54 protein-coding genes, 1 tRNA gene and 1 pseudogene (1 of these 56 cut by a window edge) are annotated in these 56,005 nt (G+C 72.5%); 15 read left to right on the top strand and 41 right to left on the bottom strand.

What is annotated here, in order from left to right:
- The 5 genes from cbiE to B073_RS0121810 form a co-directional block, all read right to left on the bottom strand.
- Positions 1-250 carry the beginning of a precorrin-6y C5,15-methyltransferase (decarboxylating) subunit CbiE gene (gene cbiE / locus B073_RS0121830; protein WP_018540213.1) on the bottom strand. The gene continues 980 nt to the left of window position 1, outside the view, so only the first 250 of its 1,230 coding nucleotides appear in the window; it begins with the start codon at positions 248-250; the stop codon falls past the left edge of the window.
- A gap of 174 nt (positions 251-424) precedes the next feature.
- The gene (locus B073_RS0121825) at positions 425-1,060 is read right to left on the bottom strand and encodes a GNAT family N-acetyltransferase (protein ID WP_018540212.1); all 636 of its coding nucleotides are present in this window, start codon (positions 1,058-1,060) and stop codon (positions 425-427) included.
- A 214-nt stretch (positions 1,061-1,274) separates the two neighbouring features.
- A complete protein-coding gene (locus tag B073_RS0121820) occupies positions 1,275-2,123 on the bottom strand; it encodes a MetQ/NlpA family ABC transporter substrate-binding protein (protein ID WP_026247598.1) in 849 nt (282 codons plus the stop codon).
- 100 nt (positions 2,124-2,223) lie between these two features.
- Positions 2,224-2,958: a methionine ABC transporter permease gene (locus B073_RS0121815; RefSeq protein ID WP_018540210.1), complete on the bottom strand. Its 735-nt coding sequence runs from the start codon at positions 2,956-2,958 to the stop codon at positions 2,224-2,226.
- Positions 2,955-4,007: a methionine ABC transporter ATP-binding protein gene (locus B073_RS0121810; RefSeq protein ID WP_018540209.1), complete on the bottom strand. Its 1,053-nt coding sequence runs from the start codon at positions 4,005-4,007 to the stop codon at positions 2,955-2,957. Before B073_RS0121810 ends, B073_RS0121815 begins: the two co-directional genes overlap by 4 nt.
- Positions 4,008-4,649: 642 nt before the next feature.
- Between B073_RS0121810 and B073_RS0121805 the strand changes: the two genes are divergently transcribed.
- Entirely contained in the window at positions 4,650-5,018 is a 369-nt protein-coding gene (locus tag B073_RS0121805) for a hypothetical protein (RefSeq protein WP_018540208.1), read from the top strand.
- Positions 5,011-5,472 carry a hypothetical protein gene (locus B073_RS0121800; protein ID WP_018540207.1) on the top strand — a complete coding sequence of 154 codons (462 nt, stop codon included), beginning with the start codon at positions 5,011-5,013 and terminating at the stop codon, positions 5,470-5,472. Before B073_RS0121805 ends, B073_RS0121800 begins: the two co-directional genes overlap by 8 nt.
- Before the next feature lie 49 nt (positions 5,473-5,521).
- On the opposite strand, the gene B073_RS0121795 is transcribed toward B073_RS0121800, so the two are convergent.
- The gene (locus tag B073_RS0121795; RefSeq protein ID WP_018540206.1) at positions 5,522-6,010 is read right to left on the bottom strand and encodes a GNAT family N-acetyltransferase; all 489 of its coding nucleotides are present in this window, start codon (positions 6,008-6,010) and stop codon (positions 5,522-5,524) included.
- A gap of 229 nt (positions 6,011-6,239) precedes the next feature.
- Positions 6,240-7,406, bottom strand: coding sequence for a glycerophosphodiester phosphodiesterase (locus tag B073_RS0121790; RefSeq protein ID WP_018540205.1), 1,167 nt, complete (start codon positions 7,404-7,406; stop codon positions 6,240-6,242).
- Positions 7,407-7,722: 316 nt separating this feature from the next.
- Here B073_RS0121790 and B073_RS0121785 point away from each other — a divergent pair, with 316 nt between their 5' ends.
- On the top strand, positions 7,723-8,391 hold the full coding sequence (locus tag B073_RS0121785) for a lysophospholipid acyltransferase family protein (RefSeq protein ID WP_026247597.1): 669 nt from the start codon (positions 7,723-7,725) through the stop codon (positions 8,389-8,391).
- A gap of 91 nt (positions 8,392-8,482) precedes the next feature.
- Here the strand turns inward: B073_RS0121785 and B073_RS0121780 are convergent, their stop codons facing one another.
- The 5 genes from B073_RS0121780 to B073_RS0121760 all read right to left on the bottom strand — a co-directional run bounded on the left by B073_RS0121780 (position 8,483) and on the right by B073_RS0121760 (position 15,771).
- The gene (locus B073_RS0121780; RefSeq protein WP_018540203.1) at positions 8,483-10,456 is read right to left on the bottom strand and encodes a bifunctional metallophosphatase/5'-nucleotidase; all 1,974 of its coding nucleotides are present in this window, start codon (positions 10,454-10,456) and stop codon (positions 8,483-8,485) included.
- A gap of 265 nt (positions 10,457-10,721) precedes the next feature.
- A complete protein-coding gene (locus B073_RS0121775) occupies positions 10,722-12,347 on the bottom strand; it encodes an MFS transporter (protein WP_018540202.1) in 1,626 nt (541 codons plus the stop codon).
- Entirely contained in the window at positions 12,344-12,895 is a 552-nt protein-coding gene (locus B073_RS0121770; RefSeq protein ID WP_018540201.1) for a TetR/AcrR family transcriptional regulator, read from the bottom strand. The genes B073_RS0121775 and B073_RS0121770 overlap by 4 nt, the downstream gene beginning before the upstream one ends.
- 162 nt (positions 12,896-13,057) lie before the next feature.
- Complete coding sequence (argH, locus tag B073_RS0121765) at positions 13,058-14,491, bottom strand: argininosuccinate lyase (protein WP_018540200.1); 1,434 nt, start codon at positions 14,489-14,491, stop codon at positions 13,058-13,060.
- 77 nt (positions 14,492-14,568) lie between these two features.
- On the bottom strand, positions 14,569-15,771 hold the full coding sequence (locus B073_RS0121760) for an argininosuccinate synthase (RefSeq protein WP_018540199.1): 1,203 nt from the start codon (positions 15,769-15,771) through the stop codon (positions 14,569-14,571).
- 346 nt (positions 15,772-16,117) lie between these two features.
- Here B073_RS0121760 and B073_RS0121755 point away from each other — a divergent pair.
- Positions 16,118-16,191, top strand: a tRNA-Pro gene (locus B073_RS0121755).
- A gap of 72 nt (positions 16,192-16,263) precedes the next feature.
- On the opposite strand, the gene pstS is transcribed toward B073_RS0121755, so the two are convergent.
- The 10 genes from pstS to B073_RS0121705 all read right to left on the bottom strand — a co-directional run bounded on the left by pstS (position 16,264) and on the right by B073_RS0121705 (position 26,302).
- Positions 16,264-17,412 carry a phosphate ABC transporter substrate-binding protein PstS gene (gene pstS / locus B073_RS0121750; protein ID WP_018540198.1) on the bottom strand — a complete coding sequence of 383 codons (1,149 nt, stop codon included), beginning with the start codon at positions 17,410-17,412 and terminating at the stop codon, positions 16,264-16,266.
- Between the two features lie 184 nt (positions 17,413-17,596).
- Entirely contained in the window at positions 17,597-18,154 is a 558-nt protein-coding gene (locus B073_RS0121745; RefSeq protein WP_018540197.1) for an arginine repressor, read from the bottom strand.
- Between the two features lie 19 nt (positions 18,155-18,173).
- Positions 18,174-19,430, bottom strand: coding sequence for an acetylornithine transaminase (locus B073_RS0121740; protein WP_018540196.1), 1,257 nt, complete (start codon positions 19,428-19,430; stop codon positions 18,174-18,176).
- Positions 19,427-20,392, bottom strand: a complete 966-nt coding sequence (gene argB, locus B073_RS40615) for an acetylglutamate kinase (protein ID WP_018540195.1) — start codon at positions 20,390-20,392, stop codon at positions 19,427-19,429. The genes B073_RS0121740 and argB overlap by 4 nt, the downstream gene beginning before the upstream one ends.
- A 64-nt stretch (positions 20,393-20,456) precedes the next feature.
- Positions 20,457-21,611 (bottom strand): bifunctional glutamate N-acetyltransferase/amino-acid acetyltransferase ArgJ, encoded by a 1,155-nt coding sequence (gene argJ, locus B073_RS0121730; protein WP_018540194.1) that lies wholly within the window; start codon positions 21,609-21,611, stop codon positions 20,457-20,459.
- A 112-nt stretch (positions 21,612-21,723) separates the two neighbouring features.
- Positions 21,724-22,752, bottom strand: a complete 1,029-nt coding sequence (gene argC, locus B073_RS0121725) for an N-acetyl-gamma-glutamyl-phosphate reductase (RefSeq protein WP_018540193.1) — start codon at positions 22,750-22,752, stop codon at positions 21,724-21,726.
- A 157-nt stretch (positions 22,753-22,909) separates the two neighbouring features.
- The gene (locus B073_RS0121720) at positions 22,910-23,623 is read right to left on the bottom strand and encodes a VC0807 family protein (RefSeq protein ID WP_018540192.1); all 714 of its coding nucleotides are present in this window, start codon (positions 23,621-23,623) and stop codon (positions 22,910-22,912) included.
- The gene (locus B073_RS0121715; RefSeq protein WP_018540191.1) at positions 23,620-24,276 is read right to left on the bottom strand and encodes a TetR/AcrR family transcriptional regulator; all 657 of its coding nucleotides are present in this window, start codon (positions 24,274-24,276) and stop codon (positions 23,620-23,622) included. The genes B073_RS0121720 and B073_RS0121715 overlap by 4 nt, the downstream gene beginning before the upstream one ends.
- Positions 24,277-24,361: 85 nt before the next feature.
- Entirely contained in the window at positions 24,362-25,942 is a 1,581-nt protein-coding gene (locus tag B073_RS0121710) for a N,N-dimethylformamidase beta subunit family domain-containing protein (RefSeq protein ID WP_018540190.1), read from the bottom strand.
- Between the two features lie 168 nt (positions 25,943-26,110).
- A complete protein-coding gene (locus B073_RS0121705) occupies positions 26,111-26,302 on the bottom strand; it encodes a DUF1059 domain-containing protein (protein ID WP_018540189.1) in 192 nt (63 codons plus the stop codon).
- A gap of 133 nt (positions 26,303-26,435) precedes the next feature.
- On the opposite strand from B073_RS0121705, the gene B073_RS0121700 reads away from it, so the two are divergent.
- Both B073_RS0121700 and B073_RS0121695 read left to right on the top strand, forming a co-directional pair.
- A complete protein-coding gene (locus B073_RS0121700; protein WP_037812315.1) occupies positions 26,436-27,539 on the top strand; it encodes a class I SAM-dependent methyltransferase in 1,104 nt (367 codons plus the stop codon).
- A gap of 96 nt (positions 27,540-27,635) precedes the next feature.
- The gene (locus tag B073_RS0121695) at positions 27,636-28,412 is read left to right on the top strand and encodes a helix-turn-helix transcriptional regulator (RefSeq protein ID WP_018540187.1); all 777 of its coding nucleotides are present in this window, start codon (positions 27,636-27,638) and stop codon (positions 28,410-28,412) included.
- A 31-nt stretch (positions 28,413-28,443) separates the two neighbouring features.
- On the opposite strand, the gene B073_RS0121690 is transcribed toward B073_RS0121695, so the two are convergent.
- Positions 28,444-28,896 carry a GNAT family N-acetyltransferase gene (locus B073_RS0121690; RefSeq protein WP_018540186.1) on the bottom strand — a complete coding sequence of 151 codons (453 nt, stop codon included), beginning with the start codon at positions 28,894-28,896 and terminating at the stop codon, positions 28,444-28,446.
- 69 nt (positions 28,897-28,965) lie between these two features.
- Positions 28,966-30,432, bottom strand: coding sequence for a PLP-dependent aminotransferase family protein (locus tag B073_RS0121685; RefSeq protein ID WP_026247595.1), 1,467 nt, complete (start codon positions 30,430-30,432; stop codon positions 28,966-28,968).
- Between B073_RS0121685 and B073_RS0121680 the strand changes: the two genes are divergently transcribed.
- Both B073_RS0121680 and B073_RS0121675 read left to right on the top strand, forming a co-directional pair.
- Positions 30,431-31,381, top strand: coding sequence for a DMT family transporter (locus B073_RS0121680; protein ID WP_018540184.1), 951 nt, complete (start codon positions 30,431-30,433; stop codon positions 31,379-31,381). The two genes, B073_RS0121685 and B073_RS0121680, sit on opposite strands and share 2 nt — an antisense overlap.
- A 184-nt stretch (positions 31,382-31,565) precedes the next feature.
- The gene (locus B073_RS0121675; protein WP_018540183.1) at positions 31,566-31,775 is read left to right on the top strand and encodes a DUF1918 domain-containing protein; all 210 of its coding nucleotides are present in this window, start codon (positions 31,566-31,568) and stop codon (positions 31,773-31,775) included.
- A gap of 63 nt (positions 31,776-31,838) precedes the next feature.
- Here B073_RS0121675 and B073_RS0121670 read toward each other — a convergent pair whose 3' ends face one another.
- On the bottom strand, positions 31,839-33,056 hold the full coding sequence (locus B073_RS0121670; RefSeq protein WP_018540182.1) for a glycoside hydrolase family 10 protein: 1,218 nt from the start codon (positions 33,054-33,056) through the stop codon (positions 31,839-31,841).
- Positions 33,057-33,215: 159 nt separating this feature from the next.
- Here B073_RS0121670 and B073_RS0121665 point away from each other — a divergent pair, with 159 nt between their 5' ends.
- The 4 genes from B073_RS0121665 (at position 33,216) to B073_RS0121655 (ending at position 37,022) form a co-directional block, all read left to right on the top strand.
- Complete coding sequence (locus B073_RS0121665; protein ID WP_037812303.1) at positions 33,216-34,085, top strand: 3-hydroxybutyryl-CoA dehydrogenase; 870 nt, start codon at positions 33,216-33,218, stop codon at positions 34,083-34,085.
- A gap of 631 nt (positions 34,086-34,716) precedes the next feature.
- The gene (locus B073_RS46550) at positions 34,717-35,343 is read left to right on the top strand and encodes a hypothetical protein (RefSeq protein WP_158690174.1); all 627 of its coding nucleotides are present in this window, start codon (positions 34,717-34,719) and stop codon (positions 35,341-35,343) included.
- A 22-nt stretch (positions 35,344-35,365) separates the two neighbouring features.
- Complete coding sequence (locus B073_RS45270; protein WP_158690173.1) at positions 35,366-36,154, top strand: hypothetical protein; 789 nt, start codon at positions 35,366-35,368, stop codon at positions 36,152-36,154.
- 103 nt (positions 36,155-36,257) lie between these two features.
- Positions 36,258-37,022, top strand: coding sequence for a hypothetical protein (locus B073_RS0121655; RefSeq protein ID WP_051094123.1), 765 nt, complete (start codon positions 36,258-36,260; stop codon positions 37,020-37,022).
- Positions 37,023-37,844: 822 nt separating this feature from the next.
- On the opposite strand, the gene B073_RS42865 is transcribed toward B073_RS0121655, so the two are convergent.
- From B073_RS42865 to B073_RS0121640, 3 genes are all read right to left on the bottom strand, one after another.
- The gene (locus tag B073_RS42865; RefSeq protein WP_051094121.1) at positions 37,845-39,158 is read right to left on the bottom strand and encodes a caspase family protein; all 1,314 of its coding nucleotides are present in this window, start codon (positions 39,156-39,158) and stop codon (positions 37,845-37,847) included.
- Entirely contained in the window at positions 39,155-39,532 is a 378-nt protein-coding gene (locus B073_RS48025; RefSeq protein WP_234025131.1) for an effector-associated constant component EACC1, read from the bottom strand. The genes B073_RS42865 and B073_RS48025 overlap by 4 nt, the downstream gene beginning before the upstream one ends.
- Before the next feature lie 238 nt (positions 39,533-39,770).
- Complete coding sequence (locus B073_RS0121640) at positions 39,771-40,529, bottom strand: hypothetical protein (protein WP_018540177.1); 759 nt, start codon at positions 40,527-40,529, stop codon at positions 39,771-39,773.
- Positions 40,530-40,741: 212 nt separating this feature from the next.
- On the opposite strand from B073_RS0121640, the pseudogene B073_RS48815 reads away from it, so the two are divergent.
- Both B073_RS48815 and B073_RS0121635 read left to right on the top strand, forming a co-directional pair.
- Positions 40,742-40,816, top strand: a pseudogene (locus B073_RS48815) (3-hydroxyacyl-CoA dehydrogenase family protein); the annotation flags it as partial.
- A 364-nt stretch (positions 40,817-41,180) separates the two neighbouring features.
- On the top strand, positions 41,181-41,438 hold the full coding sequence (locus B073_RS0121635; protein ID WP_018540176.1) for a hypothetical protein: 258 nt from the start codon (positions 41,181-41,183) through the stop codon (positions 41,436-41,438).
- Positions 41,439-41,450: 12 nt separating this feature from the next.
- On the opposite strand, the gene B073_RS0121630 is transcribed toward B073_RS0121635, so the two are convergent.
- From B073_RS0121630 to infC, 9 genes are all read right to left on the bottom strand, one after another.
- Entirely contained in the window at positions 41,451-41,981 is a 531-nt protein-coding gene (locus tag B073_RS0121630; RefSeq protein WP_018540175.1) for an NUDIX domain-containing protein, read from the bottom strand.
- A 48-nt stretch (positions 41,982-42,029) separates the two neighbouring features.
- A complete protein-coding gene (locus B073_RS0121625) occupies positions 42,030-43,367 on the bottom strand; it encodes a hypothetical protein (RefSeq protein WP_018540174.1) in 1,338 nt (445 codons plus the stop codon).
- 157 nt (positions 43,368-43,524) lie between these two features.
- Positions 43,525-46,050: a phenylalanine--tRNA ligase subunit beta gene (gene pheT / locus B073_RS0121620; RefSeq protein ID WP_018540173.1), complete on the bottom strand. Its 2,526-nt coding sequence runs from the start codon at positions 46,048-46,050 to the stop codon at positions 43,525-43,527.
- Positions 46,050-47,180: a phenylalanine--tRNA ligase subunit alpha gene (gene pheS, locus B073_RS0121615; RefSeq protein ID WP_018540172.1), complete on the bottom strand. Its 1,131-nt coding sequence runs from the start codon at positions 47,178-47,180 to the stop codon at positions 46,050-46,052. The genes pheT and pheS overlap by 1 nt, the downstream gene beginning before the upstream one ends.
- A gap of 155 nt (positions 47,181-47,335) precedes the next feature.
- Positions 47,336-48,451 (bottom strand): sensor histidine kinase, encoded by a 1,116-nt coding sequence (locus B073_RS0121610; protein ID WP_018540171.1) that lies wholly within the window; start codon positions 48,449-48,451, stop codon positions 47,336-47,338.
- Positions 48,452-48,525: 74 nt separating this feature from the next.
- The gene (locus B073_RS0121605) at positions 48,526-49,389 is read right to left on the bottom strand and encodes a TrmH family RNA methyltransferase (RefSeq protein WP_018540170.1); all 864 of its coding nucleotides are present in this window, start codon (positions 49,387-49,389) and stop codon (positions 48,526-48,528) included.
- A 144-nt stretch (positions 49,390-49,533) separates the two neighbouring features.
- Positions 49,534-49,920 carry a 50S ribosomal protein L20 gene (gene rplT / locus B073_RS0121600; RefSeq protein WP_018540169.1) on the bottom strand — a complete coding sequence of 129 codons (387 nt, stop codon included), beginning with the start codon at positions 49,918-49,920 and terminating at the stop codon, positions 49,534-49,536.
- A gap of 106 nt (positions 49,921-50,026) precedes the next feature.
- The gene (gene rpmI / locus B073_RS0121595) at positions 50,027-50,221 is read right to left on the bottom strand and encodes a 50S ribosomal protein L35 (protein ID WP_016576627.1); all 195 of its coding nucleotides are present in this window, start codon (positions 50,219-50,221) and stop codon (positions 50,027-50,029) included.
- 123 nt (positions 50,222-50,344) lie between these two features.
- Positions 50,345-51,028, bottom strand: coding sequence for a translation initiation factor IF-3 (gene infC / locus B073_RS0121590; RefSeq protein ID WP_078508109.1), 684 nt, complete (start codon positions 51,026-51,028; stop codon positions 50,345-50,347).
- A 344-nt stretch (positions 51,029-51,372) separates the two neighbouring features.
- Here infC and B073_RS0121585 point away from each other — a divergent pair, with 344 nt between their 5' ends.
- Positions 51,373-51,762: a DUF1844 domain-containing protein gene (locus B073_RS0121585; protein ID WP_018540167.1), complete on the top strand. Its 390-nt coding sequence runs from the start codon at positions 51,373-51,375 to the stop codon at positions 51,760-51,762.
- Positions 51,763-51,859: 97 nt separating this feature from the next.
- Here the strand turns inward: B073_RS0121585 and B073_RS40595 are convergent, their stop codons facing one another.
- The 4 genes from B073_RS40595 to B073_RS48810 form a co-directional block, all read right to left on the bottom strand.
- Positions 51,860-52,627, bottom strand: coding sequence for an MIP family channel protein (locus B073_RS40595; RefSeq protein WP_018540166.1), 768 nt, complete (start codon positions 52,625-52,627; stop codon positions 51,860-51,862).
- A gap of 135 nt (positions 52,628-52,762) precedes the next feature.
- Positions 52,763-53,494 carry an SseB family protein gene (locus tag B073_RS0121575; RefSeq protein ID WP_018540165.1) on the bottom strand — a complete coding sequence of 244 codons (732 nt, stop codon included), beginning with the start codon at positions 53,492-53,494 and terminating at the stop codon, positions 52,763-52,765.
- A gap of 280 nt (positions 53,495-53,774) precedes the next feature.
- A complete protein-coding gene (gene mycP / locus B073_RS0121570) occupies positions 53,775-54,944 on the bottom strand; it encodes a type VII secretion-associated serine protease mycosin (protein ID WP_018540164.1) in 1,170 nt (389 codons plus the stop codon).
- The coding region (locus B073_RS48810; RefSeq protein WP_018540163.1) for a hypothetical protein at positions 54,941-56,005 on the bottom strand (1,065 nt) is incomplete at its 5' end. The genes B073_RS48810 and mycP, both read right to left, overlap by 4 nt.

Below are 56,005 nucleotides of genomic sequence, written 5' to 3'. Positions count from 1 at the left end.
GGGTGCGGACGACGCCGAAGAAGCCGGGGTCGCCGTCGGCGAGGACGACGGCGGTGCCGCGGTGCTGGGCGATCCGGCGGGCGGCCAGGGCGAGGCTGCCGAGCCGGATGCGTTCGGCGGCCGGCGGGACCTCGGGCAGTGCGAGGTGGTGGGCGGCGCCGGCGACGAGGGTCGCGGCGCCGAGGGCGGAGCGGGCGGCGGCGGTCAGCGGAGAGCCGTCCCATCCGATCACCGTGACCCGGTCGGCCATACTCGTCAGTCTCCTGGGGGGGGAAGGTGCGGTTCCGGGGGCGGTCGGGGGGTGCGGTGGCCCGCCGTCCGGGGGTGCTGCGGGGTGCCGGTCCGCGCTGGTCGGGGCGGTCCCGGGCGGCGTCCGGCAGGCCGAGGGTACCCCGGCGGCCGCGGACGGGAGGTGCGCTGGTGGTCAGTTCCACTCGGGGTAGGCGAAACCGGTCGCGCCGGCCGTCTGGCCGGGGAGTCCGTCGAGGTCCTCGGGGAGCAGGCTCCAGACGATCTGGTCCGTGCGGAGGTCGGTCCAGGTGCCGTCGTCCGCGCGGGTCCGGGCTATGCAGGCGTTGCGCAGCACTCCCTCGCTGATGCAGCCGATCTTCTGGGCGACCTGCTGGGAGGCGGTGTTGCCGGCGGCGGTGCGCAGTTCCAGGCGCTCGAACTTCTGGTCCTCGAAGAGCCAGCGGGCGGTGGCCAGGGCCGCCTCGGAGGCGTAGCCCTCGCCGCGGGCCCAGCAGGCGACGATGTAGGAGATCTCGGTGGAGCGGACCCGCCAGTCGGTGTTGCCGAGCTGGACGATGCCGACCAGGCGCTGGGTGAGGAACTCGGTGACCGCGAGGTCGAGGCCGCGTCCCGCGATGCGTTCGGTGGGCGCGTGACGGGTGATCCAGTGGCGGGCGGCGTCCTCGGTGTAGGGCTGGGGCACCGCGGTCCAGGCGGCGACCAGTTCGTCGTTCATCATCGCGGCCAGGGCGGGGATGTCGTCCTCGTCGAGCGGGCGCAGCACCAACCGGTCCGTGCTGAGGGAGATGTCCGGAAAGGTGGATGTCATGCCGATGCTCCAACGCCGTTGACTGGGGTGCTCCGGGGCGTCGCGGGCCGTCTGCGCCGCGAGGCCGGGAACGGTCCTGACCGTCTTGAATGCACCAGCATGCAGCATCGGCGCAGGGGCGTGCCACGCGCCCGGGCCCCGGCCGCGCGGGTGGGCGCGACCGGGGCCCGGGTCCGGGCCCGCCCGCCCGCGAAAGGGGCCGGGCGGCGGGGCGTCAGCTCTTGACCGGGCCGAAGGCCGCGATGACCGAGCCGTCCTTGTAGGTGTTCTCGATGAACTTCTTGACCTCGTCGGAGTTGAGGAGCTTGGCGAGCTTCTTGATCCGCGGGTCGTTCTCCTTGCCCTGCTTGACGGCGAGGAAGTTGGCGTAGGGGTTGCCCTGCGCCTTCTCCAGGGCCAGCGCGTCGGTGGAGGGCTTGAGCTTGGCGCCGACGGCGAAGTTGCCGTTGATGACGGCGGCGTCGACGTCGGTGAGGTGGGGCGCGGTCTGGGCGGCCTCCAGCTCGGTGATCTTGATGCCCTTCTTGTCCGTGACGTCGGTCAGCGTGGCGTCGGAACCCACGCCCGGCTTGAGGGTGATGACGCCGTTGTCGGCGAGCAGCTTGAGCGCGCGGCCCTCGTTGGACGGGTCGTTGGGGACCGAGACGGTGGAGCCGGGCTTGAGCTCGGAGAGCTTGTGGATCTTCTTGGAGTAGACGCCCAGCGGCTCGATCTCGACGTTGACGACCGGGACGACGTGGGTGCCGTTCTCCTTGTTGTAGGTGTCCAGGAACGGCTTGTGCTGGAAGAAGTTGGCGTCGACCTCGCCGTCGTCGGTGACCTTGTTGGGCAGCTTGTAGTCGTTGAACGTCTTCACGACCAGCTTGAGGCCCACCTGCGGCGCCAGCTTCTCCTTGACGTAGTCGAGGATCGTGGCGTGCGGGGTGGGGCTCGCGGCGATGACGAGCGGGGCGTTCTTGTCGCTGCTCGCGGAGGTGTCGGAGGGGGCGCTGCACGCGCTCGCGCCGAGGGCGACGGCAAAGGCGGCGGCTACGGCCACGGTGATCTTGAGGGTGTTACGCACGAAGAGTGCCTCTTTCCTGTGCACACGGGGTTCCGTGTGGGCTGCGCCCGGCAAAGGGTCCGGGCTTCCGGGGTGCGGGGGACGCCGGTGGCTGGTGGGGTCAGGCGGCCTCGGTGACCGGGGCCGGCTCCTCGGTGCGGGCCCGGCGCAGGCCGACCCGCAGGGAGGAGGCGCGGGCGCCGCGGCGGGCGAGCCGGCGGACGATCAGATCGCCCAGGAGCTGGGCGACGGTGACGATGACGATCAGCTCGACCACGGTGATGATCATGAGCGAGGTCTCGTACCGGAGATAGCCGTAGTTGTAGGCGAGGGCGCCCAGCCCGCCGCCGCCGACCGCGCCGGCGATCGCCGAGTAGCCGATCAGCGTGATGACGGTGGTGGTGACGGCGGCGACCAGCGCGGGCAGCGCCTGCGGGAGCAGCACCTTGAAGATGACGGTCCAGGTGCCGCCGCCCATCGCCTGCGCCGCCTCGACCAGGCCGTGGTCGACCTCGCGCAGCGCGGCCTCCACGAGGCGGGCGAAGAACGGGATGGCCGCGATGGTGAGCGGGACCACCGCGCCGGTCGGGCCGATGGCGACGCCGACGAGGAGGCGGGTCAGCGGCATCAGCACCACGATCAGGATCAGGAACGGGAAGGACCGCCCGATGTTCGCGATCGCGCCGAGGACCTTGTTCACCGCGACGTTCTGGAGCATGGCGCCGCGGTCGGTCAGGTGCAGCAGGACGCCGACCGGGATGCCGACGAGGACCGCGTAGAACGTGGACCACCACACCATGAAGAGGGTGTCGAGGGTGGCGTCGGAGAGCAGCGGCTGCATGTCGTGCCAGCTCACTGGGCACCTTCCTTCCGGAGCGGGGCGGCGGTCGCCGGGACGGTGTCCTCGCCGACGACATCCACCTGGAGGCCCTGCTCGCGCAGGAAGCCGATGGGGACGACGTTGTCCTCGAAGCGGCCGGGCAGTTCGATCCGCATCCGGCCGACCTGCTTGCCGCCGACGGTGTCCATGGCGGCGCCGAGGATGGAGATGTCGACGTTGTAGGTGCGGGCCAGCTCGGAGATCACCGGGCGGGTGGCGGCCGCGCCGTGGAAGGTGACGTCGACGACGGTGCGGTCCTCGGCGGAGGGCTCGCCGCCGACCGGGAACAGCTCGCGGGCCAGCTCGGAGCCGGGGGTGGCGAGGAGTTCGGCGACGGTGCCCTGTTCGACGACCCGGCCGCCCTTCATCAGCGCGGCGGAGTCGCAGATGGTCTTGACGACGTCCATCTCGTGCGTGATGAGGACGACGGTCAGGCCGAGCTGCCGGTTGAGGTCGCGCAGCAGCTGGAGGATGGAGCGGGTGGTCTCGGGGTCGAGGGCGCTGGTGGCCTCGTCGGAGAGGAGCACCTTGGGGTCGCCGGCCAGGGCGCGGGCGATGCCGACGCGCTGCTTCTGGCCGCCGGAGAGCTGGGCGGGGTACGCCGTGGCCTTGTCGGCGAGGCCGACCAGGTCCAGCAGCTCCAGCGCCTTGCGGGCGCGGTCGCCGCGGCCCACCTTGAGGATCTCCAGCGGCAGTTCGACGTTGTCCTGGACGGTGCGCGAGGACAGCAGGTTGAAGTGCTGGAAGACCATGCCGATGTGGCTGCGGGCGGCGCGCAGGGCGGCGCCCGCGCGCAGTCCCCGTCCGCCGAGGGCGGTGAGGTCCTGGCCGGCCACGGTGACCGTGCCGGAGGTGGGGCGCTCCAGGAGGTTGAGGCAGCGGATGAGGGTGGACTTGCCGGCGCCGCTCTGGCCGATGACGCCGTACACCTCGCCCTCTCGGACGTGCAGATCGACGCCGTCCAGGGCGGTGACCTCGCGGCCTCCCGACCGGTAGACCTTGGTCAGGCCCGTTGTGGTGATCACAGGGAATTCCGTCACTGTCGAGTGCTCGGTGGCTGGCCCACCGGGCACGGGGCATGCTGGCGAGTGCGGCAGGGGGGAAACGGGGAGCCGCGGTGGGCGCGGGGCCCGGCTCCGGGTTCCGGTGACGCGGGGCGGCCGGGGGCGCCGGGGGGCGGCGTTCGGCTCATGAGGGGGTCCCCCGGCTCCATCAGAGCTTGGGGGAAGGGTCTCGCTTCGGGGCGCGAGGCACAGGCGGGGGCCCTCAGCGGTCACACATTCGACACATGCGACGAGCACCGGGCGCGGTGAACGCCTCGGTCGCGGGGGTGCGGCGGCTCGTCGTGGTCATGGCGGTCAGTAAACCAGACAGCGGTATGGCCCGATCAAGCCTGTCCGCATACCGGACAGCGCCGCCCGCCCCATGGACCGCGGGCCGCCGGGCCGGATGATCCCGGCCGGGCGGGCGTGGCCTGCGCCGATGCCGTCGGCGGGGCACCGGCGCGGCGACGGGTGGGGCGCACCGGCGCGGGGCGGCTGTGGCCAACACCACGGCCGCCGGGCGACGGCGGGGCCGGGCGCGGTGGCCGGCCCGGCGCCGATTAGCATCGGGCCCATGCCCCACAACCCCACGGCGCGCGGCCGCCGCCCCGCCCGGAGGCCGCGGTGATCGATGCGCTGACGCTCGCGGTCGGCGTGGCCGCTCTCGCGCTGGCCGCCTGGTGCGGCTTCGCCGCGTACCGCAACGAGCCCACCAAGGACTGGCACTTCATCGGCATGGCCGTGGTGTCCCTGCTGGCCGTGGTCCAACTGGTCGTCGCGTTCGTGCAGTTGGCGCGCGGGCAGTCCCCGGACAAGGGGACCGCGCTGTTCCTGGCGTATCTGCTCGGGGCGGCCGCGTGCGTCCCGGCGACCGGGTTCATGTCGCTCTCCGAGCGGACCCGGTGGGGTTCGGCCACCGTCGCCGCGGGCTCCGTGGTGCTGGCCGTTCTGGAAGTACGGCTCTTCGACATCTGGGGAGGCGGCAGTGCCTGAGACTGCCCCGAAGTCCTCGGCGGCCGGTGCCGCCGAGGCGACCGTCGACCGGGATCCGACCACGAGGCTGGGCGCGGGCCCGGGGCGGCTGCTGGTCACCGTCTACGGCGTGTTCACCGTGGCCGCCGCGTCCCGCTCGCTCTACCAGCTGATCGCCCAGTTCGACCGCGCCCCGCTGGCGTACCTGCTGTCGGCGGTCTCCGCGCTGGTCTACGGCTTCATCACGGTCTCGCTGGTGCGCGGCGGCGAGGGGGCCCGGCGGGCGGCGGTGGTCTGCTGTGCGCTGGAGCTGCTCGGGGTGATCGGCATCGGTGCCTGGACGGTGGTGGACCCGGCGGCGTTCGCGGACTCCACGGTCTGGTCGTACTTCGGCATGGAGTACCTCTTCATCCCGATCGCGCTGCCGGTCACCGGGCTGCTGTGGCTGCGCCGGAACCGCACGGCGGCGGCGTAGGGCACGGGGAAAGATCCGGGCCCGCCCTGTGCGCGGGCCCGGTCCGCTGTCATGAGGCGGGGGTCAGCTCCTTCTCCAGTGTGACCAGGTTGAGCCGGCGGGTCAGCTGCTCGGTGCCGACGGGGGCGTAGCCGTGGCTGCGGTAGAGCCGGAGGGTGCCCTCGCTGCGGTCGCCGGTGAAGAGGCGGTAGCGGGTGGCGGAACGCTCCTGGGCCAGCCGCTGCTCGACGGCGGCCAGCAGCCGCCCGCCGAGCCCGTGCCGCTGGAGCCGGGGGTGCACGATCAGCTTGCCGATCTTCGCCGTGCCGTCGGCGTCGACGGTGCCGCGCACCGAGCCGACGACCTCCCGGCCGAGTCTGGCCACCATGACGCAGCCCTCGGCGAGTTCGGCGCGCAGCGAGTCCAGGGTCTGGGTCAGCGGCTCGATGCCGTAGTCGTCGTAGAGCGCGGCCTCGGTCTGGTAGCAGAGGTACTGGAGTTTGAGGATCTGCTCGGCCTCGTCGTCGGTCGCCGTCGAGATGGTCACGCTCGTGCCCATGCCTGTCCGCCTCCCCATTCGGTTCCATGTGCGCTGCGTTCAAAGTGCGCTGCGGTTCGCTGTCCGCTTCCGGACTCCCCGGTATACGGCAGCGGCAATCTCCGCCGGAGGCATTCTGCGGGGGCATAGGGGACAAGCGGAACGGACCGGCGCCAAGCTCCCCTGTGACATTCCCAACTCGGATGAGTACGGGGGCGGGTGGCCGGGCGCCGGTCCGTAAGGCGCGGCGTCAGTGCCGGCGGAACTCCTGTGCGGCCAGCACCGCGGTGTCCGGGTTGTCGGAGAACAGGCCGTCGATGCCGGTGGCGAAGAGCGCCTTGAAGTACGCGAGCGAGTTGCCGTAGTCGCCCGGGTTCTTGCCGACCTGGAAGTCCAGCGGCAGGAAGCTGTTCTCGTTCCGCACGGTGTACGGGTGGACGACCAGACCGGCGGCGTGCGCGTCGCGGACCAGGGTGGTGGGCTTGCCGAGCTTGCCCTTGGCGTCCTGCGCGATGATCTGCGGCAGCCAGGGGCCGATGCCCTGGGCGAGGCCGGCGATCCACTTCAGTCCCTCGGGCTTGAGCAGGTCGGCGGTGGTGCGCGGGTCGCCGGCCTCGACGAAGTCCGCGGGCCGGACGGACGGCTCGTCGAGCAGGACGACCTTCGGGCACTGCACGCCCAGTTCGCCGAGCCGCTTGAGGCTGCTGGGCTCGAAGGACTGCAGGAAGTTCGGGGCGTGCGCGGTGTGCCGGCCGTAGCGGCGCAGCAGCTTGGCGAGCCGCTCCTCCAGGCCCAGGCCCAGCTTGCGGAAGTAGGTGGGGTGCTTGGTCTCGATGTGCAGCCAGACCGGGCGGCCGCGCTCGCGCCCCTTCTTCTCGGCCCACTGCAGGGCCTCTTCGAAGGTGAGGACGGGCCAGACGCCGTTGTAGAGGGTGTTGTGCTGGCGCACGTCCGGTATGCGCTCCTTGGCGCGCAGCGTCTTGATCTCGGCGAGCGTGAAGTCCTCGGTGAACCAGCCGGTGATCTTCTTGCCGTCGATGGTCTTGGTCGTCCGGCGGCCGGCGAACTCCGGGTGCTGCGCGACGTCGGTGGTGCCGCTGATGTCGGGCTCGTGGCGCAGGATCAGGTGCCCGTCCTTGGTGGGGACGAGGTCACCGGCCTCGATGACGTCCGCGCCCATCGCGAGGGCCAGTTCGTAGGAGCCCAGGGTGTGTTCGGGACGGTAGCCGCTGGCGCCCCGGTGGCCGACGACCAGCGGGACCGGCAGCTTCTCCGGCCGCCCGGCGGGTGCCGGCCGCTTCGTCCGGCCCGCCGGGGCGGCCGCCTGTGCCTCTCCCGCGCCGGCCAGTACCGCCGCTCCGCCCAGGGCCGCGGCTCCCAGTACCGTCCGCCGTCCCGGCTCGTGCCGCTTCTCCATGCCCGCGCTCCTCGTTCTGCGTCGTGTGCCCCGGTCGGCCCGGTGATGTTCCGGGCGTTCCGGGACGTTCCGGTGTATCAAGGTGTCCCGCGAGGCGTGTGCCCACCTCTCCCGGGACGGCACTGATCGTAAGCACGGACGGGTGATGTCGGCGAGACGTGCAGGGATACCGTGCGGAACATGGAAGTAACGCATGTCAACTCTGCGTATCGGCCCGGTGAACCCGATGTGCGCGCCGGAGTGACCCGCGAGTATGGTCCTGGGCTGCAGAGCGCTGCGCCGCCCTGAACCTGACCACCACGACCCGGAGGGCCTGTTGTCCCGCATTGTGCTGAAGGCGATCCTCGGACTTCTGATGCGCGTCCTGTTCCGCCCGAAGGTCGAGGGCATCGAGCGGATTCCGGAGACCGGCCCGGTCATCATGGCCGGCAACCACGTCACCTTCATCGACTCGATCTTCCTGAGCCTGGTGGTCAAGCGCCCGGTGTTCTTCATCGGCAAGGACGAGTACGTCACCGGCAAGGGGATCAAGGGCCGGCTGATGGCCTGGTTCTTCACCACCGCCGGAATGGTCCCGGTGGACCGCGACGGCGGGCACGGCGGGGTGGCGGCGCTGATGACCGGCCGGCGAATCCTGGACGAGGGCCACGCCTTCGGCATCTACCCGGAGGGCACCCGCTCCCCCGACGGCCGCCTGTACCGCGGCCGGACCGGTGTCGCCCGCCTCGCGCTGATGACCGGCGCCCCGGTCGTCCCGTTCGCCATGATCGGCACGGACAAGGTGCAGCCCGGCGGCAAGGGCCGCCCGCGTCTCGCCCCGGTGACCGTGCGGTTCGGTGCGCCGCTGGACTTCTCGCGGTACGAGGGCATGGACCGGGACCGCTACGTCCTGCGGGCGGTCACCGACGAGGTGATGAGCGACGTCATGGAGCTGTCCGGCCAGGAGTACGTGGACGTCTACGCCACCAAGGCCCGCGCCGCCTGACCCTCCCCGCACATGGCGAGAGGCCTCGTTCGCAAGTCGGACGGGGCCCCTCGTCGTTGCGGCCCGGCGGACGCCAGGCGCTACCGGGCGGTCAGCAGGGCACCTGGAAGCCGCCGGGTGCGCGCTGGCCCTCGGCGTCGCCGGTCAGCGCGGTGCGCAGGGCGACCTCCGGGCGCGGCACCAGGGTCGCGTCGAGCTGGAGGAGCTGCTGGTGCTCGGCGACGGAGCCGACGCGGGCGCCGGGCAGGTGGCCGTTGCGGACCGTGACGCGGTCGAGTCCGGTCGGGGAGAGCCGCCGTCTGGTGCGGATGTAGGCGATGAAGCTCTCGAAGTCGCGGGTGTGCCGGACGGGTTCGGTGAAGCCGGTGAAGGCGCTGAACCCGTCCTGGTTGATGAGGGTGTACGAGGGCGCGGCGAGGCGGTAGCGGCGGGAGACGTCGAGCGCCTCGCCGTCGATGAGGATCTCGTCGGGGTCGATGCGGTGCCCGGCCGGGCCGGAGGCGTCGAAGGTGTAGCGGACGTTGCCGGAGACGGCCAGCGGGGAGAAGGAGATGCCGCCGCCGGCGGTGGGGGCCCATTGCTGTTCCAGGGCGTCGTGGATCTGCCGGCCGGTGACTGTGACGGTCATGATCGGGTCGCCGTAGCCGACCGCGCTCCACGCCTGCCCGAAGGTGACCACCCCGTCTGACGCCTCGTCACGTACCAGGTCGCCGGCGATGATCGCGGCGCCGACCCGCGGGGCCAGCGCGATGACGGCGAGTTCGGCGGGGTCGTCGTTGCGGTGCCCGACGGGGTCGTCCATCGGGCCGGGCGGCCGGCCGCCCGCCCACAGCGCCCAGTCGGCGACGAGGTTGCCCATGGTGGACTCACCCAGCGCGTTGCGGCGGCGGGTGAAGGAGGCGGTCTGGGTGCCGATGCGGGTGCGGGCGCGGCGGGCGCCGTAGCCGGCCCAGTAGTCGGCGATCGACTTCAGCTCCGGATCGGGCGTCACGTCACGGGTGTTGGGGTGGTTGACGGAGGTGGTCAGGGCGCGGACGACCTTGCCGGTGGACGGGTCCAGCCGCAGGTTGATCTCGTTGATGATCTGGCCGTAGCAGCCGGCCTCGACGAACGGGCGGGGCTCGCCCTTGGGGTCGGGCAGCATCATGGTGAAGGCGCAGTGCCAGTGGCCGGTGACGATGGCGTCGATGTCGGGCGAGACCCGCAGCGCCAGTTCGTAGGCCGGGCCGGAGGGGTTGCTGCCGCTCTGGAAGTCGCCGCCGGCGACCGCGCCGTCGTGCATGCTGAGGACGATCGCGTTGACGCCCCGCTTCTTGAGGGCGGCCGCGCAGCGGTTGGCGGTCTCCAGTTCGTCCAGGGTGCGCAGTCCGGGCTGGTAGGAGCCGGGGAAGGACTCGGTGCCGATGGCGGTCAGATGGATGAAGCCGATCGGCAGCCGGCGGCCGTGGCCGGCGTCCACGTGCACGATGTTGTAGGGCGGCAGCAGCCGTCGGCCGGTGTCGTGCCAGACCATGTTGGCGCTGTAGTAGGGGAAGTTCGCGCCGCGGAAGCGGTGGCCGGTGGAGTCGGTGAAGGAGTCGTCCCGGCCGGCCTCCGGGAACGGCCGGCCGCGTTCCATGTGCTCGCGGAGGAAGACCGCCGACTTGTCGAACTCGTGGTTGCCGGCCGAGGCGAAGTCCAGGCCCAGCGCGTTGAGGGCCTCGATGGTCGGCTCGTCGGCGAAGGCGGCGGCGTCGAACTCCCAGCCGGAGAAGAGGTCGCCGGGGGCGAAGAAGAGGGAGTTGCGCCGCCCGGCGCGCAGCCGCTCCAGGTGGGCGGCCATGTAGGCGACGCCGCCGACGGTGTAGCGCTTGCCGCCGGCGCCGGTGATGACGGAGTTGGCGCCGGGGGCGCCCTGCAGATAGCCGTGCAGATCGGTGATGTTGAGCAGCTGGACGTCGACGTACTCGTCGGCCGTTGCGGCGTCGCGGGCGTGGCCGGTGGCGTAGGCGTTGCTGCCGATCGCGCTGGCGGTGGCCATCGCCCCCGCGGCGGTTACGAAGGACCGTCGTCCGATGTCGCGCACTCGTCACTCTCCTGAGCGGGTCCGACCGTTGGGGGGACGACGGGAGAGTCAAACGAGCCGCGCGGGACAACCGGCCACCACGACGCGTACCGGGCGTGAACGGCAGCGGACAGTCGCCCCCAGGGGCGTGTCCTGTGGATCATGGCCGGTGCGCGCGGTCGCGATCCACGGGACACGCCTGGGCGGGGGCACGGGGCGGGGTGGTGTCCCTCGTTCGTGTGCCGGGTGGGCCCTTACGGGTGCCCGGGCGGGAGCGGCGGCGCCGTCACCGGGGCTCGGCCGGACCGCCGCCGGAGCCGGAGCCGGCCACCGGTGCGACCACGGTGTCCGCCGCGGGCCGCGGCGGTGCGCTGTCGGCCAGCTCCTGGCCGCGCAGCAGGAACCACGCGGCCACCGCGGCGCCCAGCAGCACCACCGCGCCCACGCCGGCCGCGGTGTCCACGCCGCTGACGAAGGAGTCCTGAGCGGCCTTCAGCAGCGCGGCGCTCTGCTCGGCGGGGAGGCGGGCGGCGGCGTCCACGGCGCCCCCGAGCGAGGCGCGGGCGGCGTCGGCGGCGGCCCCGGGCACTCCCGCGGGGGTGGCGAAGCCCTGGTAGATGCTGGTGACGATGGAGCCCAGCAGGGCGATGCCGAGCGCGGCGCCGAGTTCGTAGGCGGTCTCGGAGACCGCGGAGGCGGCGCCGGCCTCCTCCTTGGGCACGCTGGAGAGGATGACGTCGGCGGTGACCGTGAAGGCGAAGCCGGCGCCGACGCCCACGACGAAGAGGATGCTGCACAGCGCGAGGGTGCCGGTGTCGCCGTGCAGGATCGTGCAGCCGGCGAGCGAGAGGCCGACCACCGCGAGGCCGCCGGCCACCACCAGCCGTACCGACAGCCGCCGGGCCACCCAGCCGGCGGCCAGGCCGGCGCCCACCGCGCCGACCGCGGCCGGGAGTTCGACCAGCCCGGCGTTGAACGGCGAGCGCATCTGCACCATCTGGAGGAACTGCGAGAGGAAGAAGACCAGTCCGGACAGCCCGAGGATGGTCAGCAGGTCGGCCAGGACCGCGCCGGAGAAGCCCCGGTGCTGGAAGAGCTTCATGTTCAGCAGCGGCGAGTCGAGGGTGAGCTGGCGGCGGACGAACAGCAGCAGGGCGAGCACGCCGATGACGGCGGCCGGGCCGATGTCCCAGCGGAAGCCGTGCACCGCCGCCTCCTTGACGGCGTAGACGACACCGACGATGCCCACCAGCGACAGCAGGACGCTGGGGACGTCCCACGGGCCCGGGTCCGGGTTGCGGGACTCCGGGATCACCTTGGCGCCGACGACGACCAGCAGCGCCATCACCGGAAGGTTGATCAGGAAGACCGAGCCCCACCAGAAGTGGCCGAGCAGGAAGCCGCCCAGGACCGGCCCGACCGCCGTACCGGCCGAGGCCATGGCGCCCCAGATGCCGACCGCCAGGCTGCGTTCCTTGGGGTCGTGGAAGAGGTTGCGGATCAGTGCGAGCGTGGACGGCATCAGCGTCGCACCGGCCACGCCCTGCAGCGCCCGGGCGGCGATCATCATCTCCGGGGTGCTCGCGTAGGCCGCGAGCACCGACAGCGCGCCGAACGCCACCGAGCCGATCAGCAGCAGCTTCTTCCGGCCGATCCGGTCGCCGAGGCTGCCCATGGAGACCAGCAGGCCGGCGATGACGAAGGAGTAGACGTCGCCGATCCAGAGCAACTGGGTGCCGGACGGCCGCAGATCCTCGCTCAGGAACGGGGTGGCGAGCCCGAGGACGGTGGCGTCGACGCCGACCAGCAGGACCGCCAGGACGAGGACCGAGAGCGCCAGCCAGCGGCCCGGTCGGGGCTGTTCGTCCACATGGGCCGAACCGGCCCGCCCTGCGGCTATGGGATCGCTCATTTCTCCATGCTCCGTCGGATGCCGCCGAGCAGCAGCTCGGCGATCGAGTGGTCGAGGTCGCCGCGTGCGAGGCGGCCCTCGTGCACCGCCCAGGCGCCGGCGCCGAGGAGGCCGTAGAACGCCTCGGTCAGCCAGGCCGAGCTGAGGTCGACCCGGAAGTCGCCGTCCTCCTGCCCGCGGCGGAACAGTGCGGCGAGCCGGGCGTCGAGCCGGGCCCAGCCGGCGTTGACCGGGCCGGGCTCGAAGAGCTGGTTCTCGGTGAAGAGGAAGGCCAGCACGCCGGCGACCGGCTCGGCCTCGCGGACCAGCCGGCGCAGCGCCCCGGCGGCGTCCCCCTCGTCGAGCCGGGCGGCGTCCATGGCCCGGGCGAACCGCTCGATGCCGTGCTCCTCCAGGGCGCGGATCAGCGCGTCGCGGCCGGCGAAGTGCCGGTGCAGGGTCGCCCGGCTGATGCCCGCGGCGCGGGCGATCTCGTCCATCGACGTCGTCGCGCGGCGGGAAAGCAGTGCGGCGGCTTCGGTGAGTACATGTTCTCGGTCCACGGCCATGAGACACATGGTACCCGAATGAGACACAAACGTCTCACCATTTTTTCGGCGGGCACGGTCCGACGGGAACAGTCCACCGGGAACGGGAAAAGGGCGGCCCCCATCCGATCGGCTGGAGACCGCCCTCGCCGGGCCGGCGCGCCCCGCGCCGGCCGGCCGCCGTCACTGCTGCTTCGCCGCGGCCCACTCCTGCTGCCGCACCAGGTCCGCCCGCACCTCGGCGAGCTGCACCGCCACCGCCGAGGGCGCGGTGCCGCCGCGGCCGTCGCGCGCGGCGAGCGCGCCGGGGACGTCGAGGACCCCGCGGACCTCGGGCGTCAGATGCGGGGAGATCTTGGCGAACTGCTCGTCGGTGAGCTCGTCCAGCTCGATGCCGTGCGCCTCGCACTCCTTGACGCACTCACCGGCCACCTCGTGCGCCACCCGGAACGGCACACCCTGCTTGACCAGCCACTCGGCGATGTCGGTGGCGAGCGAGAAGCCGGCCGGCGCCAGCTCCTCCATGCGCGCGCGGTTGACGGTCAGGGTGGCCATCATCCCGGTGAACGCCGGGAGCAGCACCTCCAGTTGGTCGCAGGAGTCGAAGACCGGCTCCTTGTCCTCCTGGAGGTCGCGGTTGTACGCCAGCGGCAGGGCCTTCAGCGTCGCCAGCAGGCCCGTCAGGTTGCCGATCAGCCGCCCGGACTTGCCCCGCGCCAGCTCCGCGATGTCCGGGTTCTTCTTCTGCGGCATGATCGACGAGCCGGTGGAGAAGGCGTCGTGCAGGGTCACGAAGGAGAACTCCTTGGTGTTCCAGATGATCACCTCCTCGGCGATCCGGGAGAGGTCGACCCCGATCATCGCGGTGATGAAGGCGAACTCCGCGGCGAAGTCCCGTGCGGCCGTGCCGTCGATGGAGTTGCCCGCCGAGCCCCGCTCGAAGCCGAGGTCCGCGGCGACCGCCTCCGGGTCCAAGCCGAGGCTGCTGCCGGCCAGTGCACCGGACCCGTACGGCGAGACCGCGGTCCGCTCGTCCCACTGCCGCAGCCGCTCCGCGTTCCGGGACAGCGCCTGGACGTGGGCGAGCACATGGTGGGCGAAGAGCACCGGCTGGGCGTGCTGGAGGTGGGTGCGGCCCGGCATGGCGACGTCCGGGTGCGCCTCGGCGAGGCCGATCAGCGCCTCCTGGAGGTCGGCGAGCAGCCCGCCGATGATCCGGGCGTGGTCCCGCAGGTACATCCGGAAGAGCGTGGCGACCTGGTCGTTGCGGGACCGGCCGGCCCGCAGCTTGCCGCCGAGGTCCGGGCCGAGCCGCTCCAGCAGCCCGCGCTCCAGGGCGGTGTGCACGTCCTCGTCGGCGACGGTGCCCACGAACTCGCCGGCGGCGACGTCGCGTTCGAGCCGGTCCAGCCCGTCGAGCATCCGCGCCAGCTCGTCCTCGGTGAGCAGGCCCGCCTTGTTGAGCACGCGGGCGTGGGCGCGCGAGCCGGCGATGTCGTACGGGGCCAGACGCCAGTCGAAGTGCACCGAGGCCGACAGCTTCGCCAGCGCCTCGGCCGGTCCGTCCGCGAACCGTCCGCCCCAGAGCCGGACGTCACCGGTGTTGCCGTTGCTCACTTGTGCTGCTCCTTGGTGGGTGGAGTGGTGGCCGGCTGCCCGCCGGCGGGGTTGCGGTGTACTGCACCAGGGTCGCGTCAGGCTCCGCCGGCCAGGCGGCGCCGCGCGGCGATCCGGCTCGACATGCCGAAGAGTTCGATGAAGCCCTTGGACTGCGACTGGTCGAACGTGTCGCCGGTGTCGTAGGTGGCGAGGCCGAAGTCGTACAGCGACTGCTCGGAGCGCCGGCCGGTGACCACCGCGCGGCCGCCGTGCAGCGTCATCCGGATGTCGCCGGAGACGGCCGCGTTGGCCTCCTCCAGGAAGCCGTCCAGGGCCCGCTTGAGCGGCGAGAACCACAGGCCGTCGTAGACCAGCTCGCCCCAGCGCTGCTCCACCTGCCGCTTGTAGCGGGCCAGTTCGCGCTCGACGGTGACGTTCTCCAGCTCCTGGTGCGCGGTGATCAGGGCGATCGCGCCCGGTGCCTCGTACACCTCGCGGGACTTGATGCCGACCAGCCGGTCCTCGACCATGTCGATCCGACCGACGCCCTGCGCGCCGGCCCGCTCGTTGAGCTGCTGGACGGCCTCCAGGACGGTGACCGGCCGGCCGTCGAGGGCGACCGGCGCGCCCGCCTCGAAGGTGATGACGACCTCGTCGGGCTCGCGCGGGGTGGCGGGGTCCTGGGTGTACTCGTAGACGTCCTCGATCGGCGCGTTCCAGATGTCCTCCAGGAAGCCGGTCTCCACGGCCCGCCCGAAGACGTTCTGGTCGATGGAGTACGGCGACTTCCTGGTGGTCGCGATCGGGAGGTCCTTCGCCTCGCAGAAGGCGATCGCCCTGTCCCGGGTCATCGCGTAGTCGCGGACGGGGGCGATGCACGTCAGGTCGGGGGCGAGGGAGGCGATGCCGGCCTCGAACCGGACCTGGTCGTTCCCCTTGCCGGTGCATCCGTGGGCGACCGTGGTCGCGCCGTGCTTGGCTGCCGCGGCGACCAGGTGCTTGACGATGACCGGCCGGGACAGTGCGGAGACCAGCGGATACCGGTCCATGTAGAGGGCGTTGGCCTTGATCGCCGGGAGGCAGTACTGCTCGGCGAACTCGTCCCTGGCGTCGGCAACCTCGGCCTCCACGGCACCGCAGGCGAGCGCGCGCTTGCGGATGACGTCCAGGTCCTCGCCCCCCTGGCCGACGTCCACGGCGACGGCGATGACCTCCGCGCCCGTCTCCTCGGCTATCCAGCCGATGCAGACGGAGGTGTCAAGGCCGCCCGAGTAGGCGAGTACGACACGCTCGGTCATGGGTCTCTCCTTACGATGCATACGCTGCTAGGCATAAGTATGCACTCGGCCGTATGCTTCGTCAACGAACACGGAAAGCCCCGGACCGGGCCACACCGCCGGGACGGAGACCCGCCCTGGGCCGCGCACCCGCCGCACCTCGCTCGTGCACGACGCGTGCGCCCCCTCCGCCTTCTGCAATTTCTGGGGCTTCATCGCCATATGTCCGTCGAAAGACGGTCGTCGCGGGCCCGCCGGGAGGCCCGGCAGCACCCGGGGAGGGGCCCGCTTTGGATTCATCGGCCGGGACAGGGTATTTTTCTGTCTGCACGCCCCGACCGGGACTCCTCCGGTCGGAACGCGGCACCGGGACGTGGCGCAGCTTGGTAGCGCACTTGACTGGGGGTCAAGGGGTCGCAGGTTCAAATCCTGTCGTCCCGACGGTGTCGAAAGGCCCGTCGGTCCGGGAGAAATCCCGGGCCGACGGGCCTTTTCGCTATGCGGCGGGCGCCGTCACGGCAGGGCGCCGATCTCGCCGCGGACCTTGTCCACGACCGCGGCCGGGAGCGTCGCGTACCCCTGGAAGCTCAGGTTCTGCTGGCCCTTCCGGCTCGCCGTGTACGCCAGGAACGCCTTGGTGGCGGGCCAGGTCTCCGGCTTGTTGCCCTTGTCGCAGACGATCTCGTAGGTGACCACGTCGATCGGGTAGGCGCCGGGGACCTTGGTGCCGTAGTCGAGCCGGAGCGTGACGTCGTGGCCGGTGTTGACGGTCGTGGCGCCGGCGATGGCGTGGGACGCCGAGGTCACGTTGGGGTCGGCGGGGGCCGGCGCGCCGGTGTCGACCGAGATCGTGCGCAGCATCCGGTCGACCGCGTACGGCAGCTCGACATAGCCGAGGGCGCCGGTGGTGCGCTGCACCTGGGCGGCGAGGTCCGCAGAGCCCTTGGCCGCGTCGCCGCCGTGCGCCGGCCACTCCTTGGCGTGCGGATACGGCCAGGCGCCCTGGCCGGCGGCGGCGAGGTACGCCGTGAAGTTGTCCGTCGTGCCGGAGGAGTCGGAGCGGTGGAACGTCCGGATGGGGGTCGAGGGCAGGTTGGCGTCTTTGTTGAGCCGGGCGATCGCCGGGTCGTTCCAGCGGGTGATCCGGCCGTCGAAGATCTTGGCGAGGGTGGGGCCGTCGAGGACCAGCCGGTCGACGCCGGGGAGGTGGAAGGCGAGCGCGATCGGGCCGCCGACGAGGGGCAGGTGGATGGCGCGGCCGCCGCCCGAGCAGACCTTCTCCGACCGCGTCACCTGGTCGGCGTCGAGCGGGGAGTCCGAGCCCGCGAAGGCGGTGCGGCCGCTCAGGAAGTCGTCCTGGCCGGCACCCGAGCCGTTGCCGTCGTAGGTGATCTTGGTGCCGGGGCAGGCTGTGGTGTACGTGGTGATCCAGTACTTCATCGCGTACTGCTGGGCCGTCGAGCCGGAGGCGTGCAGGGTGGCCGCCTTGCCGCAGGCGATCCCGGCCGCGCCGGTGGCCGACGGGCTCGACGCGGGGGCGGACGGGCTGTGCGAGGAGCCCGCGCCGCCGCCCGAACCACAGGCCGTGAGGACGAGGGCGCCGCACACCGCCGCCGCCCCGAGAGCGCTGGTGCGCGGTCCGGCCTTCCGTTGAGGCTTCACTGTCCCGTGCTCCTTCCTGCGGACCGGCCCCGGCCGACGCAGTCGAGGTGCGGAGGCCGCGCTTCCGCGGCGTCCGTCCGTACGGCGGCGGCTCGCGCGGCGGCGAGCACGGGGTCCGAGACCGGACCCTCGGTCACTATATGCAGTTGTTCACGCACGGGGGGTGGCGGCCGTGGCGGGTGGGTTACGGGGCCCCGCGGCTCTCCTTCTCGGCCAGCCGCAGCAGGTGGTCGGCGAGCGCCTGACCGCCGGACGGGGCGCGGCTGATGAGGAGGAGGGTGTCGTCGCCGGCGATGGTGCCGAGGATGTCGTGCAGCTCCGCCTGGTCGATGGCCGAGGCCAGGAACTGGGCGGCGCCCGGTGGGGTGCGCAGGACGACGAGGTTGGCGGACGCCTCGGCGGAGATGAGGAGTTCGCCGGCGAGGCGCCGCATCCGCTCCTCCTTGGCGGACTCCCCGAGCGGGGCGCGCGGCTTGCGGTCGCCGCCCTCGCTCGGTACCGCGTAGATCAGCTCGCCGCCGGTGTTGCGGATCTTCACCGCGCCCAGCTCGTCCAGGTCGCGGGAGAGCGTCGCCTGGGTGACGGAGAGCCCGTCGTCGGCGAGCAGCTTGGCGAGCTGACTCTGGGAGCGGACCGGCTGCCGGTTGAGGATGTCCACGATCCGGCGGTGGCGGGCGGTGCGGGTCTGCGGTACGGCCGGGCCGCTGTTGTGCGGCGAGTCGTTGTCCTGCGGCTCGGTCATCGTTGTGTCAGTCTCCGGATCATCGTTCCCCGTCGGCCGGTTCCTCGGCCCTCGTAAGGATCCCGGGGAGCTTCTGGAGGAAGGTCTCCACCTGCTCGTCGGAGACGATCAGGGGCGGGGCGAGCCGGATGACGTCCGGCGCGACCGCGTTGACCAGAAGGCCCGCGTCCTGGGCCGCCTGCTGTACCTGTGGCGCGAGGGGCCCGGTCAAGACGATACCGAGGAGCAGGCCGGCGCCGCGGACGTGGCCGACCAACGGGTGCCCCAGCGCCGCGATTCCGTCCTGCAGCCGCGCGCCGGCCCGCCGGACGTGGTCGAGGAGGCCGTCCGCCTCGATGGTGTCCAGGACGGCGAGGGCGCCGGCGCAGACGACCGGGTTGCCGCTGAACGTCGAGCCGTGCGAGCCGGGGGTGAGCAGGTCGGCGGCCGGGCCGAAGGCGAGGGTGGCGCCGATGGGGAGGCCGCCGCCGAGGCCCTTGGCGAGGGTGACGATGTCGGCGTCGACGCCCTGGGCCGCGGACGCCAGCCAGTGCCCGGTGCGGCCGATGCCGGTCTGGATCTCGTCGACGACCAGCAGGGTGCCGGTGGCGGCGGTGATCTCCCGGGCCGCCTTGAGGTAGCCGGGCGGCGGGACGACCACGCCGTTCTCGCCTTGGACGGGCTCCAGTACGACCATGGCGGTGTCGGTGGTGACCGCGGCCCGGAGCGCCGCCACATCGCCGTACGGGACGTGCTCGACGTCGCCGGGCAGCGGGCGGAACGGATCCTGCTTGGCGGGCTGGCCGGTGAGGGCCAGGGCGCCCATGGTGCGGCCGTGGAAGCCGCCGAGGGCGGAGACGACATGGGTGCGGCCGGTCAGCCGGCCGATCTTGAAGGCGGCCTCGTTGGCCTCGGCGCCGGAGTTGGAGAAGTAGACCCGGCCGGGCCGCCCGGCGAGCGCGAGCAGGCGCTCGGCGAGGGCCACGGTCGGCTCGCTGGTGAAGAAGTTCGACACATGGCCGAGGGTGGCGACCTGGTCGGAGACCGCGCGGACCACCGCGGGGTGGGCGTGGCCCAGCGCGTTGACCGCGATCCCGCCGAGGAAGTCGAGGTAGGCGTTGCCGTCGGCGTCCCAGACGGTTGTGCCCTCGCCCCGGACGAGCGGGATGCGGGGGGTGCCGAAGTTGTGCATCAGGGCGCCCTGCCAGCGCCGGGTCAGCGCCTCGTTGGTGACCGGGCCGTGGCCGTTCGCCGTGCCCTGGGTGGCCGGGGTGTCCGTCGCCGTGCCGGTGCTCATGCCGTCCCCTCCGCGATGTGGTGTGCGTCGTTGCCGTGCGGGTCGGTGGTCTGCGCCGGGACCGGTTCCGGGTCCGGGACCACCATCGTGCCGATGCCCTCGTCGGTGAAGATCTCCAGCAGGATCGAGTGCTGGACCCGCCCGTCGATGACCCGGGCGTTGCGCACGCCGTTGCGGACGGCGTGCAGACAGCCCCGCATCTTCGGGACCATGCCGCTGGCCAGGTCGGGCAGCAGCTTCTCCAGCTGGCTCGCGGTGAGCCGGGAGATCACCTCGTCGCTGTGCGGCCAGTCCTCGTAGAGTCCCTCGACGTCGGTGAGCACCATCAGGGTCTCCGCGCCGAGCGCGGCCGCCAGGGCGGCGGCGGCGGTGTCGGCGTTGACGTTGAAGACGCCGGAGTCGTCGCCGTCGTCGCTGCTGCGGGCCACGGACGAGATCACCGGGATCCGGCCGTCGTCCAGCAGCGCCTGCACCGCGCCGGGGTCGATGGCGGTGATCTCGCCGACCCGGCCGATGTCGACCCGTTCGCCGTCGACGTCCGCGTAGTGCTTGGTGGCGGACATCAGCCGGGCGTCCTCGCCGGTCATGCCGACGGCGAGCGGGCCGTGCTCGTTGAGCAGGCCGACCAGCTCGCGCTGGACCTGGCCGGCCAGCACCATCCGGACCACGTTCATCGCCTCGGGCGAGGTGACCCGCAGGCCACTCTTGAACTCCGAGGCCAGGCCCAGGAGTTCGAGCTGGGCACTGATCTGCGGGCCGCCGCCGTGGACCACGACGGGGCGCAGTCCGGCGTGCCGCAGGAAGACCACGTCCTGGGCGAAGGCGCGCTTGAGCTCGTCGTCCACCATCGCGTTGCCGCCGAACTTGATCACCACCGTCTTGCCGTGATGCCGGGTCAGCCAGGGCAGCGCCTCGATGAGGGTGCGGGCCTTGGGGAGCGCGGTGTGCTTGCGGGTGGTCATGCGGCGGCCTCGTTCCGCTCCGTGGGGTGTCCGTCCGGTACGCGCCGGTGCGCGGCGGGTCCGGTCATGAGGAGTACGCGCTGTTCTCGTGGACGTAGTCGGCGGTCAGGTCGTTGGACCAGATCACCGCGGACTCGGTGCCGGCGGCGAGGTCGGCGGTGATCCGCACCTCGCGGTAGCGCATGTCCACCAGCTCCCGGTCGTCGCCGACCGAGCCGTTCCGGCAGACCCAGACGTCGTTGATCGCGACGTTGAGCCGGTCGGGGTCGAAGGCGGCGGAGGTGGTGCCGATGGCGGAGAGCACCCGGCCCCAGTTGGGGTCCTCGCCGTGGAGGGCGCACTTGAGCAGGTTGTTGCGGGCGATGGAGCGGCCCACCTCGACCGCGTCGTCCTCGCTCGCAGCGTTGATCACCTCGATGCGGATGTCCTTGCTGGCGCCCTCGGCGTCGCCGATCAGCTGCCGGGCCAGGTCGTCGCAGACCTCGCGCACCGCCTCGGCGAACGCGGCCTCGTCCGGGACGACGCCGGAGGCACCGGAGGCCAGCAGCAGCACGGTGTCGTTGGTGGACATGCAGCCGTCGGAGTCGACCCGGTCGAAGGTGGTGCGGGTGGCGGCGCGCAGCGCGGCGTCCAGCTGCCCGGCCGGTACGTCGGCGTCGGTGGTCAGCACCGCGAGCATGGTGGCCAGGCCCGGGGCGAGCATGCCGGCGCCCTTGGCCATCCCGCCGACCGTCCAGCCGTCCTTGGTGACCTGCGCGGTCTTGTGGACGCTGTCGGTGGTCTTGATGGCGATCGCGGCCTTCTCGCCGCCGTGGCCGGTGAGTTCGGCCGCGGCCTTCTCGACGCCGGGCAGCAGCCTGTCCATGGGGAGCCGGACGCCGATCAGGCCGGTGGAGGCCACCGCGACCTCGGCGGCGCTGTGCCCGTCGAGCACCTCGGCGACCTTCTCCGCGGTCGCGTGGGTGTCCTGGAAGCCGAGCGGGCCCGTACAGGCGTTGGCGCCACCGGAGTTGAGGATCACCGCGGAGACCCGGCCGCCCTTGAGGACCTGCTCGGACCACAGGACCGGCGCGGCCTTGACGCGGTTCGAGGTGAACACGCCGGCGGCGGCCAGGCGCGGCCCGCTGTTGACCACCAGGGCGAGATCGGCGTTGCCGTTCTCCTTGATCCCGGCGGCGACACCCGCCGCGAGGAAGCCCTTCGCTGCCGTCACGCTCACTGTGTCTCCTCGTTCGCCCCGCCGCCGCAGCGGCTCGTGTCACTGTCGCCCGCGCAGCGCAGCGGCGCGGCCTTCGTCGTCATCTGCGGCCCGGCGGCTGCGCGTGCGACGCTCACGGCGCCACTCCAATCGTGGAAAGTCCCATGTCCTCGGGGAGGCCGAGGGCGATGTTCATGCTCTGGACCGCGCCGCCCGCGGTTCCCTTGGTGAGGTTGTCGAGGGCGCTGATCGCGATGATCCGGCCGGCCGCCGGGTCGAGGGCCACCTGGATCTGGACGGCGTTGGAGCCGTACACGGCGGCGGTGGCGGGCCACTGCCCCTCGGGCAGCAGCCGGACGAACGGCTCGCCGGCCAGCGCCTTCTCGTACGCGGCGCGGACCGCCGCGGCGTCCGCACCGGGCCGGGCCTTCGCCGAGCAGGTGGCGAGGATGCCGCGGGGCATCGGCGCCAGCGTCGGGGTGAAGGACACCGCGACCCGCTCGCCGGCCGCGGCGCTGAGGTTCTGGATCATCTCGGGGGTGTGCCGGTGCCCGCCGCCGACGCCGTACGGGCTCATCGAGCCCATGACCTCGGAGCCGAGCAGGTGCGGCTTGAGGGCCTTGCCCGCGCCGGAGGTGCCGGACGCCGCGACGATCACGGCCTCCGGCTCGGCGAGGCCGGCGGTGTAGGCCGGGAAGAGCGCGAGCGAGACGGCGGTGGGATAGCAGCCCGGGACCGCGATGCGGTGGGACCCCGCCAGTGCCGTGCGGCCGCCGGGCAGCTCCGGGAGGCCGTACGGCCAGGTGCCGGCGTGCGGCGAGCCGTAGAACGCCTCCCAGTCGGCGGCGTCCTTCAGCCGGAAGTCCGCGCCGCAGTCCACCACCAGCACCTCGGGGCCGAGCTGTTCGGCGACCGCCGCCGACCGGCCGTGCGGCAGTGCCAGGAAGACCACGTCGTGGCCGGCCAGCACCTCGGGCGTGGTGGCTGCCAGCTCGCGGTCGGCGAGCGGGGCCAGGTGCGGCTGGAGCGCGCCCAGGCGCTGCCCCGCGGTGGAGTGCCCGGTCACCGCGCCGATCTCGATCTCCGGGTGCGCCAGGAGCAGGCGCAGGAGCTCACCCCCCGCGTATCCGCTCGCACCCGCGACTGCTGCTCGTACCGTCATGGCCGCTGGACCCTCCTCGTCGATGGCATGACTATACGGAAGGTGGCAGTTTTATGCAATAACGGGGAGGGTTCGGCTTCGGGCACCCCGGCGGCGATGCGGCGGCCGGCGTCCGGCACGGCGAGCAGGCCGGCGAGCGGTGCGCGGACTGATTCCTCTAGAGCTTCATGTCGTGGCGGGTGAGGTACCAGTTGTGCCAGGTGAGCAGTCCGCCGAGCAGCGCCAGCCAGAGCGCGGTGCTGGTGAGCGGGAAGGCGTCGACCGGGATCGTGTACGCGAGCACCACCCGCAGCACCGCGTCGAGCAGGAAGACCGCGCCCCACACCGCCGTGACCAGCCGCAGGTGGTGACGGAACCTCGGTTCCGCGTCCCACCGCGCCTCCCACTCGACGAGTCCGGCCTCGCCGACCTTGGCGATGACGATGCCGCGCGAGGCGGTCATGATGAACGGCCGCCGGGTGAGCAGCGTGCCGAGCACCCACAGCCCGATCGCGGCGGTCACCCAGCTGTCCCGGATCATGATCACCCGCGGGCTGCCGGTGACCAGCGTCAGCAGCGTGCCGACCACCACCAGGCTCAGCGTGAACACCGCCATCGCCTCCACGCGGCGCTGCCGCACCATGCCGTGCACGATCCACGGCAGCAGCAGTACGCCGCCGACGGCCATCGCGAGCCACTGGTCCAGGCCGGCCGCGCGCAGCCCGTAGTAGGAGCCGAGCGGCAGGACGAGTTCGAAGAGCAGCTGTGCGGCGAGCCGCCGGCGCAGCCGCGCCGTGCGGGCCCGGGCGGTCGCCGCGGCGGACCCGTCCGGGCCGGTCCGTGGTACCGGGTGCGTGGCCATGGTGCGTTCCCCCGTGCCGGCTGTGGTCATGGCGTTCTCCTGGTGGCGTGGTCGAAGAGGTCCGCCAGCTCCCGGCCGGCGGCCCGTACGTCGAGCTCGGGATCGTGGCTGGCGCGGCGCACCACGTCGTCGATGGCGGCGCGGATCGCCCGCATCATCACCCACGGGTCGAAGTCGCGGAACTCGCCGGTGCGCTGCGCCGTGCGGAGCTGCTCGACCTGGACGGCGAGGTTCGCCTCCGTGGTGTCGAGGAAGGCGACCATGCCGGGGTCGCCGCCGCGGAGGTTGGAGAGGACCTCGGTGATCGCCGAGAGGTGGCTCGGGTACTCGGCGAACAGGTCGAGGTTGCCCTCGATGGAGGCGCGCAGCCGGGCCGCGTAGCTCTCGTGGGCCTCGATGCGGGGGCGGAGGTACCCCTCCGCGAGCCGCAGGACCTCGGCGACCAGCTCACGCATCAGGTCGTCCCGCCCGTCGAAGTGGTACGAGATCATCCCGGTGCTGCTCAGCCCGGCGCGCTCCGCGATCTTCGCGAACGAGGCCCGGTGGTACCCGACCTCGGCGACGACGTCGATCGCCGCGGCGACGATCTGCGCGCGGCGGCCGGTCTCCGTGAAGGAGGGCTTGGCCTTGTGCGCCGCCTTGCGTGCGGGCTTTTGCTTGCCCGTGCTGTTCTTTGCTTGCATGAGCAAGACGATAACGGGGTTTGCTCGACCGAGCAAGAGGGGTGGCGGGCGCCCCGGGCGGTACGGTTCCGGCCGGGCGCCCGGATCAACTCCCGTACACCCGAGCGGCGTTCGGCCGCGGTGCCGGGCGGTGGTGGGCCGCCGGGCCCGCGGCGAAGGCGTGCAGCAGGTTCTCGGTGGTGCGGGTGACGAAGGCGCCGGTACGGCGGTCCAGGCCGTGGTCGCGGCCGTCGTCCGAGGTGCCCGCCATGAGGGCCTCGACCCAGCGCATGGTGCCCGTGGCGAAGACGCCGGCGCCGCCGGGGACGGTGTAGTAGGCGGAGTCGGCGTGGCTGGCGCGGCCGGCACAGACCAGCGGGGAGTGCGCGACGATCTCCAGGGCGGCGGGGGTCGGGGCCTCCGGTGTGACCCGGTCGTACTCCACGCCGACCAGGTGCGGGAAGGCGTCGCCGGTGCGGACGCCGGTGCCCTCGAAGAGCCAGTGGTCGGCGCCGTGCACGACATAGGGCGCGTCCGTGGGGTAGCCCTCGTAGAAGACGCCGGTGAGGGCCGACTCGGGGTCGGCGGCGGGCGGGGCGCGGAAGTCGTGGGTGGGCGGGGCCTGGTGGCCGGCGAACCGGGGGTCGTCGCGGTAGTCGGTCTTGTAGCAGGTCACGGTGCACAGCGGGCCGCCCGGGCCGGCGTCCAGACGGACCCGGCGGAAGCAGGCGTTGGCGCCGAGGAAGGCGATGTTGCTGCCGGTGTCGCGGGCCCGGGTGACGTGGGCGCGCTGCTCCGGGGTCCAGTACTCGTCGTGGCCGAGGGAGAGCACGGCGGCGGCGCCGCGCAGCGCGGACGGGTCGCGGTGCACGTCGACGGAGGTGGTGTAGGCGAGCGGCAGGCCGAGGCGTTCGGCCAGTACCACCAGGGCGCGCTCGTACACCAGGAACTTCTCGGCGCCGGTGGCGTCGTAGGGGCGGTCGAAGCTGACCGCCAGCGAGCGGGCGGCGTAGGAACCGTCCGGGCCGTGGTAGAGGCTGCGGCCGCCCCAGGCGTTGTACGCCTGCCAGGTCGTCACCGCGTGCATCAGGACGGTACGGCCCGCGGCGCCGGCCGAGCGGACGATCAGCGGGACGTACCGCTGGTGGCCGTGGTCGGCGTCGAGGCAGAGCAGATAGGCGCCGGGCGGCCAGCCGTCGGTGCGGACGGTGGTGGTGCGCGGCCAGCCGGCCTCGACGGTGCGGGTGTCCGCGCGCAGCCGCGGGGGCGGGCCGGGCCGCCCGGTGAGCCGGTCCGAGCGCCACACCAGCCGGGCCTGGGCGCCGCCGTACCAGCCGACCCGGTAGGCGGAGACCCGGAAACCGGGCGCGGTGGTGGAGACGTGCAGGCCGAACTCCTCGCCGGGCAGCACGCTCACCCGGTCCGGGTAGCCCTCGACGGCGTCCGGCGGGCCGGTGGCGCGCAGCCGCCAGCCGGGGCTGCCGGGGCGCGTGCGCTCGGCGGTGAGCGGGTCCGCGGGGCGGTGGCCGTGCGGGGTGCCGCCCGGGGAGTCGCAGCCGGTCAGGCCGGTGGCGAGGGCCGCGATCCCGGTGGCGGTACCGAGGAAGTGCCGGCGGTCCAGGCCGCGGCGCGGCCGGTCGTCGTCGGCGCGGTGCTCCCCCGCGCGGTGCGCTGCGCCGTCCGCCATCGGCCCGCTCCCGTCCGTGGTTCCCGGTGGGTGTCCGTCCCAGGACGATCCTGCGCCGGGCGGCGCGGGCGGACGACCGCAGCGGGCCCGAACGCGGGTACCGGCGGGCACGGCGGTGCCCGGCCGCCCACGGGTCGGCCGGGCACCGCCCACCGCTCCCCCGGTGGCTCAGGCCGGCTGCGGCACCTCGTTCCTGAGGGCCTTCCGGAGCTGTTCGCGCAGTTCGGGGCTGTCCGTGTGGCCGTGCACGGAGATCGCGTGCTCGGTGGCGGCGCGGAGCACCTCCTCCTCCTCGCCGATCAGGACGAGGCTGCAGTGCGTCTCACTGGGGTGTTCCCGGCAGTCGATCATCTTGCGCATCACCCACCACCTCCTCGCTTCCAGTGTCGGCCGCCGGGGCCCGGCCCGCCGCTCGTAATACGGGGAACCGCGTATGGCGCGGCGGCGGCCGGAGCTGGTGCAGTGGAGTCAGTGGGGCGAGGAGGTGACGGCCATGGCGGTCTCCGCGCCGGCCGCGCCGGGCGCCGCGGGCAACGGCGGAACCCTCCGGCAGGACCGGGTGGACGCGTTCATGGAGCGGGTGATCACCGACGCCGGCGCCGCGGTCGCGGGCCTGTGCACCTCCCTCGGCGACCGGCTCGGGCTGTACCGGGCGATGGCCGGCGCCGGCCCGCTGACCTCCGCGGAACTCGCCGCCCGCACCGGGCTGGTGGAGCGGTACGTCCGGGAGTGGCTGTCGGCCCAGGTGGCCGGCGGGTACGTCGTCCACGCGGCGGACGGCGACACCTACCTGCTGCCGGACGAGCACGCCGCGGTCCTCGCCGACCCCGGGCTCCCCAGCTACGCGGCCGGTTTCTTCACCGTGCTCCAGGCGCTGTACGCCACCGAGGACAGCCTCCTGGAGGCGTTCCGCACGGGTGCGGGCATCGGCTGGGAGGAGCACGGGCCGGCGCTGTTCGAGGGCACCGCGAAGTTCTTCCGTCCCGGCTACACGGCGGCGCTGGTGCCGGAGTGGCTGGCCGCGCTGGACGGCGTGGTGGAGAAGCTGGAGCGCGGCGGCACGGTGGCGGACGTCGGGTGCGGCTTCGGCTACTCCACGGCGCTGATGGCGCGGGCGTTCCCCCACTCCCGCTTCACCGGCTTCGACTTCCACCCGCCGTCCGTGGCGGCGGCCCGCGGGATCGCGGCGGAGCAGGGCGTGGCCGACCGGGTGTCGTTCGAGGTGGCGGGCGCCGACGACTTCCCCGGCGAGGACTTCGACCTGATCACCTTCTTCGACTGCCTGCACGACATCGGCGACCCCGGCGCCGCGCTCCGGCACGCCGAGCAGGCCCTGGCCGACGACGGCACCTGCATGCTCGTGGAGCCGAACGCCTCCGCGGTGGACGAGGAGAACATCAACCCGGTCGGCCGGGCGCTGACCGCCGCCTCGGTGGCCGTCTGCCTGCCGTCCGCGCTGGCCCAGCACGGCCCGCAGGCGCTGGGGAACCACGCGGGCGAGCAGGTGCTGCGGGAACTCGCGGACGCGGCCGGGCTGCACCACTGGCGGCTGGCGGCCCAGAGCCCGGTCAACCGCGTCTATGCCGTCGGGCGCTGACCCGCCCGACGCCCCCGGCCGGTCTTCCCCCGGCCGGCCGGGCGGCCCCGCGGCACCGGCCTTGACCCGCGCCGGGGCGCTGGGCACGCTGGAGGTATGAGCGCGGCCGCGGAGGCCGGACTGCGGCGCATCCTCTCCGTGGTGGACCTCCTGATCGACGCCGTGGACGAGGACGCCCTGGTTCCGGCGCTGCTGCCGCTGCTGCTCGGCGCACTGCCCGGCGACAGCGTCATCTGGTCACCCCGCCCGGACCCGGCCCATCCGCTGCGCACCCTCCCCGACGACCTGCTGAGCCAGGACGTGCTGGAGGCGTTCGACCGCGGGTGGACTTGCGACTCCTTCGTCCGGCACACCCGGATCGGCAGCGGCACCCCGCTGCGCCGCTCGTCCCTGCAGACCGCCGGCGAGTTCCACGCGCTGCCCGTCTACGCCGACGTGTACCGGCCGTTCGGAGCCGAGCGGCAGCTGGCGATGTCCTTCCCCGCGGGCTACGCCGCCGACGTGCCGCGGCGGGTCACCGTGGTGGTCAACCGCGACCGCCGGGCGAGCGACTTCGCCGACGCCGACGTGGCCGCCGCCGGGCTGCTGCGCTCCCGGCTCAGCCGGGTCCTGGGCCGCCTCGCCCCGCCGGCCCCGCCCCCGGCCGGGGAGCTGGTCACCCGCCGCGAGTCGGCGGTGCTGCGCCTGCTCGCCGACGGCCTGACGAACCAGCAGATCGCGCACCGGCTGGCGATCAGCCCCCGGACGGTCGACAAACACCTGGAACACGCCTACGCCAAGCTGCGGGTGGGCGGCCGGGTCGCGGCGGCCAACGCCTGGCTGGCCCGGGAGTCCGGGCCACCGGGCGGCAGCTCGCCGGCCGCTCCGCCGTAGGCCGCCGGCTCATGCCTGCGCGGCGGGCCGGTCAGGGGCCGACCGGGCCGGGGTCGAGCAGCCCCAGCGTCATCCACTGCTCGGGCGCCGTCAGCGGCCGGAAGCCGATCTTCTCGTAGACGCCGTGCGCGTCCTTGGTCGCGAGGGTGAGCCGGGCCAGGCCGTGCGGCGCGAGGTGCTCGGCGACGGCCTCGACGAGGGCGGTGCCCAGGCCCTTGCCGCGGTCGTCGCGGGCGATGTAGACGTCGCAGAGCCAGGCGAAGGTGACGTGGTCGGTGACGACCCGGGCATAGCCGGCCTGGCGGCCCGAACGGGACTCGTACAGGCCGAAGTTGAGCGAGGCGGCGACGGCGCGGTCGTGGTGTGCGCGGGTGCGGCCCAGCGCCCAGTAGGAGTCATGGGCGAGCCAGTCGTGGACCAGGTCGGAGTCCAGGCGGGCGGGGTCGGTGGAGATCTCGTAGCCGTCGAGGGCGCGGGCGGTCATGCGGGGAGACTGGCAGAAGGGGCGGGCCCGCGTCGAACGCGTTGCCGGGCCCGGCCGCTTCCGTCCGGGTCAGGCCACCGGTACGCCCAGTGCGTCGCAGGCGGTCCGGAGCCGGCGGACGCCCTCGGCCAGTTCGGCGGCGCCGGCGGCCGAGGCGAAGCTCAGCCGGAGGTGGGCGGCCGGCGGCTCGGCGGCGAAGTAGGGGCGGCCACCGGCCACCGCGACGCCCGCGCGCAGGGCGGCGGCGGTCAGCGCCGCCTCGTCGGTGCCGTCCGGCAGCCGCAGCCAGAGGTGGTAGCCGCCGAGCGCCGGGTGCTGCCCGGGCGCCGCCGGGTCGAGCGCCGGCAGCTCGCGCCGCAGGGCGGCCCGCACCGTTTGCCGACGGGACGTCAACTCCGAGGAGATGGCCCGAAGATGACGCTGCCAGGCGGGCGAGCCGACGAGTTCCAGCGCGGCCTCCTGGAGCGGACCGGAGACGAAGAAGCTGTCGACGACCTGGATCGCGCGCAGCCGGTCCAGCACCGGGCCGCGGGCGGCCAGGGCGCCCACCCGCAGGCTCGGCGAGGTCGCCTTGGTCAGCGAGCGGAGGTGCACCACGGTGCCGTCCGGGTCGTCGGCGAGCAGGGTCGGCGGCAGTGGCGGCGCGTCGGCGTGGCCCAGCAGCCGGGCGAAGTCGTCCTCGACGACGAAGGCGCCGGCCGCGCGGGCCACCCGCAGCACCTCCCGGCGGCGGTCGGGGGCCAGCACCGCGCCGGAGGGGTTCTGGAACAACGGCTGGCAGACGAACAGCCGGGCGCCGCTGGCCCGGAAGGCGTCGGCGAGCAGGTCGGTGCGCACCCCGTCGGCGTCCATCGGGACCGGCACCGGGCGGAGCCCCGCGGCCCGGGCGACGGCCAGCATGCCGGGGTAGGTCGGCGACTCGACGAGGACCGGGGCGCCGGGCGCGGCGAGGGCGCGCAGCGCGGCGGTCAGGGCGCTCTGGCCGCCCGCGGTGATCAGGACGTCGCTGGCGGAGAGCGGGCCGTCGGGGCCGCCGATCTCGCGGGCGAACCAGGCGCGCAGCTCCGGTACCCCGTCGACCGGCGGGCGGCTCCAGACGCCGGGCCGCCGGCCGGCCCGGGCGAGCGCGGCGGCCAGGGCGCGTTCGGGCTGGAGGGCGGGCGGGAGATAGCCGCCGTGGAGTTCGATGACGCCGGGTCCGGGGGCGGCGAGGGTGGCCAGGACGCCGGAGGCGTCGACGCTGCGCGGCACCTGGTCGCCGGCCGGTTCGGCGCTGAGCGCGATCTCCTGCCAGGAGGTGTCGACCGGGCGGGGTGCCGTGCGGCGCGGCTCGGCGCGGAACGCCCCCGCGCCGGGGCGGGTGACGACCAGCCCCTCGGCGGCCAGCTCGGCGAGCGCCCGGGAGACCGTCACCGGACTGACCCGGTGCCGCTCGATCAGGGCACGACTCGACGGCAGCTTCTCTCCTGGAGAGTAGCGCTTCAGCTCTTCTCGCAGGATCGCGGCCAACCCGGCCCCACTGCTACGCTCTTGCATGAGAGCCAACGATAGCGCTATCGCCACCTCGCCGATAGCGGTCACCGCCCCCGAGCCCACCCCGGCCGCCGGCCCCGCCGCACCGCGCCCGGCCGGCGTCTCCGGCTCCCTCCTCGCCGCCCTCGGCGTCGCCGCCTTCTCGCTGACCTTCCCGGCGACCGCCTGGGCACTTGAGGGCATGGGCGCCTGGCCGGTGGTGATGCTGCGCAGCGTGCTGGCCGCGGCGCTGGCCGGCGGCTGCCTGGCGGCCTGCCGGGTCCGGGTGCCCGAGCGCCGCCACTGGGCCGGCCTCGCGGTCGTCGCCGGCGGTGTGGTGCTGGGCTTCCCGCTGCTGACCACCCTCGCGCTGAAGACCTCCACCACCTCGCACGCCGCGGTGGTGATCGGCCTGCTGCCACTGGCCACCGCCGCCTGCTCGGTGCTCCGCACCGGCGCCCGGCCGTCCCGTGCGTTCTGGATCGCCGCGCTGGTCGGCGCCGCGGCGGTGCTCGCCTTCGCGGTGCAGCAGAGCGGCGGCGCACCGGGCACCGGCGACCTGTACCTCTTCGCGGCGCTGCTGGTGTGCGCGGCGGGCTACGCCGAGGGCGGCCGGCTGGCCCGCCATATGCCGGGCTGGCAGGTGATCGGCTGGGCGCTGCTGCTGGCGCTGCCGGTGACGCTGCCGGGCGCGGTGTGGACGCTGTCCGCCGAGCCGCCGCGGCTGACCGGCCACGCGCTGGCCGGGCTGCTGTGGCTGGCGGCCGGCTCGACGTTCCTGGGCATGGTGGTCTGGTACCGCGGGATGGCCGCCATCGGCGTCTCCCGGGCCAGCCAGCTGCAGCTCGCCCAGCCGCTGCTGACCCTCGTCTGGTCGGTGGTGCTGCTCGGCGAGCGGCTGCCGCCGGCCGCACCGCTGACCGCGGTGGCGGTCCTGGCGTGCATCGTGGTCACCCAGCGGGCCCGGACCTGACCGGCCCGGGGCGCCCGCCCGTCTCACCGGGTGCGCCCCGGGCGTGCGGACATACACTGGCGGCGACGGCAGGAGAGCCGTCCGGGCCGTTCCCGGGCCCGCAATCCACTGGCCGTCCCACCGCCCGGCCGCCGTGCGCGTCGGCCGCCCCGGTCGGCGGCCACCCGACGCGGGAGGAGCCCAGATGCACGCGAAGACGGGCGACCGGCTGCTGGTGCACGGCAGGACCGTCGGCCATGGCGATCACCTGGTCGAGATCGTGGAGGTGCTGGGGACCAACGGCGAACCGCCCTACCGCATCCGCGCCGAGGACGGCCACGAAACGATCATGTGGCCCGGCCCGGACTGCGTCGTCCAGCACCCCAGGCCCACCGAACCCCACACCATCAGCTGACGGACCTCGCGGCGGTGGCGGACCGCCCGTCACCGCCGCGCCCCGGCCCGGACCCGGCCGCGGTCAGCGCCGCGCGCCTCCGTAGTGGTCCGCGGCGACCCGGGACAGCGCGCCCAGCGGGTCCCGCACCACGTCCTTGGCCGAGAAGTAGACGTGCCCGCCGACCTCCCGGTAGCGGCGGGCGAAGGCGACATGGCGGGAGAGTTCGGCCGGGTCCCGCCAGGCGGTGGGCCGCGAGGTCCGGCCCACCTTGTAGAGCGCCTCGCCGATGTAGAGGTCCACATCGGTGCCCGCCACGGTGTGCGCCCACCAGGGCACCAGCTCCGCGTAGTCGGCGGCGGCGAAGCCCAGCGGCCAGTACACCTGCGGCACGATGTAGTCGATCCAGCCCTCCCGCACCCAGCGCCGGGTGTCGGCGTAGAGGTCGTCGTACGTCTGCACGCCCGCCTGGGTCCGGGAGCCGCGCGGATCGGTCGCGGCGTTGCGCCAGACCGCGAACGGGCTGACGCCGAAGCGCACCCGCTGGTCGATCGCGGCCAGCCGCCGCCCCATCTCCCGGATCAGCAGGTCCACGTTGTCCCGCCGCCAGTCGGCGCGGTCGGCGAAGTCCGCGCCGTACGCCTCGTAGGCGGCGTCGTCGTGGAACGCCTGGCCGGCGACCGGGTACGGGTAGAAGTAGTCGTCGAAGTGCACCCCGTCGACCGCGTAGCGGCGCACCGCGTCCAGCATCGCGTCCTGCACGAAGCGCCGGACCACCGGCAGCCCGGGGTTGTAGTAGAGCTTGCCGCCGTAGGGCAGCACCCAGTCCGGGTGCCGGCGGGCGGGGTGGCCGTGCGCCAGCCGGCCGGGGTCGGTGTGGTTGGCCACCCGGTACGGGTTGAACCACGCGTGCAGCGCCAGGCCGCGCCGGTGCGCCTCGTGCACCGCGAAGCCCAGCGGGTCCCAGCCCGGGTCGCGGCCCTGGACGCCGGTCAGGCACTGGGCCCAGGGTTCGTACGGCGACGGCCAGAGGGCGTCCGCCGTCGGACGCACCTGGAAGAACACCGCGTTGAGCCGTCTGTCGACGGCGATGTCCAGGAGCCTGGCCAGTTCCCGCTGTTGGGTCGCGCGGTCCAGGCCGGGCTTGGACGGCCAGTCGAGGTTGGCCACCGTCCCCAGCCACATCCCGCGCAGCTCCCGCCCGGAGGAAGCGCCGGCCGCGGCCGGGGCGCCGGCGCCCAGCAGGCAGGCGGCCCCGCCCAGCGTCGCCGCACCGAACCCGCGGCGTGTGATCCCGTGCATGAAAAGCCCCCATCTTGTCCGTTTCGTCCCGAGTGGCAGGCTCAGAATGCCCGCCCCGGCGCCCTCGTCCCAGCACCTCGCGGAGTAACGTCGGGGTCGAGGCGGGCGTCGGACCCTTACGGCGTACCGCCAGTCCTGAAGATCAGCGAAAGGCACGAGGTGACGGACTCATTCGCCGACATTGCACGCGTCGGAGTGGTCGGCTGCGGCCAGATGGGCGCAGGCATCGCCGAGGTGTGCGCCCGCGCCGGGCTGGACGTCAAGGTCGCGGAGACCACCGGCGAGGCACTGGAGCTGGGGCGCACCCGCCTGACCAACTCCCTCGGCAAGGCCGCCGAACGCGGCAAGATCACCGTGGCCGAACGCGACACGACGCTCGCCCGGCTCAGCTTCACCACCGACCTGGGCGAGTTCGCCGACCGCGACCTCGTCATCGAGGCCGTGGTGGAGAACGAGCAGGTCAAGACCGAGATCTTCCAGGTGCTCGACCAGGTGGTGGTCCGCCCGGACGCGATCCTGGCGTCCAACACCTCGTCCATCCCCCTGGTGAAGCTGGCGGTCGCCACCTCCCGGCCCGACCAGGTCATCGGCATCCACTTCTTCAACCCGGCACCGGTGCAGAAGCTGGTCGAGCTGATCCCGGCCCTCACCACCGGCGAGGAGACCCTCAAGCGCGCCGAGTCGCTGGTCCAGGACGTCCTCGGCAAGCACGCCATCCGCGCCCAGGACCGCTCCGGCTTCGTGGTGAACGCCCTGCTCATCCCGTACCTGCTCTCCGCGATCCGGATGTTCGAGTCGGGCATGGCCAGCCGCGAGGACATCGACAACGGCATGGAGATGGGCTGCGCCCACCCGATGGGCCCGCTCAAGCTCTCCGACCTGATCGGCCTGGACACCGTCGCCTCGGTCGCCGCGTCCATGTACGAGGAGTACAAGGAGCCGCTGTACGCCGCTCCCCCACTGCTGCAGAGGATGGTCGACGCGGGACGGCTCGGCCGCAAGAGCGGATCCGGCTTCTACTCGTACTAGGAAGTTCGACGCCGCCACCAACTGGCGCTGTTCCAGGGGGATTTCACCTGGAACAGCGCCAAGGGCGGCGCAACAGCCGGGGTCCTCTCGCGTCCCCTCCAGCCCCTCATCCAGGCAGTCGCGCCCGGCCGGCGCGGCCTCCACGGGGAAACGCCCCAGTGAGCACCATCGGCAGCCAGAAAACCCTCTCTGACCTGGGACTTTGCGCCTTTCAGAGCTGTCGGACCCTTTCTCGCTCACTCGGCGAAAAGTCCCAGCACGCCCCCTCTCCTGGGGCCTGGATGTCTCTGTGAGCGCCGCGTCGCGACTGCTTCTCAGCGAGCACAGTGAACCGCCGCTCGATGCAGTGGGGCCCTGTCCGCTCTGTACCGCACCGCCCCACCAGGGCGGACACGAGGGACTCTGACCCAGTCTCCGCCACGAGCCCGAGGTGAGGGTATGAGTGTCCGGCGTCTCGCCGGGCGCGAAGCCCGGGAGTTCACCAAGGCGCTGGCGCAGCGAGCGGAGCGGAAGACTCCTTTACAGACGGTGGCCGACTCGCCTCCCGGACGGGCTGATTCCCTCATTGCTTCCCACCTCCCGAAAAAGCACCATGATCATGCCAACGGCTGATCGAATATGGGGGGAATCCTTGACGGCCAGCACCAGAAGAGGCAAACGGGCAGCGATCGCGCTGCCCTCCGCCGTGATACTCACATCAGCTCTGCTCATTGCCGCCCTGCCTGCGGGGGCATCGGCCCAGCCGAGCGGGAACAAGGCAGTGAAGGGCGCAGCCGTCGGGAGGGCTGCTCAAAAGACGGACCCACGCGTCCTGGCAATCCTCAAGAAGCAGCAAGCACTCGACAAGATAGCCGGCGACATCACCGCAGGAATCTCAGAATCCGACCGAGCCAGGCTCTCCGGATTCACCGACATCGAGGTCGACGCCGAACACAACCGCCTTCGCCTCCACTGGAAGGGCACTCCACCACAACGCGTCCAGCGCATTCTCGCCAACCTGCCGAAGGGCGTGACGGCCGAAGTCGTACCAGCTCGCTACTCCAAGGCCGAACTCCACAAGGCACGAAACAAGTTGCTCCGGGGCGGAAAACCCACAGCATTACGCCTCGACTCCACGGGAGAACGCATCCGCATCACCAGTATCGAGCCAGCCGTTGACGGCGGCAGCCTGGAGATCGGCTACGACGGGGACCGGGGCGCAGGTAAGCGTGACGCCACAGATTCTCTTTCGCGAGGCGCGCCAAGGGAAGTCCGATGAGGTAAAGGCGGTAACGAGCCGCTTGACCGGGATCAACACCGTCGCCACGTACAAGCCGGCGAGCGAGGACCTCTCCGCTGCTCCTGCCAACCGCCAACACGATGCCTCGCCTTGGTTCGGTGGATCTGCTCTACGCAATCCCGGGGGCGGCATTTGCTCCGGGTCGTTCAGCGTCAAGAACAAGGACGGGGGCTTCCTCCTGATGTCGGCCCGCCACTGCTCCAAAGGCGGAGACGGCCTCTGGCGTACCTGGGAAGGCGGGGACGTCGTGGGAGGCAACGACGCTGCCGAGGTCTCCATCCCCGATGACGCACAGGGCATCCACCTGCCGTCCAAGCAGGCCGGACCCTATCTGTACGACGGCCCGGCGACCCGGCGGGACGGGTACGCCAAGCCCGTCGTCGGGTGGGGACACAACAACGTCGGAGACTACGTGTGCGCCGATGGCGCCAACTCAGGTGTGCACTGCAATGTCCAGGTCGCGAAGACGGACATCGGAATCACGGGTGGCGATGGTTCCTATCGGCCCGTCACCGATCTCGCCTACGCCACCAGTCTGACCCCTGATGGAGTCGCGGCGGTAAACGGCGACAGCGGCGGCCCCGTCTTCGCCGGCGTGAACAACTTCACTGCCGATGAAGCACGCGGCATGATCACCGCCCTCGACCGGACCGTCACCTGCCCGTCATCGCTGAACAAGGACACCGTCCTCGACGGGCACATCAGGACGCCTTGGTGCCTCCAGGGCGTGTACTACGTGCCGATCTATCAAACTCTGCACGACACCGGCTGGACCCTCGTGACCCTGTAGACACGTGAGTGGTGGGCTGTGGCTGGTAATTGCCTCAGCCCACCACCCCGAGATGCGCCAGGATCAGGCCCAAATCTCCGCCCCCTCCATGGAATGAGTGACCGTGCCCCGAAAGGAACCGCGACGCCGCCGCATCGGATGGGCCCTAACCGTCTCGGCTTGCCTCGTCGCCGCGGTGGCCGGCTGGGTCGCATGGGACCACTCGCATATCCACGAGGCGGCTGTCCGTGGCGATGTGCTCATGAGCGGCGACGGTCGTACGCTCACCACGCCCGTCGACTGGACGGGCTGCGAAGACAAGCCCAACCTGGAGGCGCACGAGGCCGCCCACACCATCACCCTGGTGCTTACGCGGAAACGGCACTCCTTCGTGTCCGAGAACACCGTGTGCGACGACCCTCATGACGGTCTGGTCAGCACCACACTCTCGGAGCCGGTGGGCGACCGGGACATCACCGACAGCGCTACCCACTCCACCATCGCGCCCTTCAACGGCTCCCGCCTCATCCGTCCCCACTACCTTCCGCACGGCTACACACAGACGGACACCGTCATCGCCCCCGGAAACCGCTCCAGCCCGCCCTACGTAAGGGCCCGGAAACCCGCCTGGACAACCACCTACCAACGGAACCTCGACAAGGGAGGTCAGGCCGGATACGTAAGCATCTCGGAAATCGCAGGCGAAACCTCGATCACTGCCGGCACCCCTGTCGTCATCAACGGACACTCTGCGCACTTCCAGGAGCACGCCCGCGGCAGTCGATCCGTCACCTGGTCCGAAAGCGGCTATACCGTCACCGTCGAAGCGGGTGACCCACTCATGTCCCAGGACGAGTTCCTGTACATCGCCAGGCAACTCAACCGGTAGAAACCCGGCGGGCGAAGCGGACAGCCCCCGTCTGGCATCCGTTATCTGGTGACCACGGTGGCGGGCACCCCTCTCTCGCTGGAGAACCGGGTCCTGATGTCGCTGCGTCACGACGTCACCGCACTTGAAAGGGCTGACTCCACTCGTCATGTCCTGACGCCCTCGGATGTGTTGCCAACTGACCCATGCATCCATGCCAGCCAAGGCGCTTCCCTTCTTCCCGACGCTTCGGTCCTACGGCCACTCAGCTTCGACGTGACCGCGCCGAGGAGGGTGCGGCCGACCGGAGAGGCAACCGGCACAACCCGCCCTTTTCTGCACTCTGGCCGTGCAACCGGGTGCCCGGTCCCAATCCTCGGGTCTTGCAAGTGCGAAGGGCAGGCCGTAATTCTGCCTCCCAAAGGGGGAAAACACGCGACGTGCCCATCTCCCCCAACCTCGCGGCACGCGCATGCGCGCACTTCCGGAGCTTCCCCTCCACACCGTGCACCTTGCCTTGGCGGAATCTGGAACCTCCGACCGATACCTTGGAGGAGCTGGTTGACTCAATTTGAAGGAGACCAGAGCACGGGAGCGGTGGCTACGGTTTCTTCTTCCCAGGGTTGGGGGGTATTTCGTTCCGACTTTGGGGCCATTCGACCCTCTTCGCGCCCGATATCCCCTCTCAACGATCTGGTCCCGGCCCGGATCTGTGAACTGGGGTGGCAAGATCAGCTGAGACGGGAACATACCGAGGATCTCGCGCGGTTTGACCTTGGGAAACTGGATGCAGTTCTCCGGCGGGAATTCAGCCTCCATGGCGTCACAGGCTCAGCTGAGCTCTCAAGGTGTCGACGACGGACTCGATCCCTGGCCGGTGCTCGGCCTGCCGGCGGTCGGGCACGCGCCGTCCGTGACGTTGACAGTCAGGTTCTCGCGGGGCGCGGTGGACGGAGCGGAACTATCGGGGGCTCCAGCGACGTGCATACAGAAGGCGAGGCCCTTCTCCATGTCGGTGACGGAATAGTCGCCGGCGCTGCTTTTGGCGTTGGCGCCGGCATACGAAACCCGGTCCACAGAGATATTTTGAAACGAGACGTTTTTGCCTGTTCTGTCAATCAGGCCGCTCATGTACGTGCCGAGGTTATCGCCGGAAGTCCACGGGTCTTCCTCCAGTGTTGTGGCCACGTGCTGCAGCGTGCTCTTGAGGTCGTTCCGGTCCCAGTGCGTCTGTGTGTATATCCACCAGTACCCGAAGACCAGTCCGGGCGCCACGACGATGAGCGGCGACCACACCCAAACCGGGATGCGGCGGATTGGTTTCTTCGGCCGTGGGGGCTCCGGCTGGGCTGCGGCGCTGTCCTTGAGCCACGGGGGCCGAGCCGAAGCAGAGGCACCGGGGTCGATCGCGGGGGCAGGGCGAGGGGCAGCAGGTTCGGAGGCACGTACCAGGACGAGATCACCCGCGTTGTTGATCACCCGTCGCTGAGGCCGGGGCATGCCGCGCGCTGCGAGATCGCGTCGCATCGCCTCGAAGAGGTCGTCCAGGTTCAGTGGCTCCGGCCCTCGCAGGGCTGCGAGCAGGGCGCCGGTGAACGCGGTATGCGTGGTGCCTTGGGGTGCGTAGGCGACGGCGTTGGCCGCGGTGGAGGCGAGCGTGTAGGTACCGGCAACGTCAAGTTGTCCAGCGACTGTGCCGTGTCCGCCCGTCATCGCCTCGGTGGCCCGTCCGGAGAAGCAGCAGTCCAGCACCAATACCCGGATCGAGGCCGGGCTGTCGAGCAGTTCCTCGCGCAAGGTCTCGAACGACAGCGCGGTCCAGCGGATGTTGGCGGTATCTGTGTGGGGCAGCGCGAGGTGGAGCCTGCCCCGGTCGTCGACCAGGCCGTGCCCGCCGTAGTACACGAACAGCAGGTCGGTCGCTTCCTGGGCGACGTGGGCAAGTAAGGAACCTGCCTCGGAGACCGTGGCGGGATCGGCCACGGTGATGCAGTGCTCCGGCGGCAGGGAGCCCGTGGCGGGATCGGTGAGCACCTGCCGCAGATGGGCGAGGTTGGCCTCGATGGCGGGCAGGCTGGGCAGATCGGACCCGTTGGTGTGGGCGCTGGTACCGATGAGGAGGGCACGTGAGCGGTCCGGGTCCGGCAACCGCGTCACTGCTGATTCCCCTCCGCCTCAGGGTTGTTGAGCAGACGCTCGATATCTCGGGTAAGTACCTGCGCGTCGACGCGCTTGGCGTCTACTTCCACAGTGCGGCCGTCCTGCGTACTCACCGTGATCCGCAGATCCGCGCGCCGCTGAGCAATCCAGGTGGTCAGGCAGTTGGCCAGTACCACCCCCATTCCACCGGAGCCGACGGCCACCGCCAGTGCGTCCAGTGCCCTGCCCATCTCCCCTGGTGCGGGCGGGGACTGGCATGCCCGCACCCGTCCCCGTAATGCGTCCTCATGACGTAACCAGTCCCTCAGAGACCGAAGTTGGCCCTCCGTGCCTGGTACGCGCAACCACAGTTCCCGTACTCCTTCACTCATCACCGGTCCATCCTGACCCACAATCCGTCCTGTCAGCCCGGGCTACGGAGAAATGATCAGCGAGGGTCGAGAATCCACCAGGACCCTGCCACTCCGTGCCGGTGATCGCGTTACTGCTGGTGGTGCTCGCCATAGCAGGTCTGGTCAGCCGATGGGCTGGCCTCATGTGGCTCTTCCGCCTCGTCTTCGGCAGGACCTGTTCCACATACAAGACCGAGGGAGTGGGTTCCGGCGGGTATCACTTCCGGCGGGGCACGGTGAAGTAGTTCTGCGCGGAGGAGCCCCAGCCACCGAGGCTGAAGCGCACAATGGTGCCGTAACGGGCCCGAGCGGCAGCGACGCTCATCGGAGCCTTCGGGGCGATCGAGCAGCGCTGATAGATGTCGCCGGAGGAGGCCGGAGCACACAGAGTCGGCTCCTCGATCCGGTTCGGAAGCGGCAGGCCCAGCCGATCCCAGTCGATCCGGAGCCCCGGAGCTTCGAGGGTCGGCGCGGGCATCAGCGAGCCGTCCGGGTACCGGCCGTGATGACGGTGGTAGGCAAGCGCGTAGGACACCATGTCCCGCCCCCCGCCATCCTGCGATCCCCAAGCCGCGATGCCAGCCGCGCGGATACGGGGCAACACATCGGCGATGTCTCCCTGAAGGCCGAAGTAGGCGACGGCCTCCATGCTGCACTTGAGGACATACGACGACCGGTTGTTCTCGAAGATCGAGCCGTTGTAGGGCCTCGCACAGGAGTCGGTAACGCGTGTGAGCACGTGCTCCAGGCCCTCGACAGCGGTCAGGCGCGCGATCAGAGCGCGCACCTTCCGCTCCTCCACCGCCCTTCGAGACTCCGCTTCGGGCGACGTGGCCTGCCTGCGCAACTCCTTCTCCGACGGCGCGCCAGAACATGCCGCCGTCAGCCCTGCCAGGGCGAACATCAGCAGCAGTCCGCTCGCCTGGGCGGACCGCCTGCGGACTCGGCGCCACCGTGTCGCCACGGTCTCCTTCATCCCCCACCTCCGATCCCACCTTTCGGCACGGCGGAGCCGGGCGCATGAGTACGCCTACTCAGATTCCGCCGATCGCCCCAGTGAAGTGGCGGAGCCAGAAATCTGACGGCTCTGTTCCCGCTTCTCGCACGAAGGCGTGAACAACGGGGAGCGTTTCCACCGGAACATCCCCCTTCTACGGCAACCGGATCTACTGCCGCACCTGGAAGACGGCCCCGCTGCTCCAGCGGATGGTGGACGCGGGGCGGCTCGGGCGCGAGAGCGGGTCGGGGTTCTACTCGTACTGAGACGCCGCGCCCGCGGTGGGGCTGAGCCGTCGCCCGCGCAGCGGGAGAGAGGGGGCCGTCCGCCCGCCGCTCGGGGGATGGTTCGGCGGGCGGACCCGGCCGGCGGGCGCCCGACCGCCGGCTGTTGGCCCCCGTACCAAGAGTCAACTCCTCTTCGGCCGTTGATGACAGCGTGTGAATGCGCCAACTCGGCGCACCCGCTTCACACCCCGTGCGAAACGCTCACGCAGCGTCGCTTCGCACGGGGTGTGAACCGCTGACCCGTATCTCCCCGCCGCACACACTCCCGCCTTCCGTCCCTGGGCAGTTGACTGGTTGAGGTATCCACCCGACCGTCACCAGGAAAAGGAAAGAGGAGCGGAACGTGACCGCCCACCGGGACCCCGACACTCTCGCCGCCGACTTAGCGGAGCTGCGGCGCCTACTCGACGTGCGCACCGCCAAGGTCGACGGCCAGCTGCGGCTGCAGGCCCAGCGCTGCGAGCAGAACACGCGGGAAGCCGACGAACTCCAGGCCCGCCTCACGCGGTTGGAGAGCCGCCGCTGGCCGCTGCCCTCGCTCGCCGCGCTCGCCGGACTCGCGGCAGGGGCCGCCGCCCTGTGGCAGGCGTCCGGGCACTGACGCCGGCCGGCCTCAGCCGAGTCGGAGGTGATGGAGCATCAGCAGGGCCGCGGCCATGTTCGCGGCCGGCACCTCCCCCCTCGCCACCATGTCGGGCACCAGCTTGAGGTCGACCCACTCCCGCCGGTCCGACTCGAAGTCGTCCTGCGGGGCGCCGAGGTACTCGGCCCGGTCGGACCAGTAGATGTGGTGCCGCGCGTCGGTGAGGCCGTTGGACGGCTCCACCGAGAGGAGGTGCTGGAGGGGTCCGGGTCGCCACCCGGTCTCCTCCTCCATCTCCCGCGCGGCCGCGGCGGCCGGCTCCTCCCCGTCCTCCACGACGCCGGCGGCCAGCTCCCACCCCCAGCTGTCGGTGATGAACCGGTGCCGCCACAGCAGCAGCACCTCATTGGCCTCGTTGACCGCGGTGGCCACCGCCACCGGCCGCATCCGGATCAGGTAGTGATCCAGGTGACGGCCGTCGGGGAGTTCCACATCGGCCAGATTGACCCGGAACCAGGGGTTCGCGTAGACCGGCTTTTCGCTGAGATTGTTCCAACGCACGTAACTGCCACCTTCCGCTTGAGGGCCAGCAAGGTGACACGAGCCCGGTCACAGCGGAACGCGCAGCACCTCGTCGATGAGATCGGCAGCCGCGTCCGTCGCGGAGCTCCCGGTCTCCGCCAGATGCTCGCGCACCGCCCGCAGCCGGTCCCGCAGGCGTTGCGACTCCATGCCCCGGGCCTGCTCCGTCATCTCCGCGGCGTTCGCCACGGCCCGGTCCGCATCCCCTTGGCGCAGCTCGATATGGGTGAGCATGGCCAGCCGGTGAACCCGGCCGCGGTCGTGTGCGGGGGTGTCCACGGCGGCGTCCGCCTGCTCCCGGGCGGCCCGCAGGTCCCCGAGGCTGAGCAGCGCCTCCGCCACTTGTACGTTCACCAGGCCCGGCTGCACATAGCCGGTCTCGGCGGGCTCCAGCCCCGGGCGGATCCGCTCCGCCGCGGCCTCGGCCCGCCGGATGCAGTCCAGTGCGCCGGTGCCGTCGCCCAGCCGCGCGTACGCCTTGGCCTGCATCGCGTAGAGGTCGGCGGAGAGCGCCGGGGTGAGCTGTCCGCCCGCGGCGCGCAGGGCCGCCTCCGCGAAGGCGACCGCCTGGCGGTGTTCCCGTACGAAGAGGGACTGGTTGACCAGCAGCGCGATCACATACGCGCCGAGTCCGCGGTCCCCGCTGGCCTTTGCCAGCCGCAGCGCCTGATGGAAGTAGCGCTGGGCCAGCCCGAGAGCGTCCGAGTCGTACGCGCAGATGCCCGCCACGGCCACCAGCCCACCGGTCGCCCGGTGCAGCTGACGCCCCGTCGCGTCGCTGTAGCTGCCCCGCAGCAGCGGCGCCGCCTCGGTGTTGAGGAACCGCACGATGCGTGCTCTGGTAGCGATACCACCCGCCTTCCGGTACATCTGCTCGTAGTGGGTCCGCGCCGTCCGCAGCATCTCGATGTCGGCCATTCCGACCCGGCTCAGCCCGTCGCGCGAGACGTCGAAGTCCTCCGGCGGGTTCTCCCACTCCCATACGGGGATGATCGCCGACGTCCCGGTGAGCGCGGGGGCCGCGACCACGTGCGGCCGCTGCTGCTCGTCGGACCGCCACAGCGCGGTGGCCCGCTCGACGAACCCCGACAGCGGGGTCCCCGGCGCCTGCTGCGCCCCCGGTCCGCTGAACCCGATGTCGGCCAGGCTCACCGGCCGGTGCAGCCGCTCGCCGAGGATCTCGCAGATCAGGTCCGGCACCTGCCCCCGCGGCCGCTGCCCCTTGAGCCACCGCGCGACGGCGGTGTGCTCGTAGCGCAGCGCGAGCCCGCGCCGCCGTCCGAGCTGGTTGATCCGCGCGGCGAGTCCGGCGTGCGAGACGCCGGCCTCGTCCAGGATCGCATCGAGCAGCGTGTTGGGCTCCATGCCTCGCCCCCAAGGACGTACGGACTCCGTAAGTCCAGCGTAATCAGGGGGAGTTCACACCCCGTGCGAATCGGGCCGGGGCCGGGGCGGGAAACGGGACGGGCCCCCGCCCACCAGTGTGGACAGGGGCCCGGCATCCGGCACGGGGCCGCGCGGGTCAGCCGCGCAGCACGGCGCCCACCCGCTCGACCGCGACGGCGACCGCCGCGTCCCGGGCCGCGGTGGCCTCCTCGGCCGTCAGCGTCCGGTCCGGTGACCGGAACCGCAGGGCGTAGGCCAGCGACTTCTTGCCGGCGCCCACCTGCTCGCCGGTGAAGATGTCGAACAGCCGCAGCGACTCCAGGAGTTCGCCGGCGCCGTCCCGCAGGGCGGCCTCGACGTCCGCCGCCGCCACCGAGGCGTCGACGACCAGCGCGACGTCCTGCGTGGCGACCGGGAAGGTGGAGATCCGCGGCGCCTTCAGCGCACCGGCCCCGGCCCGCTCCAGGCGGTCCAGGTCGATCTCCATCGCGCTGGTGCGCTCCGGCAGGCCCATCGCCTTGACGACCCGCGGGTGCAGCTCACCGGCGTTGCCGACGAGCACCTCCTCGCCCTCGATCAGCGCGAGCAGCGCCGCGCACCGACCGGGGTGCCACGGGGCGTGCTGGTCCTGGCGGACGATCAGCTCCACGCCGGCCTCACGGGCGACGGCCCGGCCGGCCTCGATGGCGTCGGCCCATCCGGACGGATAGCCCGCGCCCCACCAGCCGGCCTGCTCCCGCGCGCCGGCGAGGACCACGGCGGCCCGCCGCGGCTGCTGCGGCAGCGAGGCGTCCAGCGAGGCGATCTCGTCGTCGGTCGGCCGGCGGTCGACCACCAGGCGGCGGGCCGGCTGCTCCTGGCCGGTCGCCCGGAAGACCGGGCCGGTCTCGAAGAGCGCCAGGTCGTGGTTGCCGCGCCCGTAGTTGCGGCGCAGCGCGGCCAGCAGCCCCGGGACGAGGGTGGTGCGCAGGTCCGGCTCCTCGTCGGAGAGCGGGTTCACCAGGGTGACCGCGTCCCGCCGGGGGTCGTCCGGCTCGATGCCGAGCTGGTCGAGGACGGCGGAGCCGGTGAACGGGTAGTTCAGCGTCTCGACGTAGCCGGCGCCGGCCAGCGCGCGGCCGACCCGGCGGTGCAGGCGCTGACGCTCCGTCAGCCCGCGGCCGGCGGGCGGCAGCGGCAGCGTGGAGGGCAGGTTCTCGTAGCCCTCCAGCCGGATGACCTCCTCGGCCAGGTCGTTGGGGTCGGAGAGGTCCGGGCGCCAGGACGGCACGGTGACGACCAGCTCGTCCTGGCCGTAGACGTCGCAGCCGACCTGCTGCAGGCGGCGGACGACGGTCTCCCGCCCGTAGGTCACACCGGCGACCTTGTCCGGGTGGTTCGCCGGGATGGTGATCGTCCGCGGCCCGCGCGGCGAGACGATCTCGGTGACGCCCTCCTCGGCGGTGCCGCCGGCGAGCAGCACCAGCAGGTCCACGGTCCGCTGGGCGGCCGCGGACGCCGCCTCCGGGTCCACCCCGCGCTCGAAGCGCTTGGCGGCCTCGGAGGAGAGCCGGTGGCGGCGGGCGGTCCGGGCGATGGCGATCGCGTCGAAGTGCGCGGCCTCGATCACCACGTCGGTGGTGCCGCGCAGCTGGCCGGTCTCCGGGTCGGCGGCCGGTGCGGCGATCTCGGTGTTGGCGCCGCCCATCACACCGGCCAGCCCGATCGGGCCGCGGTTGTCGGTGATGACCAGGTCCTCGCCGTCCAGCACCCGCTTGGTGCCGTCCAGGGTGACCAGCTCCTCGCCGGGGGTGGCGCGGCGCACGCCGATCGGGCCGTCGACGGTGGCGCGGTCGTAGGCGTGCAGCGGCTGGCCCAGCTCCAGCATCACGTAGTTGGTGATGTCCACGGCGAGCGAGACCGGCCGCATCCCGGCCTTCTGCAGCCGGCGCTGCATCCAGATCGGGGTGCGGGCCTCCGGCTCCAGACCGGTCACGGTGCGCGCGGTGAAGCGGTCGCAGCCGATCGGGTCGGCGACCTGGACCGGGTAGCCGCCGGCGTTCGGCGGCGCCACGTCCAGCAGCGCCGGGTCGCGCAGCGGCAGCCCGAACGCGATGGCCGCCTCGCGGGCCACACCGCGCATCGAGAGGCAGTAGCCGCGGTCCGGGGTGACGGCGATGTCCAGCACCTCGTCGCGCAGCTCCAGCAGCTCGATCGCGTCGGTGCCCGGCTCGTACTCCGGCGGCAGCACGATGATGCCGCCGGACCCGTCGTCGCCCATGCCCAGCTCGTCGCCGGAGCAGATCATGCCGTGCGACGTCTTGCCGTAGGTCTTGCGGGCGGCGATCTTGAAGTCGCCGGGCAGCACGGCGCCCGGGAGGACGACCACGACCTTGTCGCCGACCGCGAAGTTCCGCGCACCGCAGACGATCTCCTGCGGCTCACCGGTGCCGTTGGCCCGGCCGACGTCGACCGTGCAGAAGCGGATCGGCTTCTTGAAGCCCTCCAGCTCCTCGATGGTCAGCACCTGGCCGACGACCAGCGGGCCGCTGAGGCCCTCGCCGAGGCGCTCGACGGTCTCGACCTCCAGGCCGACCTCGATGAGCTTCTCCTGTACGTCCCGGCCGGTCGTCGTCGCCGGCAGGTCGACGTATTCCCGCAGCCAAGAAAGCGGGACCCGCATCAGATCTCCATCCCGAACGGCCGGGTGAACCGGACGTCGCCCTCGAACATGTCGCGCATGTCTTCCACGTTGTGCCGGAACATCAGCATCCGGTCGATTCCGAACCCGAAGGCGAAACCGCTGTACTTCTCGGGGTCGACGCCGCAGGCGATCAGCACCTTGGGGTTGACCATGCCGCAGCCGCCCAGCTCGATCCAGCCCTCGCTGGAGCAGGTGCGGCACGGCCGGTCGGGGTTGCCCACGGACGCGCCACGGCAGACGTAGCAGACCATGTCCATCTCGGCGGACGGCTCGGTGAACGGGAAGTAGTTGGGCCGCAGCCGGGTCTTCATGTCCGGACCGAACAGCGCCCGGACCATGTGGTCCAGGGTGCCCTTGAGGTCCGCCATGGTCAGGCCCTCGTCGACGGCGAGCAGCTCGATCTGGTGGAAGACCGGGGAGTGCGTGGCGTCCAGCTCGTCGGTGCGGTAGACCCGCCCCGGGCAGACGACGTAGACCGGCGGCTCGCGGTCGACCAGCGAACGGGCCTGCACCGGCGAGGTGTGGGTGCGCAGCACCACGCCGGACTCGGCCGCGTCGCCCTGGGTGCCGTTGGCCTTCACGAAGAAGGTGTCCTGCATCTGGCGCGCCGGGTGGTCGGGGACGAAGTTCAGCGCGTCGAAGTTGAACCACTCGGCCTCGACCTCGGGGCCCTCGGCGACCTCGTAGCCCATCGCGACGAAGACGTCCGCGACCCGCTCCATGAAGGTGGTCAGCGGGTGCCGGGCGCCGGCCGCCACCCGGTCGTAGGGCAGCGTGACGTCCACCGCCTCCTCGACCAGGACGCGGGCGTCGCGCTCCGCCTCCAGCTCTTCCTGCCGGGCCTTGAGCGCCTGGCTCACCCGGCCGCGGGCCTGGCCGACGCGCTTGCCGGCCTCCGCCTTGGCGTGCGGGGGGAGGGCGCCGATCTCGCGGTTGGCGAGGGCGAGCGGCGAGGTGCCACCGGCGTGCGCGATCTTCGCCTGGGCGAGCGCGTCGAGGTCACCCGCGGCGGCGATGGCGGCCAGCGCCTCGTCGACCCGTCGGGCGATCTCTTCCGGTTTCAGGGCTTCGACCTCGACAGGGTCGTACGACTTATTGGGTGCGGACATCTCTTCCCGTGCTTCCGGTGGACTGGCTTGGCTTGGCTCGCGTCGCCTCGGCTCGCCCGCGATGCTGGTGCGCCAAAGGTGCCAAAGGTCAAGTCTAAGGGGGACGGCCGACGCGGCCGGGCCTCGCCCCTGGCGGGGAGCCCGTCGCCGCCCGCCTACGCCATGAAGGCGGGAGCCGCGACGGGCAGGCTGAAGCGGAACTGGGCGCCGCCGGCCGGGGCCCGGCCGACCGTGATCGTGCCGCCGTGCGCCTCGACGATGCCCTTGACGATATAGAGGCCCAGCCCGGTGCCGCCGCGCTTGCTGCCCCGCCAGAAACGGGTGAACACCCGGCCCATCGACTCCTCCGGGATGCCGGGGCCCTCGTCGCTCACGGTGACGCTCGTCCCCTCTCCGCCGCCGGCGTCCTTCGCCGGTCCCACCTCGATGGTGACCGTTCCCTCGCCGTGGCGCACCGCGTTTTCCAGGAGGTTCCCCAGCACCTGGTCCACTTTGTCCGGGTCTGCCCACAGGTCGGGCAGCGGCTCCCGCATCCGGATCAGGAAGCGGTCCGGCCGCTGGCCCGCGGTGGTCTGCGCCTGCACATGCCGCCGGACCGCGGCGATCATGTCGACCCGCTGCCGGCGGACCTCCAGCCGCCCGGAGTCGATCCGGGAGATGTCCAGCAGCTCGGCGATCAGCCGGGTGACGCGGTTGGCGTCGGCGTCCACCGTCTCCAGCATCAGCCGCTTCTGGTCGTCGGTAAAACGTTCCCACTTCTGGAGGAGGGTGGCGGTGAAGCCCTTGACGGAGGTGAGCGGGGACCGCAGCTCGTGGGCGACGGTGGCGATCAGCTCGGCATGGCTCAGCTCGGTGCGCCGCCGGGCCTCGGTGCCGCGCAGCGCGATCACCAGCCGGCGCACCGGACCGGTCGGCCGGCTGCGGACGTAACGGGCGGAGACCAGCACCTCCCGCCCGCCCAGCAGCAGATTCCGCTCCGGCTGGCCGCGGCGGATGGCGAGGCCCCCGTACGGGTCGGTCAGCTGCCACCAGCGGCGGCCTTCGAGGTCCTGCAGCGGCAGGGCGTCCCCGAGCGGGCGGCCCAGCGCGGCCGGCGGCTCGATGCCGGTGATCCGGGCGGCGGCGGCGTTGAAGCAGATCACCCGGCCGTGCTCGTCGGCGACGACCAGGCCGTCCGGGAGGTCGTCGGGGGTCAGCCCCAGCTCCGCGCCGGCCGCCTCGGACAGGCAGCCGCCAGCGGTGGCGGTACTGGCCGAAGTCCTCACCGTCATCGCCGTGTTACCCCCTTCCGGGCCGGAGCTGGCAACACTACTAGCTCGGCCCGGACCCACCGCCGGGATCGCGCCTACGCCCCTCCGGCGGGTGACGTCGCGCGGCACCCTCCCGGCGTGCGCTGGGCGCGCGCCGAGGCGTACAGGCACACGGCGGCCGCGGTCGCGAGGTTGAGGCTCTCGGCCCTGCCGTGGATGGGCACCCGGACGACGGCGTCGGCCAGCGCCCGGGTCTCCTCGGGCAGCCCCCACGCCTCGTTGCCGAAGACCCAGGCGGTCGGCCCGCCCATGGAGCCGGCGTCCAGCTCGGCGTCCAGATCGCGGTCACCGGCCCCGTCCGCGGCCAGGATCCGCACGCCGGCGCCTCGCAGCCCGCTCACCACCTGCTCCACCGGCACGCCCACCGCCACCGGCAGATGGAACAGCGAACCCACCGACGCCCGCACCGACTTGGGGTTGTAGAGGTCCACCGAGGCGTCGGTCAGCACCACCGCGTCGGCACCCGCCGCGTCCGCGCAGCGCAGCACCGTACCGGCGTTGCCGGGGTCGCGGACGTTTGCCAGCACCGCGACCAGCTGCGGGCGGGCGGCGAGGATCTCCTCGAACGGCGAGTCCAGGAACCGGCAGACGCCCACCAGCCCCTGCGGGGTGACGGTCTGGGAGACGTCCGCGACGGTCCGGTCGTCGGCCAGGTGCACCCGCGCGCCCGCCGCCCGGGCCGCCTCGACGATCTCCGCGTACCGCTCGGCGGCCTCGACGGTGGCGAACAGCTCGACGAGAGTGGGCGATCCGCCGGCCCGGTGCGCGACGGCCTCCCGGACGGCCTGCGGACCCTCGGCGATGAACCGGCCTTCCTTGCCCCGGAAATGGCGCCGGGCCAGCCGCCGGGCGGCGGCGACTCGCGGGGAACGCGGGGAGATCAGCTCGGGGGTGCCCATGGACGGCGGCTCGCTTCTTTCGTTCGGTGCGGGGCCCTCGCGCGGCAGCGCCAGGGCCGGAAACGCGGCGGACCCGCAGGCCGGGGGCCCACGGGTCCGCAATCACAACGTCGTCACGACGTCACAACGCTGTCAGGCTGCGCCTCAGGCAGCGGCCTTCGGGGCGTTGACGTCGCTCGGCAGCGCCTTCTGCGCGGCCTCGACCAGCGCGGCGAACGCGTTGGAGTCGTTCACGGCGAGGTCGGCGAGGATCTTGCGGTCCACCTCGATGTTGGCGGCCTTCAGACCCTGGATGAAGCGGTTGTAGGTCATGCCGTTGGCGCGGGCAGCGGCGTTGATGCGCTGGATCCACAGCTGACGGAAGTCGCCCTTGCGCTTCTTGCGGTCGTTGTAGTTGTAGACGAAGGAGTGGGTCACCTGCTCCTTGGCCTTGCGGTACAGGCGCGAGCGCTGACCGCGGTAGCCGCTGGCCTGCTCCAGGATCGCCCGGCGCTTCTTGTGGGCGTTGACTGCCCGCTTGACGCGTGCCACTTGTTAACTCCTTGTAGCGGGGCCGTGGTTGTTCGTCACACGGCCCGAATCGACGTGGGTCCCGGTCGGGTCGGTGCACCCCGCCCGTGCGGCGGAGCGCCCCGGCTCACTTGCCGAGAAGCTTCTTGATCTTCGCGGCGTCGCCCGGGGCCATCTCGGCGTTGCCGGTGAGGCGACGCGTCACGCGGGACGACTTGTGCTCGAGCAGGTGGCGCTTGCCGGCGCGCTCGCGCAGCACCTTGCCGGAGCCGGTGACCTTGAAGCGCTTGCTGGCACCGCTGTGCGTCTTGTTCTTCGGCATGCGCCGTTCTCTCCTCGTCAGTGGCGCCCCCACCGGCGGAGACCGGCATGCGGGAGCGTCAGATGTGTCGGTTGTTCCGGGGCTGGTGCCCCGGCCTGGATCCGGGGCAGCTCACCCAAGAGCTCACGCCTCGGCGTGCTCCTCAGCGGGCTCCGCGGGAGCCACGCCCTGGCGCTCCGCCTTGCGGGCGGCCTGCGCCTCGCGGGCCTCGGCCATCGCCTCGGTCTTCTTCTTGTGCGGACCGAGGACCATGATCATGTTCCGGCCGTCCTGCTTCGGGTTCGACTCGATGAAGCCGAGGTCCTGGACGTCCTCCGCGAGCCGCTGGAGCAGTCGGAAGCCCAGCTCGGGGCGGGACTGCTCGCGACCACGGAACATGATCGTGATCTTGACCTTGTCACCCTGCTTGAGGAACCGGACGACGTGACCCTTCTTGGTGTCGTAGTCGTGCGGGTCGATCTTCGGCCGGAGCTTCATCTCCTTGATGACCGTGTGCGCCTGGTTCTTGCGCGCCTCACGGGCCTTCATGGCCGACTCGTACTTGAACTTTCCGTAGTCCATGAGCTTGCAGACCGGCGGGCGGGCGTTCGCCGCCACCTCGACCAGGTCGAGGTCGTACTCCTGCGCAAGCTCCAGGGCCTTGGCAAGCGGCACAATGCCGACCTGCTCGCCACTGGGACCGACGAGTCGCACCTCGGGGACGCGAATCCGGTCGTTGATGCGGGGCTCGGCGCTGATGGATCCTCCTCGGTAGCACCACGCGACGGCCTGGCGGACTGCCGCGTAACGTCTGTTCGGTGTGACCAACCGCGCCGGCGCACGAAAAACGCCCCGGACGGGACACAGGCGGGGCTCCACGTGGCTCAGGAGCACCGCCGCGAAGTCTCCGCGGGGCGCAGCCGGACCGTTGACCCGCCGATCAGGGATCGGCTGGGTGGGAGATCGGAGCCTCCACTTGTGGGCCGGTCACATGCGTGTCCGGCCGGTCGGAACACCAGGATACACGAGTCAAGGGGGCGGCCCCACTCCGTGCGTCGGCCCGCACCGGCCCGGGGCCCGCGGCGGGGCGGCGGCGCTCCCGGGCGCGGGCCCGCCGGACGGTGGCCATAGGCTGGGGACGAGACCTCCACCAGGAAGTGAAGCCCCAGCACATGAGCGAGCAGACCCCCCAGCAGCCGGCCGCCCCCGAGACCGGCGGCGCGGCCCGGCCCGACTTCGAGACCATGACCCGGGACATCGCGGAGGTGCCGGCGGTCGAGGTGATCACCACGGTCGCGGTGCACCTGATGAGCTCGGCGGCGGTCAACCTCGGACTCGCCGAGGACGGCGCGGACCACAAGGACCTGGACGAGGCCCGCAAGCTCATCCACGCGCTGGCCGGGCTGGTCACCGCCAGCGCCACCGAGATCGGCTCCTACCACGCGGCGCCGCTGCGGGACGGCCTGAAGTCGCTGCAGCTCGCCTTCCGCGAGGCGTCGGTGGTGCCGGACGAGCCGGGCCAGGGCCCCGGGGAGAAGTTCACCGGGCCGGTCTACGGCTGACGGCCCCGCGCGGGCAGCCGCCGCGCAGTACGACGAGCCCCGGCCGGATGCGTTCCGGCCGGGGCTCGTACGTGTGCGGGGCCGCGGCCCGTACTCCTCAGGCGCGGCCGCCGGGGGCCGGCTCGTCGGGGGTCTTCGGCTCGCCGCGGGCCGCCCGGTCGGCGATCACCACCGGCTCCTGGGGCGGGTGGGTGATCTGGTGCACCAGCGCCGCCAGCGCTCCGCCGATCAGGGGCGCGACGAGGAACAGCCATACCTGGGTGATGGCCGCGCCGCCCGCGAAGATGGCGGGGCCCAGGCTCCGCGCCGGGTTCACCGAGGTGCCGTCCAGCGGGATGCCGATGAGGTGGACGGTGCCCAGCGCCAGACCGATCGCCAGGCCGGCGAAGCCCACCACGGCGACTTTGTGGGTCACGCCCAGCACCACGAAGACGAACAGGAAGGTCATCACGATCTCGGCCACGAACGCGCCGCCGAGGTTGATGTGGACCGCCGAGCGGTCGCCCCAGCCGTTCGTGCCGAAGGCCGCGTGGGTCTGGAGGCCGGGGACCTGCTTGGCGACCAGGAAGAGCAGGGCCGCGCCGACGATGCCGCCGAGGATCTGCGCGATCCAGTACTCGACGGCCGTCCGGAGCGTGATGCGCCGGGCCACCAGCATGCCGAGCGTCACCGAGGGGTTGATGTGGCAGCCCGAGATCGGGCCGAGCGCGTAGGCAAGCGCCAGCATGACGAAGCCGAAGGACAGCGCGATGCCGAAGGTGCCGATGTACTCGCCGGCCAGCACCGCGGCGCCGACGGCGAAGAACACCAGGAGCAGCGTGCCGAGGAACTCGGACACGACCGTGCGGGTCTCCGTGGTCTCCATGGGCTCTCCTCGCGTGGATCTTGAGCTCTCCTGGCATTGTGCGGCCCGGAGGGCGAAGCCGCCCGTCGACGCGGGTGGCGACCGGGCGACAAGGAGCCCGCGGGGGACCGTCCCGAGGTGCCGGATACTCGCGGATCAGCGCTGGTAGAGAGGTTCCCCGGTGGCGTGGGCGCCGGGCGGGAGGAGGGCCAGGTCGAGGCCGCGGACGAGGCGGGCGCGCAGGGTCTCGTCGGTGGCGAGTGCCTGGGCCAGGCGCTGGGCGGCCTCGGCGGGGACGGCGTCGGGGGCCAGGCCGAGGGCGAGGGTGCCGTCGGTCTCGGCGGACGGCGTCAGCCGGGCGACCAGGACCGCGGGCTCGGCGGCGAGGAGGGTGCGCAGCGCTTCGGTGACGGCCGGGTCGGCGAGCGGGTCGGCGGTGGTCCGGCCCTCCGCGAGGGCGCGCAGGGCGGCGCCGGTGAGCTGGTAGGAGACCGGGCCAGCCAGGTCGAGGACGACGGTGTCGGCCTGCTCGTGTGCGGCGGCCAGCAGCGCCTGGCGGAGCGGCACCGCGACCGGGCGGGCGTCCGGCCGCCAGCGCTGCAGGCTGTCCATGGAGGTGAAGGCGGGGAGGGCGCGGCGGCCGTCGGGCGCGGTGAGGGTGGGCACCGCCATGTCGCTGGTCTTCTCCCGGCGCAGCCCGTCGGGGCCGGTCTCGACCTCGCCGAGGACCGCGACGACCGGGACGAGGAGGCGGGCGTCCGACAGCGCGGCGAGCAGCGCGGGTTCGGTGCCGGGGTCGTTCGCGTACGCCGCGAGCGCCGCGGCGAGGGCGGGGTCGGCGGAGCCGTTGTCGTCGGCGAAGCCGGGGTTCGGGATGTTCTTTTGCACGAACCTGAGCGTATCCGCTGGGCTTGGTGGGCTTCCCACGTTGTCGGCTGTCCCGCCTTGTGCGCCTGGCGGCGCGGGCCTCGTCGTACGTTGTCGGGTGCCCCGCCGTTGCGCCTGCGGCGCGTTGTCCGCTGCGCGGGGCTGTTGGGTGCGGTGCCGGGCCTCCGGGGCAGGGGGTGTCCGGACGTAAAGCGAAGCAGTCCGGACACCCCCTGCCCCGGAGGCCCGTCCCCTCCCGTTGGTGGGTGGAGATCCGGTAGGTGGGGGTGTGCGTCGTGGGTCAGTTTCTGGTGGGGCGGTTTCGCCAGAGGAAGTAGGCGGTGGTGGTGAGGGTGAGGCCGGTGGCGGCGAGGGTCCAGGGGAGCCAGTTGACGGGGGTGTCGTCGTCGGGGTCCGGGACCGGGCCGGGGCCGAAGTAGCGGTGGGGGTAGGCGACGGGGGCGGGCTTCTGGGGGGTGGGGGTCAGGTGGGCGGCGGCCTTGAGGGCGGCGGCGGGGTCGATGAGGCCGGCGCCGTAGTCGTCGTCGCGGCCGCCCTGGGGGCGGTGCTGGGCGGTGCTGGTGAGGAGGGTGCGGATCTGGGCGGGGCTGAGGTCGCGGTGGGCGGAGCGGATCAGGGCGATGGCGCCGGAGGTGAAGGCGGCGGCGGGGCTGGTGCCCAGGCCGGAGACGTAGCCGGTGTCGTGGTCGGCCATGAGGATGTCGTCGCCGGGGGCGCTGACCGCGGCGTACCAGTGGCGGGTGGAGAAGGAGGCGCGGGCGTCCAGGTGCGTGACGGCGGTCGCGGCGATGACGCCGGGGTAGGCGGCGGGGTACGAGACGTGGTCGCCCTTCTCGCCGCCGTTGCCGGCCGAGGCGACCACGGGGATGCCCTTGCCCAGGGCGTACTGGATGGCGGCGTCCTCGCGGGGGTCGGGGTGGGCGGTCTCGCTGTCGTCGCCGAGTGACATGTTGATCACGTCGGCGCCGTGGTCGGCGGCCCAGCGGATGCCGTCGGCGAGGGCGCCGGGCCGCTGGTCGCGGGCCCGCCGTCGGTCGGGGTCGTGGTCCTCCAGGATCACCCGGATCGGCAGGATCCGGGCCTCGGGGGCGACGCCGAGGATGCCGTCGGAGCGGCCGGCGCCGTGGCCGTGGCCGGCGATGACGCTGGCCATGCCGGTGCCGTGCTGGGCCCAGGTGTCGTCGCCGGGGCGGGCGCCGAAGCCGATCAGGTCCTTCTCGGGCAGCACCTGGCCCTTGAGGTCGGGGTGGTCGGCGTCCACGCCGGTGTCCAGGACGGCGACGGTGATCCCGGCGCCCTTGGTGGTCTGCCATGCCTCCTGGGCGTGGATGGCCGCCAGGCCCCACTGCTGGGCGCGGATGGCGTCGGCGCGGGCCGGCAGGGCGGGCAGGACGGCCAGGGCGGCGCAGGTCAGGGCGAGGGTCGCGGTCCGCAGTGCGGTCTTGATCACTGCGCGTCCTCCGTGGGCTGGGCGGGGATTCCGGACGCTGTGCGGAAGGTGGCGCTGATCTTGTCCGCGAGGCCCTTGGCGTCGTGGCCGAGGCCGGATTCGGCGGGGGCGGTGGCGGTGCCCGGCTGGACGGCGGCGTCGGCGGGCTGCGGGTCACTGATCTCGCGGCCGTCGGCGAAGCCGGAGACGGCGTAGACGACGACGGGTATGTCGGTGAGTACCCGCACCGTCCAGCTGGCGCGCTGGGCGGAGCCGAAGTCCTCGGCGGGGGTGCCCGGGGCGGCCAGCGTCAGCGGCATCAGGGACTTGTGGGTGGCGAGGTTGTTGGTGCTGAAGCGGGCGTTGAGGTCCATCATCCCGGCCCGGTCGGCCTTGGTGGTCTGGGCGCCGACGGTGATGACGTCGGTGCGGGTGGCGTCGACGTAGGTGGCGCGCAGCAGACGGGCGCAGCCGGCCGGGGCGAGTTCCCTGGCGAGCGGGCCCTCGTAGGCGGGGGTGCAGTCGGTGTCGGGGGCGACGGCGATCCGGATCCAGGTGCGGTCGGCGCCGCCGGGGCCGGCGGCCAGGCCCTCGACGGTGCGCGGGAAGAGGGTGTCGACGGGGGCGTTGCGCCAGGCGTCCCGGCCCTTGGTGAAGGCGGCCTCGGGCGTCGGTACGGACTTGGCGGGGGTGTCGGTGAGCCAGCTGCCGGCGGCCGCGCCGACCATCAGCCCGATGCCGAGGACGAGGCCGGCGGCCGCGGCGACGACCCGGGTGCCGGGCAGGCGGTCGGCCGGCGAGCGGCGCGGGGCGGCGCCGGCCGCGGCGGGGCGGGCGGGGGCCGGCGGCCGGCCCGGGGCGGGCGGGGACGTGGGGGCGGCCGGGGGGTTCGCGGCGCGGTCGCGGGGTGCGTCCCACTGGGCCCCGCTGTTGGCGAGGTGGAAGGCGGCGGTGTCGCGGAACGACCGGGGGGCGCCGGCGGGGGGCGGCGGGGGCGGGGCGGCCGGCGGTTCCGTGCGCGGGCGAGGCGGAGTGGCCGGCGGGGCCGGGGGGCGGCCGGCGGCGGGACGGCAGCGTCGGCG

It is taken from the genome of Streptomyces sp. MspMP-M5, from assembly GCF_000373585.1.
GTDB lineage: Bacteria > Actinomycetota > Actinomycetes > Streptomycetales > Streptomycetaceae > Streptomyces.
Note: the sequence above shows the minus strand (reverse complement) of the source record. Positions and strands in the feature narration are given on the sequence as shown.

Bases quoted from the DNA above. Each gene is read 5' to 3' on its own strand.
- B073_RS0121605 (WP_018540170.1), bottom strand. From the start codon at position 49,389: ATGGGCACCCCCGAGCTGATCTCCCCGCGTTCCCCGCGAGTCGCCGCC.
- B073_RS0121610 (WP_018540171.1), bottom strand. From the start codon at position 48,451: ATGACGGTGAGGACTTCGGCCAGTACCGCCACCGCTGGCGGCTGCCTG.
- B073_RS0121680 (WP_018540184.1), top strand. From the start codon at position 30,431: ATGAGAGCCAACGATAGCGCTATCGCCACCTCGCCGATAGCGGTCACC.
- argC (WP_018540193.1), bottom strand. From the start codon at position 22,752: ATGACGGTACGAGCAGCAGTCGCGGGTGCGAGCGGATACGCGGGGGGT.
- B073_RS0121625 (WP_018540174.1), bottom strand. From the start codon at position 43,367: ATGGAGCCCAACACGCTGCTCGATGCGATCCTGGACGAGGCCGGCGTC.
- B073_RS0121700 (WP_037812315.1), top strand. From the start codon at position 26,436: ATGGCGGTCTCCGCGCCGGCCGCGCCGGGCGCCGCGGGCAACGGCGGA.
- B073_RS0121775 (WP_018540202.1), bottom strand. From the start codon at position 12,347: ATGAGCGATCCCATAGCCGCAGGGCGGGCCGGTTCGGCCCATGTGGAC.
- B073_RS0121825 (WP_018540212.1), bottom strand. From the start codon at position 1,060: ATGACATCCACCTTTCCGGACATCTCCCTCAGCACGGACCGGTTGGTG.
- B073_RS0121795 (WP_018540206.1), bottom strand. From the start codon at position 6,010: ATGGGCACGAGCGTGACCATCTCGACGGCGACCGACGACGAGGCCGAG.
- B073_RS0121690 (WP_018540186.1), bottom strand. From the start codon at position 28,896: ATGACCGCCCGCGCCCTCGACGGCTACGAGATCTCCACCGACCCCGCC.
- B073_RS0121670 (WP_018540182.1), bottom strand. From the start codon at position 33,056: ATGCACGGGATCACACGCCGCGGGTTCGGTGCGGCGACGCTGGGCGGG.
- pheT (WP_018540173.1), bottom strand. From the start codon at position 46,050: ATGCGGGTCCCGCTTTCTTGGCTGCGGGAATACGTCGACCTGCCGGCG.
- B073_RS0121715 (WP_018540191.1), bottom strand. From the start codon at position 24,276: ATGCAAGCAAAGAACAGCACGGGCAAGCAAAAGCCCGCACGCAAGGCG.
- B073_RS0121640 (WP_018540177.1), bottom strand. From the start codon at position 40,529: ATGAAGGAGACCGTGGCGACACGGTGGCGCCGAGTCCGCAGGCGGTCC.
- B073_RS0121705 (WP_018540189.1), bottom strand. From the start codon at position 26,302: ATGCGCAAGATGATCGACTGCCGGGAACACCCCAGTGAGACGCACTGC.
- B073_RS48025 (WP_234025131.1), bottom strand. From the start codon at position 39,532: ATGAGTGAAGGAGTACGGGAACTGTGGTTGCGCGTACCAGGCACGGAG.
- B073_RS0121770 (WP_018540201.1), bottom strand. From the start codon at position 12,895: ATGGCCGTGGACCGAGAACATGTACTCACCGAAGCCGCCGCACTGCTT.
- B073_RS0121790 (WP_018540205.1), bottom strand. From the start codon at position 7,406: ATGGAGAAGCGGCACGAGCCGGGACGGCGGACGGTACTGGGAGCCGCG.
- pheS (WP_018540172.1), bottom strand. From the start codon at position 47,180: ATGTCCGCACCCAATAAGTCGTACGACCCTGTCGAGGTCGAAGCCCTG.
- rpmI (WP_016576627.1), bottom strand. From the start codon at position 50,221: ATGCCGAAGAACAAGACGCACAGCGGTGCCAGCAAGCGCTTCAAGGTC.
- B073_RS0121585 (WP_018540167.1), top strand. From the start codon at position 51,373: ATGAGCGAGCAGACCCCCCAGCAGCCGGCCGCCCCCGAGACCGGCGGC.
- B073_RS0121740 (WP_018540196.1), bottom strand. From the start codon at position 19,430: ATGAGCACCGGCACGGCGACGGACACCCCGGCCACCCAGGGCACGGCG.
- argB (WP_018540195.1), bottom strand. From the start codon at position 20,392: ATGACCACCCGCAAGCACACCGCGCTCCCCAAGGCCCGCACCCTCATC.
- B073_RS0121710 (WP_018540190.1), bottom strand. From the start codon at position 25,942: ATGGCGGACGGCGCAGCGCACCGCGCGGGGGAGCACCGCGCCGACGAC.
- B073_RS0121675 (WP_018540183.1), top strand. From the start codon at position 31,566: ATGCACGCGAAGACGGGCGACCGGCTGCTGGTGCACGGCAGGACCGTC.
- B073_RS0121720 (WP_018540192.1), bottom strand. From the start codon at position 23,623: ATGACCACAGCCGGCACGGGGGAACGCACCATGGCCACGCACCCGGTA.
- B073_RS0121760 (WP_018540199.1), bottom strand. From the start codon at position 15,771: ATGACCGAGCGTGTCGTACTCGCCTACTCGGGCGGCCTTGACACCTCC.
- B073_RS0121685 (WP_026247595.1), bottom strand. From the start codon at position 30,432: ATGCAAGAGCGTAGCAGTGGGGCCGGGTTGGCCGCGATCCTGCGAGAA.
- B073_RS40595 (WP_018540166.1), bottom strand. From the start codon at position 52,627: ATGGAGACCACGGAGACCCGCACGGTCGTGTCCGAGTTCCTCGGCACG.
- B073_RS0121745 (WP_018540197.1), bottom strand. From the start codon at position 18,154: ATGACCGAGCCGCAGGACAACGACTCGCCGCACAACAGCGGCCCGGCC.
- B073_RS0121695 (WP_018540187.1), top strand. From the start codon at position 27,636: ATGAGCGCGGCCGCGGAGGCCGGACTGCGGCGCATCCTCTCCGTGGTG.